Source organism: Paenibacillus riograndensis SBR5 (assembly GCF_000981585.1).
Classification (GTDB): Bacteria; Bacillota; Bacilli; order Paenibacillales; family Paenibacillaceae; genus Paenibacillus_AQ; species Paenibacillus_AQ riograndensis.
This window is the reverse complement of sequence record NZ_LN831776.1, coordinates 5,204,299-5,261,969: the sequence shown is the minus strand read 5'-3', so window position 1 is coordinate 5,261,969 and position 57,671 is coordinate 5,204,299. Positions and strand designations below refer to the sequence as shown.

The window sequence follows — 57,671 nt, the reverse complement described above, 5'->3', positions numbered from 1 at the left end:
TTTCTGTAAAAGGATTTGGAGTGAAATTTGGTTTGAAGCAAAACAAAAAAAGGTGTATTTTACTATAAAACCCATTCTATTGCATTAAAATGAATATAATTACAAGGTAAATTTTACTATAGATATATTTATGAGTAAACAGTTACATATAAATAAAGAAATACAAATAGGCTACTAATTATGGAGGAGTAATAAAAAAGCATTCAGGTGGTTTCCACTTGGGCGTTTTTTGTTCTGACAAAGGAAAGAAACAGAAGGTCTAAATAGAGGTTGGGCTGATGCTACCGGCTCTTAGTGGGCCGCTCTTGCCGCCTTAGAGCCGGTACGCCCCGCTGCGGGGTTACTCCGGCGATAACCAGCCGAGCAAAAGCGCCCCAGCCAAGGCGCTCTAGGTTCCTGTCCGTCGCTTCACACCCCGCACGGAGCTTAAGGCCAGGTCAGACGCGTTACCGGTGAGATCGGGGGAAGGCATGACGGCTTGATGCGCGCTCCGCTAGGCTGCGCCCGCATCGAGCCGTCATGCAAGAGTCGGCACCATGACTCCGCTGGCGCTCATGAAGAAGCGGGCAACGCCTTGGCGCTGCCCGCTTTGTGTGATACGCCCGGCATGGGCGATAACTAGGCGGTGAAAGTCCGCTACAGGCTTGGTAGTAGGAACTGTTAGCCAAGGGCAAGGGTGTCCGCCGCGAGGCGGAATCTGAAGGAAGCCGGAGGCAAACCCTCGGTCTGACGAACAGAAATCACATACAAGGCATGCTGGGACGGACGAGCTTGCAATCCAAAGCAAAGTCCAATACTGCCCGAATCTCAGGATGTAAATGTGGCAGATAGATGAGGGGAAGGTTATCGCTCTTACCCGGGGAGGTCTCACAGACGTCCGGTAGGAAAAAAATCCGAAAGACGGAGGAGTACGAGCAATTACGTAAATGGCACTTATGCGGTTGAACCGCCGTATACCGAACGGTACGTACGGTGGTGTGAGAGGTCGGCTACTCAGTCAATGGGTAGCCTCCTACTCGATTGCTTATATTGTTCCACTCTGCAAAAGTGAGTTCTACTGTATAAAAGGGACAGCGAAATTTTAGTAAGGAGGAACACAGTCAGGTTGCTGCAGGCAAGTGAAGTGGAATTAGGGAACCTAAATCGGCTCAAAAGCCTTCAACAGAAGGTATTAGGTGGAAAAAAGTATACTTATTCGAAGCGGATTTACCCGAAACGGCCGGAACGGGCCGGATTAAGTTTACTTTTTCCCACTAACGCTTGCCGGGGGTCAGGAAAGGATGAATGAAGTGGACTTTTTCCACTTGAGCTGCCGTTTGGTGCAAAGAGGAGGGTTGGAGCTGCAGGCTGCCTTTTCAGGCATGAAGCTCCGGAAGGGGGTCCCGGTTCTGCATGACCTCCAGCGCCCGGCCGTTTTTAAGTCCTCTTCGTCCTAATAGGGCGACTAATACAATCGCAACGCCGGAAGCCAGCAGCAGGAAACCGGACGGGACCCGGTCCAGCAGCATCCCATACAGAATCATCCCTGCCGGCGCGATGGCCCCTGAGGCAGTCTCGACAACAGCAAACACTCTTCCGCGATATTCTTCTTCCACCGTTTGCTGCAGGTACACCTGGATGGGGATATTGATATTCATCACTGTGACACCCACAAGAAACATCAGTATAAGCAGGAAAAAATAAGCGGAAGTGGTACTGAACGTAAACAGCATGGGAAGCGCCATGGCTATGAACAGCAGGCCAAGTGTGGACAGGCCGAGGATCAGCGAGCCGGCGGGGCTGGTTTTTTGGCGGCGGACGGTCAGCAGCAGGGACATAGCCAGTATGCCTGCCGCCATCATGGCATTAATGGTGCCATATTGGCTGGAAGAGAGCGAAAGGGACTTCACAGCGACAAAGGGCATTACAACATTGAGCGATACCACGAAAAAGTTGACCCAGAAAACGATGTTGATTACTGCGCGGATGACAGGTTTCTTAAAAACATAAGAAATGCCTCCGGCAAGGCTGCTCCGCAGCTCTGCCAATACTTTGGTTTGTACCCGCCGGGCATCACCTCCCGGGACGGAATCCGGCAGTTCGGTCTGTACTCCCGTGACCGTGGAGGGTTTGAACCGCAAACCACAGCTCATGAGGGTCGAAACGGCAAAGCCCGCCGCGTTCAGCAGCATGAACAGCTTGAGGGGGACCAGGGCGTACAGCATTCCGCCGAGCACTGGCGCGAGCAGGTTGCCGATGGAGCCGGCGATTTGATTGAGCGACCCGGCACGCTGGATTTGTTCATCCTCCACAAGCTGCAGCAGTGAGGAGGAGACGGCAATTCCATAAAAGGTGGAGCAGACGGACAGCAGAACCAGGGACGCATAGACAGGAAGCAGTGACACACCTCCCAGGGAGACGGTCAGAAAGGTCAGCAGAAGCGTCAGGACGGCGGCAAGATCAGAGCAGATCAGCAGCTTGCGGCGGTTCATCCGGTCAGCGGTTACGCCGGCGAAGGGCGCAAGCAGAATCCGGGGCAGCAGCCCGCAGACCATCGTAACCGCAAAGCTTCCTCCGGAGCCTGTGAGCTTCAGAATAAATAATCCCACCACGAAGGTATACATTCCGGAGCCCAGGACAGATGCCAGTTTGCCCGTAAAGAACAGCAGCATGTTCCGGTTGCTTGGAGTCCAAAAAACACGGTCATTCATCTTCATATGAAACCCTCTTTCATAAAGTTAAGTATTATTAAACTTATTCTAAGTCGGAAGGGATTAATATGCAATGAAAAGTTAAATTATATTTAACATTACTTTCTCTGAGTTTTCGTTTACGCTATACTGGAGACAAAATCGACAGAAGGATGGCCCCTTTAAATGACAAGCAAACAAACGATTGGAGATAAAATCAAGTATTTGCGTACAAGCAAACGGCTCACGCAAAGTGATCTGGCTGGTGAGGATATGACCAAAAGTATGCTCAGCCAAATCGAAAACGGCAAAGCGCTGCCTTCTATGCGCAGTCTGCAAATTTTGGCGGCGCGGCTTGGGGTGGACGCAGGCTATTTTCTTGAAGAGGAGCAAAACGCAGAGCTTACCCGCCTGGTGCGCGATATTGAAGCCAAGTTCAAGCACAAAAACTATCAGGCGATTGTATCCGGCGTTAAACCCCTTATGGACGGCAGACTCCCCATGACGGTGGATGCCGCACGGCTGATGGGGTTCTATGTGAACGCCTGCTACCACACAGGAACAGAGGGAGGAGAAGAGGCAATCCGGCGGGCCGTAGAGATTTATGAACGGTTCAATTTATATGTGGAAAGCGCAAAAGTTCAGTATTTGGCCTATGCTTTGCTTTTCACGCAGAGCCGGTACAGCGAGAGCCTCGAACTGATCCTGCGGGTCAGGGAAGACTATGTAAGCAAAAAAACCGGCAACGATTTTTTATTCGAAATAGACCTTCACTATGCGGAAAGTGTGACCTTATCGGCGCTGGGCCAATATGATGGAAGCCGGAGAGCGGCGCTGGCGGCAATCGCCCTGTCACGGGAGGAAGGCGTGTATTATTTGACAGATCATCTATACCGTGTATTGTCCAAGCTTGCCCTGATGTCCGGGAATCTGGATGAGGCGGGCATGTATTTGGACAAGGCTAAGCTATTCGTGCAGGTTACAGAGGATGAGCAATCCGTACAGCTTGTTCATCTGGCCGAGATCAGGCTGGCTAATGCAGAACGGCGGTATGAAGAAGCCATCATGCTTGGGCAGAAGTATCAAAGCAAGGGAACCAGGTATGAATCGGGTTGCTGCCTGCAAACCGGGATTGCCCTGTATCATTTGGGCCGGGATGAAGAAGCGCTGGCGGCGCTGTCAAAAGTTATCCTGCCGGATGATGCCTATCATCCGCTGGACCGTGCAGCTGTCTTTACTTCTTATGCCTACAAGGCCAAGATCTACGCCAGACAAGGGAAGATGGAGGAAGCACGCCAGCAGTCAGAGATCGCTTACGAACGGGTAAGGGAGTATCCTCCTTCGGTATACACCTGGTTCATCGAAGCCACATACAGGGAGCTGCATATTTCCTGATATATGCATCCTCAGGTTATATAAAGCGAAGTTGAAAAACGAACAAAAGGGAACAGGGATGGAGGGGAAGTTTGGAACTGGAGGAGCGAATGCGTCCGCCTTTGTCTGCGGATTTCAACCGTTAATAACGGTATACAATCAAGAAATCTGCAGACAACAGCGGCCGGAAGTCCAAACATTCTCCGGAGTCCCGACGAAGTCCCTAATGTAAAGCTCTTAAGTTCACTCTATATAGATAGTGAAAAGCTTAATTATTTCTTCCAAGGTCTTGAACAAATGCTATAATAACTTCAAATTCAAGATTTAAGATATTGGAGGAGATCGAAATGTGGGAAGAGTTTAAAAAGTTTGCTCTGAAGGGAAATGTGCTGGATCTGGCAGTGGCGGTAGTCATTGGCGCAGCGTTCGGGAAGATTGTCTCCTCGCTGGTCACGGACATTATCATGCCGCTGGTCGGGATACTCACCGGGGGTATCGATTTGAAGGGACTTTCTTTTGCCTATGGAGATGCTGTCGTGAAATACGGGGTGTTTCTGCAGTCTGTTGTCGATTTCTTTATCATTGCCTTCTCGATCTTCATGGTGGTCAAGCTGGTTAACCGTTTCAAGCGCAAGGAACCCGTGAAAGTGGAGGTAGTGGAGACTCCCGCACCGGCACCTGAAGTAGCATTGTTGACAGAGATCCGTGATTTATTGCGTACGGACAAGCAGGGTCAAAAGGATAATTAAGTTACATAAATAAAGTTAATTTCATAAACGCACTTGCATTTCCGGTGGCAAAGTGATAATTTTGTTGTAGGCAAAACCTGAAAATTAATTAAATAGATCAATCCTTCAGGGCAGGGTGCAATTCCCTACCGGCGGTGATGCAACTGTGATTGGCTGAACAAGCTGATTGCGCTGCTCAGTCCGCTACCCGCTTCGTATATATCATACGGACGGTGGACCCGGTGCAATTCCGGGACCGACAGTATAGTCTGGATGGAAGAAGGAGAGACTTTCGTTTGTGCTTACATGCACAGACGTGCTGCAGTGTATTCAAATATTATGTGCGAACTTTCACATTTGGTCCTTATTGAGTGTGGAAGCCGCAGTTTTATTTGACTGCCGGTAAACTCTCGTATAACCCGTCTTGAACTCCGCCTGGAGATTGAGGCGGGTTTTTATGTTTTTAACTGGACAAAAGATAGAGCAGCTATGTGATGGGAGGCAGGATATGGATACAATGAACGACGAGTTTTATATGTCGCTCGCACTGGATATGGCGGAAAGAGCGCAAGGCCAGACTGGCATTAATCCCGTAGTCGGCTGTGTTGTCGTGAAGGATGGAGCCATGATTGGCCTCGGCACCCATCTGCAGCGGGGGACAGGCCACGCCGAAGTGCACGCGCTGAATATGGCGGCGGGCAAGGCGCAGGGAAGCACGGCTTATGTAACTCTTGAGCCTTGCAGCCACTATGGCAAGACACCCCCCTGCAGCCAGAGGCTGATTGATGAAGGGGTTGCCCGCGTGGTTGTGGCCTGTGAGGACCCCAATCCCCAGGTTGCCGGGCGTGGCATCACCATGCTGCGGGAGCAGGGAATTGAGGTTGAGGTGGGGCTGCTCCGAAGCCGGGCTCTGCGGCTGAACGAGAAATTCATCAAGTATATTCTGACCAAGCAGCCTTTTGTCACGCTGAAGAGCGCCAGCACGCTTGACGGGAAGCTGGCCACCCGGACCGGGGACAGCAAATGGATATCCAATGGACAGGCGCGGGAGATTGTGCACACGCTGCGGCACCGCCACCAAGGAATTATGGTTGGCGTCAACACCGTGATTGCCGACAATCCTTCCTTGACTACGAGGATGGAAGTGCCGGGACTGAATCCGGTCCGGATCGTGATTGACTCTACGCTGCGGATTCCGCTTGATTCTGCTGTCGTCCGTGATGGCCAGGCGCCCACCATTGTCGTCACTACCGAATCTGCTGATCCTGTGAAGCGGGCAGCACTGCTCGATGCCGGGGTGCAGATCGTTGTCAGCGGCGCCGGGCCGCGGGTGGATCTCAAGGCGGCAATGACCAGTCTTGGCGGGCTGGAGATAGGTTCGATCCTGCTGGAAGGCGGCGGAACCCTGAACGGTGCCATGCTGGAGAACGGTCTGGTGGACCGTGTGGTCCTGTTCTTCGCCCCGAAGATCGTAGGGGGCGGCTCAGCTTCACCCGGAACCTTCGACTTTCCAGGTGTAGAGCTGATGCAAAGCGCGGTTACACTGGAAGGATTGGAAGTGGAAGTGCTCGGGGATAATGTGTGTATCAGCGGCACGCCTATCCGCTAAAGCAAATATCAGGAGGCGATCACATGTTCACAGGTTTAATTGAAGAGGTCGGAGTGCTGCGCGGGGTGACCAGCGGAGGCGAGATGATGGTGCTGAACATCGGCGCATCCCTCATTATGGATGACTTGAAAATCGGCGACAGCGTATCGGTGAATGGCGTCTGTCTCACGGCGACTTCCATCGGCGATCATTCTTTTACCGTTGATGTCATGCCTCAGACGTACCGGAACAGCACACTGAAGGAGCTGCGCAGCGGAAGCAGAATGAACCTGGAGCGGGCCATGGCGGCCGGCGGCCGTTTCGGCGGACATATTGTGCAAGGCCATGTAGACGGAACCGGGGAAATCCGCAGCGTCAAACGCGACCAGAACGCGGTCGTCTTCGAGATTGCTCCAGAGCGTACATCGCTGTTCAAATTCATTATTCCCAAAGGCTCCATTACCATTGACGGCATCAGCCTGACCGTCGTCGACACTTCAGCTTCTGCGTTTACCGTATCCATCATTCCCCATACGCTCGGTGAAACGGTCCTGGCCCACAAGCGGACCGGGGACCGGATCAATCTGGAATGCGATGTGCTGGGCAAGTATGTGGACCATCTCCTTAACTACGGTTCACGTGCAGGGAATGCGGAAGAAGCGAACAGCTCCCGGATCAGCCGTGATTTTCTGGCGGCGAACGGGTTTGTATAAATAAAGAGCAGGCTTGCGCTTAAGCCCTTATTAGGGTACGCCAAGCTGTCAGGAGGACAGAAAGATGAGCCAGCCAATCAAGAACGACAGCGTCCTGGACCCGATTGAGGACGCAATTTATGATCTGATGCGCGGCAAGGTCATTATCGTAGTGGATGACGAAGACCGCGAAAATGAAGGGGACTTCATCGCACTGGCCGAACGCTCCACACCGGAAGTGATCAACTTCATGATTACAGAGGGACGCGGGCTGGTCTGTGTGCCGATTACGGCAGAGCGGGCGGCAGAACTGGATCTGCAGCCTATGGTTGCACATAATACCGACAATCATGGCACAGCTTTTACCGTATCCGTCGATCACAAGGATACCACCACAGGTATTTCAGCCGCAGAAAGATCCAAAACCATTCAGGCGCTGATGGACCCGGAGGCCAAACCTTCCGACTTCCGCAGACCGGGGCATATGTTCCCGCTGATTGCCAAAAAAGGCGGTGTGCTGCGCCGCTCCGGACATACGGAAGCTGCTGTGGACCTGGCCCGCATGTGCGGCGCTTATCCGGCCAGCGTAATCTGTGAAGTGGTTAAGGAAGACGGGACCATGGCCCGTCTGCCGGATCTGGTGGAGATTGCGCGCAAGCATGAGCTCAAGCTGATCAGCATTAAGGATCTCATTCATTACCGCAATGAGAAGGAGCAGCTGGTCACCCGTGAGGTTTCGGTCAAGCTGCCGACGGATTTCGGCGACTTTCAGACGATCGCCTATACGAATGAAGTAGATGACAAAGAACATGTCGCTTTGGTCAAAGGCGATATTTCCGGTGAAGAGCCGGTGCTGGTCCGTGTTCATTCCGAATGCCTGACCGGCGATGTGTTCCACTCTCACCGCTGCGACTGCGGCCCACAGTTTGAAGCGGCGCTGCGCCAGATTGAAGCGGCAGGCCGGGGGGTTCTGCTCTATATGCGCCAGGAGGGCAGAGGCATCGGGCTGATCAACAAGCTCCGCGCCTACAAGCTTCAAGAGGAAGGTCTGGATACGGTGGATGCCAACCTGAAGCTGGGCTTCCCGGCAGACCTGCGCGACTATGGCATCGGCGCCCAGATTCTTAAGGATCTGGGGGTACGCCAGATCAAACTGATGACCAACAATCCGCGCAAGATCAAAGGACTGGAAGGCTACGGTCTTGAGGTTGTGGAACGTGTGCCGATCCAAATGCCGGAGAACAAGGACAATACCAACTATCTCCATACCAAGCAGGCCAAGCTGGGCCATCTGCTGACTTTTGACAACATCGAGCAAAATGAGGATTCCAAGCTGTAACCTCCATAATCACTTACTAATGAAAGGTTGATGAATACAATGCCGAATTATTTAGAAGGACATTTAGTATCCGAGGGACTGAGATACGGGGTAGTAGTAGGGCGTTTTAATGAGTTTATTACCAGCAAGCTGCTGTCCGGTGCGCTGGATGCGTTCAAGCGTCATGGTGTAGCTGATGATGAAGTGGATGTGGCCTGGGTTCCGGGCGTGTTCGAAATTCCGCTGATTGCCCAGAAAATGGCGGAAAGCGGCAGATACGATGCAGTCATCGCATTGGGAACCGTCATTCGCGGATCAACAACCCATTATGATTATGTGTGCAACGAGGTAGCCAAAGGGGTGGCGGCCATCAATCTGAAGACCGGTATTCCAACCATTTTTGGCGTAGTGACTACCGAAAATATCGAGCAGGCGATTGAGCGCTCCGGAACCAAGGCCGGCAATAAAGGCTGGGATGCTGCGGCCTCTGCCATTGAAATGGCGAACCTGAACAAGCTGTTTAAAAAATAAGATGCTTCTGCTTGAATAAGAGACTCTTGACGAATCAGCTAAAATCGTGCTTATTTATATGTATGAGAAGAAAGCATGAACCATAAGATCTTTCTACTTGTGTAGCGCCCGTGCGGCGCTGCACTTTACTTTTTTTTGGCGGGAGGAAACCGCGTGACTGTATTGTACAAGCTGGAGACGTTCGAAGGTCCGCTCGATTTGCTCTTGCACTTAATAGACAAGGCGGAAATCGACATCCAGGACATTCCGGTCAGCGAGATCACCGAGCAGTACATGGAATATCTAAGGACGATGCAGGAGCTTGAGCTGGATATCACCAGTGAATTTTTAGTGATGGCTGCAACGCTGCTGTCGATCAAGAGCAAGCTGCTGCTGCCGAAGCCGCCGGTTATTGAAATCGAGGATTTCGAATATTACGAGGACGACGATTATGATCCGCGTGCAGAGCTGGTTCAGCGGCTGATCGAATACCGCAAGTTCAAGAGCATTGCCGTGCAGCTGCTGGATATGGAGAGTGAACGCAGCCTGATCTTCACCAAGGAGCCGGAGGACCTGGGTCCTTTTGTGCCGGCCCAAATCGATAATACGCTAAAGGGCTTGCATACTGCAGACCTGATCGCCGCATTCCGGAAGGCGCTGAGCAAAGCGGCCCGGAGATCCTCCTACCAGCGGATTACCCGGGATGAAATTTCCGTAAAAGACCGGATACGCGATGTCTCGGCAGCGCTCCAGCGCAAGGGGACAGGCGGCAGAATGCGCTTCTCCGCGCTGCTGGATGATGAAATGGCCCGGCATGAGATTGTGGTTACCTTTCTTGCTATTCTGGAGCTGATGAAAATGAAGGCCATATTCTGTTACCAGGAGAAATTATTTGATGACATTGTAATGGAGTGGAGAGGAGGAGGAGATCTCAGTGGAATTCAAAACGCTGAAATCAATTATTGAAGGCCTGCTGTTCCTGTCCGGCGATGAAGGCCTGTCTGTCCGCCAGATCGCCGAAATTACGGAGCAGCGGCCGGATATTGCCGGCAAAGCGCTGCAGGAGCTGAAAGAGGATTATGTGTCCCATGAACGCGGCCTGCAGGTCGTGCAGATTGCCGGGAACTACCGTCTGGCTACGCTGCCAGACCATGCGCCTTATTTCGAAAGGCTCGCTTATTCACCTTCACGCGCATCCTTGTCCCAGGCAGCGCTGGAGACACTGGCCATCGTCGCTTACCGTCAGCCGATTACCCGTGTGGAGATTGAGGAGATCCGCGGAGTGAAGTCTGAACGGGCCATTCATACACTGAACAACAAGGATTTGATCCAGGAGGTCGGGCGTGCGGAAGCGGTGGGCCGCCCTATTCTGTATGGAACCACCAAATCGTTCCTTGAGAGTTTCGGGCTGGCCGATTTGAAGGAGCTGCCGGAGCCTTCAAACTTCGACGCCTCCACCGACGACCTGGAAGAGGAGACACAGCTCCTGTTCAGCAAGCTGGACAGCCAGATGACCTTTGAGGATACGGAGCAGACTTGAGCCGCCGGATTTTTAGAAGCTATATAAAGCGAACATGAAAAACAAAAATCCCTATAGCCATTCATCTATATGCCACAGGCATCAGGGATGGGCTATGGGGCTTTTTTGCATGAGCGCGGAATTTTTTCCAGCCCTGAATGCCATACTAATTCAAAGGCTCCTTATTATTGGTTGCATGGAGGTTACTTTCGTGACGTTATGGCTGGCAATACCCTTGGCGCTGCTGCTGCTAGTGATTGTAGTGCTGCTGGTGATTCTGACTTCATACATACATTTTCATTTCCGGGTGTGCAGGCTGGGCAAAGATGACCGGATAGAGTTAGATCTGAAAGCTCTATTTGGCTTGGTCAAATTTCACTATGAGCTGCCTGCGCTCGTGTTCCAGGGAATTGAGAAGGGGATCAAAGTCAAGCTGGAGGAAAGCGGCATTGCGCCGGTCCGGAAGGATCAAGACCTTGAAGAGCAAATCGACAAGCAGTCGGTTGCGGAATGGCTGAAGAATATCCGTATAGCGATGAAGGCAACGCGCGGTCTGAACAAATGGCTGAAGGATACACTGGCCCATGTCCAGATCACCAAGCTTGACTGGTCTACCGATTTCTCAATGGGCGATGCGGCATATACGGCGACGGCAGCGGGAGCGTTCTGGGGGCTGAAATGGACTTTGGCAGGCTGGTTATCAAGGCAGGTCCGGCTGATCAAAGCTCCGCGGATGTTCGTTGCACCCGTGTTCTCAGATGAGCTGTCCTTCTCCACCCAGGCGGTATGCGCGGGTAAGCTTTCAATGGGCTATGCCTTTTATTCAGGGCTTCAGCTTCTGCGGCGGGCCTCCAAGGTACCGGGAGGGCTGCGGTACTGGAAAAAGCTGCTTAGCCGCAGCCCCCAGGCTTCCTCAGAGGAGGAAGCGGATTAAGCCGGCTGCGGCGGTTCCGCACAAAAAGGCAGCGCCGCAGGGAGTCTGCGGGCTGCCGGGAATTTTCAATTCTGTTCCGGACATTAAGCGTGAACAGGTGTTTTTATTTGAGGGTAGAAGCTTTGCGGTTTCTCTTCGCGGTCCCCCGTTTTGTGCATAATAAGATCAAAGGACGTACCGTTAAGCTCCACAGGAATCCGGGCCCGGCCATCCAGATACGCTACTGTTCCCAGAGCCATCAGCCCTTCCGCACTGATCCCGACAAACAATCCGCCGATATCTGTGGTCAGGGTCTGTTTGTCCCCGTTCTTGCTGGTTTCTTCCAGTGTATATTTTATGGAGATAACTTCGGCCAGGCTGCTTTTAACAGTCTGCCTAGCCTCGGCAAGCTTGATAACAATGTTAGAATCCTCTTTCTGAAGAGTCTCATCAGGCCCCTCATTCAAATGGTAGCTGTACCAGAATTGATGTCCGCCCCATTTGCTGCCCTGCTCGCCAATAAAAACATGCTCAAAAAATGAGGTGCCGTCATTACTGGGCTGGAACCAGATCGATCGAAGCGTCTCCACCCATTCTTCTTTGGAACATCCGGCCTTAATCTGATGGTGATCCTCGGCATACTTGCGGGCCTGGCGTAAAGGTGCCGACACTGCGGCATAGGCCAGAAATTCATGAATTTGCTCATGTTCTGCAGCCGAAACCGCATCTTTCCCGCCGGACACCGATTTGTAATTATTTTTCAGCTTTCTGAACAGATCATAACTATACCGTTTGCCGTCAGGGATAACGACCTCCTTAAAAACGGTGGTTTGATTCTTCCCGTTCCCGCCCCCAGCCTCGCCATCCTGCGGATTCAGGTTTACGATCACGTATCCCTTTTGGGGGTCTTTTTGCGTGTCGCTCCCGCCCTTAATCAATGGCAGCAAGCCGTTGCCTTCCATATCCGCCTGCCAAATTTTCGCGAAATCCATAGCTCAGCCTCCTTATGCACATTTTTCTGCTTAGCCATCATTCTGGCCTCTTAAGCGGATTTTATGTGAGGCGAAATTGCGAAGGTTATTTCTGGCTAGAGCGCCAGCCGGCAGCTTTATTTCGCCCGTATTTTTATTAGAGTGCGTACATATCATGCCCGATATATGAGCAGACTGTACAAGAGTAGGTAATTCCCTTATCTTTCAAACAGCAGAGGAGGAGTACTTAGATGTCAGAGCACCCGATTCAAGGTCTCATGCAGACCGCTATGGAAAATATTAAAGGCATGGTGGATGTCAACACGATTGTCGGCGACCCGGTAGAAACTCCGGATGGCAGTGTGATTCTGCCGATCAGTAAAGTTGCCTTCGGCTTTGCCGCAGGCGGTAGTGATTACCGTGTCGAAGATGATGCCCCCGGCATCAATGGCGCTGGAAGCGGCGTCAAAATGCTTCCGTTCGGCGGCGGCAGCGGCGGCGGGGTATCCATCCGGCCAATCGCCTTTCTTGTGGTCGGCAGGGAAGGGGTTCACATTGTGCCGCTGGATAACCAGACCCATCTGTTCGAGAAAATTATTGATGCGACTCCGGGTCTCATCGACAAAATTCAGACCATGTTCCCAAGCAGCGGATCGTCCCAGAATGACGCTTCGCCGCAGAATGGCACACCTGTAGGTTCACAAGTAGTAGCTTCGGGTACCGAAAAAGCGGTTAAAACCCCTGTCCCTTCAGATTCCTCGACTCATTAGCGTTATGGGATGTACCTGAAGGATGCAGCGGCAGACAACAGGGATATCGCCTCACTAGGCGGTGTCCCTTTTTGTGATGATAGAGCTTGTGGGGAAGAGATGGACATACCATCCCGTAGCCCCGCATACACTTGTACAACACAAGTGAACAGATAAGAAGCCGGAGGATGAACATGAAGACATCTAACCTTAAGGTACTGCTGGTTCTAATATTGTGCGCACTGCTGCTGTGTGCGGCTCCCCAGCCTCTGGTCCGGGCTGAGAATAGTACGATTACTACCCATGCCAGGGCTGCCGCGCTGATTGATGTAGCGTCCGGGAGGCTTCTGTACAGCAGCCGCGGGGACGAGCCTATGCTGATTGCCAGCCTGACCAAAATTATGACTGCGCTAGTTGCCATAGAGAACGGAGATTTGCGGTCCAAGGTCAAGGTCGGCAAAAATGCCTTTGCCAAGGAAGGCTCCTCCCTGTTCCTGAAGCAGGGGGAAGAAATGAGGCTGGAGGATATGCTCTATGGACTGATGCTGCGTTCAGGCAACGATGCGGCTACAGCCATTGCCGAGCATGTCGGAGGATCGGAAGAAGGTTTTGTGTATCTGATGAATGCCAAGGCGGAGGAACTGGGGCTGCAGCACACGCATTTTACTAATCCCCATGGACTGGATGCGGAAGGGCATTATTCCAGCGCCAATGACCTGGCTGTGCTTACAGCCTATGCTATGCATAATCCGGTATTCAAGCAGATTGTGAAGACCCAGGTGAAAACGGCGGATAACCCGTATGAGCCATGGGATTATAAGTGGCTGAACAAAAATAAAATGCTGCGCCTGTATGAAGGGGCGGATGGAGTAAAGACGGGGTATACCAAAAAAGCGCTGCGCTGCCTCGTCAGCTCCGCCACCCGGGGCGGCCAGCAGCTGGTCGCCGTTACGCTGAATGACGGCAATGACTGGAATGACCATGCCGTGCTGCTGGATTACGGCTTCAATCACTATCCGCTGAAGACGCTTGTCGAGCGCGGTGAAGGCATCAGCGGCTACAGCTTTGTCCCTGCCAGAACGTTTGCCTATCCGCTTGGACAGGGGGAGGAAGCGAGGCTTGTGACCAAGCTGGAACTCATCCGGGAGAATAAGAATACGCGAAGAAGCAGCTTTGGCATCAAGGGGGCACTCGTACTGCAGTTAGGTGGCAAGGAGATCGGCCGGGTTCCGGTCTATATGCCGGACCGGCTGCCTCCGGAGCAGTCGCCCTATGAGAAAAGATTCCAACACGCAGGAGCAGCCGCCTATCCGGCAGACAACTGGCTGCAGGCACTCGGCAGTGCGCTGCGGGCGCTGTTCCAGATAGGCGCCGCGGGAAATAAACAGTAACGGGAGAATTGGGGGAGAAGCATATGATTAACGGAATCTGGCTGGGGATGATCCTTATCGGCTTTGTGTTTGCGGCCGTGAACGGCCGCATGGATGCATTTACGGCTGCGGTATTCGATGGAGCCAAAAGCGGGGTTACCGTGAGCTTTGGCCTGATCAGTGTATTGGTGTTCTGGATGGGAATGATGCGGGTCGCGGAGGATGCCGGCCTGCTGAAGAAGATTGCCAAAGTGCTGGGGCCGGTTGTATCCTTTCTGTTCCCGGATGTGCCGAAGGGCCATCCGGCTATTGGCTATATCCTTTCCAACATGAGCGCCAATCTGCTCGGTCTGGGCAATGCGGCCACGCCGATGGGCATCAAGGCGATGCAGGAGCTCCAGACACTGAACCCGGACAAGGAGACGGCAACTCCAGCCATGTGTACCCTGCTGGCGCTGAACACCGCAAGCATTACCCTGATTCCTGCAACGCTGATAGCCATCCGGCTGAACTATGGTTCGTCCGACCCGGCTGCCATCGTCGGCACTACACTGGCGGCCACGGCGGTGGCGACCCTGGCCGCCATCGCCGCCGACCGGCTGTGCCGCCGCCTGGCTATCCTGCGCAGGCCGCCCGGACCGCCGGCCGCGAGGTCCGGAGATGCTGCCAGAGGGAGCACTCCGCTGCCGTATTCTTCTCTGAAAGGGTGAGCCTGCCTTGTTCCAGCTAATCAGTCTTATCTCGGCCTGGGCGATTCCGGTCATGATTACCTTCATTCCCCTATACGCCTTTACACGCAAGGTCCCGGTCTACGAGTCCTTTGTCGAAGGCGCCAAGGACGGCTTTGGCACGGCCATCGCCATTATTCCCCATCTGGTAGGCATGCTTGTCGCCATCAGCGTCTTCCGCGCCTCCGGCGCGCTAGACTTCATAATGGGCTTCATCGCTCCCGCCTTGAAGGGAATAGGCGTGCCGCCGGAAGTGCTGCCGCTTGGCCTCCTGCGTCCGCTCACAGGCACCGGCTCGCTGGCGTATACCACCGATCTGATCAGCGTGCACGGGCCTGATTCCCTGATTGGCATGATTGCCTCTACCATCCAGGGCAGCACGGATACGACCTTGTATGTACTGACCGTCTATTTCGGCGCTGTAGGCATCCGCAACGGCCGTTACGCCCTCAAGGTCGGCCTCTTCTCAGACATCGTCGGCTTCGCGGCCTCGATTGCCGTGTGTCTGCTGGCGTTCAGCTAGCAAGCCATTGAATTTCCCCTTAATAGGTACGGGTTGGCGGGGATACTTTATCAATGACGATCAGGCCGTCGAACTGCTCCTTCGGCACGAATTTCATCGCCATTGGAACAATAACCTCTCTGGTCAGCCCGTCTTCAGCAGCATATTGCGGCTGAAACATCCAGCTGTTGCCCGGGCCTGCTTTGGTATGCCCGGCGAGGTCAACAAAGGTCCGGGAATATCCGCTTTGCATGATTCTCGCTTCCAGGGTCCCCTTTGGCATCGGGCCGATCGGGAATTCCTTCAAGGTTGAAATGGCTGCCGCTTTGCCCCGATTCATATACAAGCCGATCACATACATTTTATCCTTCAATTTCTGATGCAGCAGTTCGCCCATGCTGATAAAACTGTTTTGCCACTTCCCTTGCTCGAAGACACGGATGTCTGAGGTGTTTTTAGCCAAATGGTCATTGTGGGCCCACAGAATGATCTTTTTGCCGGGGTATCTGGCCTTCATCAGCCATTCCACATGCTCAGCCATGATTCTGTCCCGGGCTTCGTAAATTTCCCGCACATCCTTTAGCTGAGCCTGTGTGAAAATTGCCACACGGTCCTCCAGCCCTTTCAGGATGGTATCTGCCGTGTGGGGCGCATTGGGGTAAGCAGCGTCTAACGGTTCCCGGTGTTCCTGAATGAACTTAATGTATTCCTTGTATTTTGGAACATACTTTTGGATGAGCTGGCGTACCTTCTGCTGGTAAACAGGATTGCTTTTGGTCACCAGGCTGTATTGATTCATCAGCTCATTAAATTTCCCGGTGGCTTCGTTATCAAAGTCCATGAATTCTTTGCCATAAGCGGCATTGACCTTGGAAATAAAGCTGCGGGCCGCCAGCGTTAGCATGGGGGAAGTATATTGCATATCATATCCGGCCAGCTGCAAAGGCTTGTCCGTCTGGCGGGATTGTTTGATGTAGTTGAACAGCTCCAGGGTTTCTGCGGATTGCCAGATACCATAAATGGAATTTTCCATCATATCTGCTGAAGTCAATTCATCAGCCACATCGTTGACGACAGAGGCTTCAGCCAGCCCCGACTCAAAAGCGATAACCTCAAACCCCAGCTCCTCATGCAGATATTTTATCAATCTCGTCTTCATGCTGTCGTATTCGCCAACCCGGTGGAAATTTTCGCCAAGGCTGACGACGGTTTTGTCCTTCAGCAGCGGCTTCAAAAAAGAAAGATCGCTGTAATCCTCACTTGTCAGCGATTTAATCTCGTGCGCATAAGGCAGCGGGTTCGGAGCCGGCTGTGCGGCTGACACGGAACCTGAACCTCCGAGCAGCAGCCCGACGGCAGATACAGCGGTGATGATCCGTTTTTCCCATGTTCTTGTAAGCAGCATTAATTATTCCTCCGTATCAAAAATATAGTGTGATCAGCTGTCGTCTTAAGTGTAAGAACCTCCCGGCTTCCGAACAATCGATTTAGATGACTGCTTCCTTACATCCCGGTAATGTTATGTTCGCATTTCACCCCGTTCCCCCTCCGTACATATGCTATTGCAGCAACACGGAGGGAGGCCGACATACGATGGCGTATAAAGGCTTTATTCTGCATCATTCCCGCTGTCCGTCCATTAATGGCAAGGGCTTTGACTTTTGGGTTGCAACAGATGGTTCCATTTATGCTGCACCTCTGCTGACGGACCCGGAGTATATTCATGTGTGTCTGGAAGGCAACTACGGGGAGGAGAACACGCTCCCGCCTCTGTCCAAGCGGAAAAATCAGCTGTTTGCGGCCGGCAAGCTTATCCTGGAATTGGCTGCGCGTTATCAAATTGACCCGCTTGTTGTGGAAACCCATACCAAAACCTGTCCGGGAGCATTTTTTCCATGGAATGAACTTGTGATTTATCCCGCTGATGGTTATCATTAACCTGAGGTGAATAGTCAAAAATGGAAAGATTACAAAAAATATTGGCGCAGGCAGGTGTGGCGTCAAGACGCAAGTGTGAAGAAATGATTTTGGCCGGTAAAGTGGAAGTCAACGGGGAACTCGTAACTACGCTTGGCACGAAGGTGGACCCCGCAACAGATATAATCAAGGTCGCCGGTAGACTGATCCGGGGCGAGAACAAGATCTACATTATGTTCAACAAGCCCAAGGGTGTAATTACAAGCGCTTCCGACGACAAGGGACGCAAGGTAGTAACGGATTACCTCAAAGGCATCAAAGAGCGCGTATACCCTGTGGGCCGTCTGGATTACGATACGGAAGGGCTGCTGCTGCTGACGAATGACGGGGAGTTTGCCAACCTGCTCACGCATCCGAAGCATCATGTGCCCAAGACCTATCTGGCCACGGTCAAGGGTGTACCGCATGGCACCGCGCTGGACAAGCTCAAAGCCGGCATTAAGCTGGAGGATGGGATGACCGCTCCGGCAGAAGTGGAATATAAAGACGTTGATGAAGAGAATAAAGAATCGGTCATCAGCATTACAATCCATGAAGGCCGCAACCGTCAGGTCCGGCGGATGTTCGAAGCTATTTCCCATCCCGTCATCCGCCTGAAACGGATTTCCTTCGGCGATATTCTGCTGCAAAATCTCAAACGCGGCTCCTACCGCCATTTGACCAAGGATGAAATCAATCATCTCCAGCAAATTGCCAAAGCCGGTATGCTGAAAGCGAACCCAACGCGCAAGGACACATAATGTTCACAATTTCTTCTCCTAATTCGGTGACAATATTCGTTATAATGTTCATAGGATGTTCACACCTATCAACTAAAGTAATGAGTTGCGTCACAGAAGGGGGCCTGGCATGTGGGCAAAGCGAGAAAGCCGGTTCAAATCATCATTCTGTTCGTGATTATTTTGCTCGGGGGTTATGCAATCAGTTCCTCGGTGTTCGGAGGGGACGGAAAACCCAGGGAAGGCGGTAAAGCCCCTTCCTTTGAGCTGCTTGGATTAGACGGTCTGACCCATACGCTTGACGAATACAAGGGGAAGTCTGTTGTGCTTAATTTTTGGGGTTCCTGGTGCGCCCCTTGCGTCAAAGAGATGCCTGCTCTGCAGGCCCAGTGGGAGAAGTGGAAGGAGCAGGGCGTAGTGGTTGTCGGCATAAATGTCGGCGAGGACCAGATGACCGTGGAGAATTTTGTCAAGCAAGTCGATATTAATTTTCCGGTTGTCATGGATACCGGCCGCGATGCTGTCCGCAGCTACGGCGTGTCACCGCTTCCAACCACTTTCTTCATTAATACCAAAGGCAGGGTGGACAGCATCCATATCGGACAGCTGGATCTCAGCACGCTTGATGATCAGATCAGGAAGCTGGTGGAGCCGTGAAGGAGCGTACGCCACTGATCAGCAATACCAAATGTGAATGCGGCCACCAGAACCCGGTAGGCACGGTCCTCTGCGAAGCCTGCGGCAAGCCGCTGGACAGGGACGAGCAGCTCTCTTCGGCAAACCTCGAAATGCGGTATGACGGTGTTGCCCGCCGTTCACAGCGGGTGAATCCCGGGGTGATCGACCTGGTGTGGAACTTTTTTTCCTCGGTCAAGATCGCCATTTACCTGATTGTCCTGACACTGCTCGGTTCCATGCTGGGAACGATATTTCCCCAGGAGAGCACATTTCTCAATATTGATGCATCTACCTATTATCCAGAAAAGTACGGAACAGCCGGGGAGATTTATTATAAACTCGGCCTTTCGCACACCTACGAGTCCTGGTGGTTCGTGCTGCTGCTTGTGCTCATTGGAGCCTCGCTGGTGATCTGCAGCCTGGACCGTGTGCTGCCCCTTTACAAGGCGCTCACCCGTCAGAAGATCCGGAAGCACCGCCAGTTCCTGACCCGCCAAAAGGTGGCGCTGGTCGCTGAGCTGAAGGAGGAACCGGAAGCCTGGGTTGCACGTATGGTGGAGCCGCTGCAGAAGAAAGGCTACCGTGTCCGTACCGACGGAGGCGCACTGCTGGCCGAGAAGCACCGCTTTAGCCGCTGGGGCCCCTATGTCATACATATTGGCCTGATTATTTTTTTGCTGGCTGTGCTGGCCCGGGGGCTGCCCGGTCTGAACATGGATCAGCATCTTGCGTTTCCGCAGGGTGACACGGTCCGGATTCCGGATACTACCTACTATCTAAAAAACGAGAAGTTTACCGTGGAGTTCTATACAGAGGAGGAAATGCCCAAGGAATTCCGCGGGACCAAGATCCTTCCCAAACTGTACGAAACCAAGGCAGTTCTCTATGAATGCACGGCGGATTGCACCGATCCCTCCAAGGAACCGCAGCTGGCCGAGGTGGCCAGGCATAATATTCAGGTGAATTCGCCGCTCAGCTACAACGGATTGAAAGCGTATCAGTTTGATTATGACCTCACCCCGGTGCTGCGCTCAGTGCAGCCGGAACTCATTAATGCGAAGAGTGGCGAGGTATACGGCAAGTTCAAGCTGGATATGAACAATCCGAAGCGGACGTTTCAGGCAGGCCCTTATACGCTGTCACTGAAAGAAAAATATATGGACTTCGGTTTGAACGAAGAGGGGCAGCCAGTGTCCAAATCTCCTTACCCTAACGCTCCAGCCTTCCTGTTTCTGATCACAGGGCCGGGTCTGCCGGCCGGAGGGCAGCAGTATTTTTATTTTCCGAAGCAGGTTGACAAGGAAAAGTTCCAGATGACAGCCATCAATGACAAGCTTGGCGGCAGCGGGCGGTTCCTGGAGCTTGAGGTGGGTGACATGAGTGATGTGGATTTCTCGGAATCCACGACGTATCTGAACATTCGTGTGGACCGCGCGATGCCTTTTGTCTGGATCGGGGCAGGTATTGTCATGCTTGGACTGATTCTCGGGTTCTACTGGCAGCACAGGCGCATATGGCTGGCAGCCAATCATGGCGAGCTGGTACTCGGAGGCCATACGAACAAGAACTGGTTCGGCTTCCGCCGCGAGATTGTTTCGATTCTGGCGAAGACAGATTTGACAGTGGATGAAAAATCTCTGGACAACGGGGGAGGCCTGGCATGAGCTTGCTCGATTTCAGCAGTGACGTCTTTATAGCCGCATTTTTTTTGTACAGCGGGTCGTTCATGTTGTTCACGATTGCTATAATGGGCCGCAAATGGTCCGGAAGGAAGCCGGAGGAGCATACCGCCCGCTGGGGCAGGATCGCTTTTATCGTCTCCTCTTTGGGCCTGATCTGCCACCTTGCTTATTTCATCACCCGCTGGGCAGGCTCAGGGCATATTCCAGTGAGCAATATGTATGAGTTCATGACGTTTTTATCCATGATGGTCATGGTGGCTTTTACCGTGATCTTCTCGATTTACCGCAAAATCATTCTCGGTGTCTTCGCGGTGCCGATCTCGATTATTATCATGGCTTATGCGGCGGTATTCCCGCAAGAGGTGCAGCCGCTGATTCCTTCACTGAAATCCATTTATCTGAATATCCATGTCACGCTGGCCGCGCTGGGCGAATCCTTCTTCGCGGTTGGCTTTGCGGCCGGACTGATGTATCTGCTGCGCACTGTGAACTTCGCCGGCAAGGAGAAGAATGACCGCAAGCAGCAGCGCCTGGTCGAATTTACTCTGTTCTCAATCATTGTTATAATTGGGTTTCTTGGATCAGTATTTGCTTTTCGCGGCGCAGGGTACGAAACGGTTTTCGTCAGATCCAATGTAACGATTGACAGCCCTGGGCAGGGAGATAGTACAATAGAGAAAGTGAGCTACAAAATGCCGCCTATTGTGGCACCTTACCATAGCGAAATTGAGAGCTTCCAGTCGTTTCTTGGAATGAAAAAGCCGCTTTTTGAAGCGCCTTCTTGGATGAATGGCGTGAACGCCGGTCGAAAATTCAACACGGTTCTCTGGTCACTGATTTCCGGTCTGCTTTTATACGGAATTCTGCGTCTGGCTGTCCGCAAACCGCTGGGCAGAGCGATTCATCCCGTACTGGATGGAATTGATGAGAATGACCTTGATGAAATTACGTACAGGGCGATTGCCATCGGCTTCCCGATTTTTACTTTGGGGGCTTTGATTTTTGCAATGATATGGGCACAGGTGGCCTGGGGCCGGTTTTGGGGATGGGACCCCAAGGAAGTCTGGGCTCTGGTCACTTGGCTGTTTTACAGTGCCTACCTGCATTTACGTCTGGCACGCGGCTGGCAGGGACGCAAGTCCGCTTGGCTCGCCGTACTCGGCTTTCTGGTCGTAATGTTTACCCTGGTTGGCGTTAATCTGGTCATCGCCGGACTTCATTCCTATGCAGGAACGGATTGAGTTTGCGTGTGTGCCGAAGCGGCAATGAAGAGTAGGGGTAACGTTGTACTGTAATTGATGAAGGGGTTGTTGTGAAATGGCAGAGCATTTGAACAGAATACTGGTGGTGGATGACGAGGAGCGCATTCGCCGCCTGCTGAAGATGTATCTTGAAAAAGAAGGCTACGAAATTGACGAAGCAGAAGACGGAGAAATCGCTCTGCGCAAAGCAACGGCCAATGATTACGGCTTGATTCTGCTGGATGTGATGCTGCCGGGAATCGATGGCATTGAAGTGCTGACCCGGCTCAGAGGTGTCAAATCGACGCCGGTTCTGATGCTGACAGCCAAAGGCGAGGAGATCAACCGGGTGCAGGGCTTCGAGATGGGGGCGGATGACTACGTGGTCAAACCCTTCAGCCCGCGCGAAGTGATCTACCGGGTGAAGGCGATTATGCGCCGTTCCTCCGCGACAGCCTTTTTGTCCAAAGAGAGCAACTCCAGCAATAATATCGTGTTTCCGCACCTTATCATTGAACATGATGCACACCGCGTAACTGCAGGGGGCCAGGAAGTCAGCCTGACTCCAAAAGAGTACGAGCTGCTGCATTATTTGGCTATTTCCCCGGATAAGGTGTTCTCGCGCGAAGAGCTGTTGAAGGATGTGTGGAACTATGAGTTCTTCGGGGATTTGCGCACCGTGGATACACATGTCAAGCGGCTTCGCGAGAAGCTCAACAAAGTATCACCGGAATCGGCAGCGATGATCACCACAGTCTGGGGAGTAGGCTATAAGTTAGAGGTGCCTAAATAAGTGATATTCTGGAGAAGTCTTGTCGGCAAGCTGTGGATCACGATTATTTGTCTGGTTGCTGTCGTGCTGATCACAGTGGGGCTTTTACTGCTGCCCTATATCGACAGCAACTTCGCCAATTCCGGGGCGATTAAACGTTTGTTTATGTATGCCTGTATGCTGGGATTTTCCTTGACGACGTTCTTTGCCTTGTTCTTGTTCACCAAGATTACCCAGCCGATGCAGCAGGTGATTGAAGCGGCGGACAATATCCGCCGGGGGGAATACGGGACGAGACTGACGCTGGTTACCAGTGACGAGATCGGCCTGCTGGCCACTTCCTTTAATCATATGGCAGAAGAGCTGGAAGAAAACATCCGCAGCCTGAACCACGAGAAGGGCCATCTGTCCAGTGTATTGCGCAGCATGAGCGATGCGGTCCTCACCTTTGACATTATCGGGAAGATCATCTTGACCAACCCGCATGGTCAGGCTCTGCTGGAGAGATGGAACGATCTGGACTGGGAGCTGGAGAATGAATCCGAGCTGTACCCGCAAGGGGCGAGTGACAGTGAGGTACCGCCCCCTTTGCGCCCATTGTTCTTCAGCACACTCCGTGAGGGAGGGGATCAGCGCTCTCAAGTGCATGTCCGCCAAGGAGTCTGGTCGGTTCATATGGCTCCGCTGTATTCAGAAGATACCATTCGCGGAGTGGTAGCTGTACTGCGTGATGTTACCGAAGAGGTCAAGCTGGAGAAAATGCGCCGGGACTTCGTGGCCAACGTCTCGCATGAGATCCGCACGCCGCTGTCGATGATGCAGGGCTACAGCGAGGCGCTGCTGGATGGAATGGCCTCCTCGCCCGAAGAGAGCAGCGAGCTGGTTCAGGTTATCCATGACGAGTCGCTGCGGATGGGACGGCTGGTAAAGGATCTGCTGGATCTGGCCCGCATGGAAGCCGGACATACCGATATGATGAAGGTGCCGGTGGATATGGGGGAACTGCTGGAGCGCGTCTACCGCAAATTCTCCGTCCGGGCCAAGGAGCGGGGGCTTCAGCTTGAGCTGAAGTCCGGCAGTGACACACTGCTGCTCAAAGCCGCTGACGAGGATAAGCTGGAGCAGGTGCTGACCAATCTGCTGGACAATGCGTTTCGGCATACGCCTGCGGACAAATGCATTACGATTCTGACGTCCACTGCCGTTCTGGAGGGCCGCCGTTACCTGGAGATCGCCATCCGTGATGAAGGGGTAGGCATTCCTCCCGAGGATCTTCCTTTTATCTTCGAGCGCTTCTACAAAGCAGACAAGGCCCGCGTGCGCGGAGAGTCCGGGGGGACCGGACTTGGGCTGGCGATTGTCAAAAATATCGTCGAGGCCCATCACGGTACAATCACTGCTTCCAGCAGGCTGGGGGAAGGCACCGAGTTTCTTCTGCGGCTTCCTGTCGAAAAACAGTAATGCCAAGACAATGTATGACAGCGCCTCTGAATGCAGAGGTGCTTTTTGTTGAAATCACCACATAAATCTTGTTCATCGTGGAACATACCGCCAGGTTTATCAAGCCAGTTCTAGGAGGGCACATATAGATGATTCTAGCATTAGACCAAGGCACTACCAGCTCACGGGCGATCTTGTTCGACCAGGAGGCCGGTATGGTCTCGCAGGGGCAATATGAGATCAGACAATCCTTTCCCCGCCCCGGCTGGGTAGAACATGATCCGGATGAGATCTGGGAAACTCAGCTCGCAGCGGCCAGAGCGGCTATCAGCGAGAGCGGGAAGCCCGCTGCGGAGATATCGGCCATTGGTATTACCAACCAGCGGGAAACCGCGCTGGTGTGGGATAAGGCCACCGGGAAGCCGATTTATCCGGCAATAGTCTGGCAGGACCGCCGTACAGCCGAACAGTGCGAGCAACTGAAGGGGCGCGGGCTTGCGGATACCATTGCCGCCAAGACCGGCCTTGTAGTGGATGCCTACTTCTCGGCAACCAAGCTGGCCTGGATTCTGGATCATGTGCCTGGAGCGCGGGCGCGTGCGGAACAAGGCGAGCTGCTGGGGGGAACCATCGACGCCTGGCTGATCTGGAAGCTTACCGGAGGCGCTGTGCACGCTACGGATGTTACGAATGCTTCACGGACCATGCTGTATAATCTCCATGAGCGGAGATGGGATGAGGAGCTGCTGGAAGAGCTGAGCATTCCGCGTGCGATTCTGCCGGAAGTCCGGATGTCCGGCGGAGATTTTGGAGCTGCCGGGAGTGAATGGTTCGGGGTGGAGATTCCGATTCGCTCCGTACTGGGAGACCAGCAGGCTGCTTTATTCGGGCATACCTGCCTGGAGGCCGGAAGTGCCAAAAATACATACGGCACCGGCTGCTTTATCCTCATGAATACCGGGACTGAAGCCGTAGCCTCCAGCCATGGGCTGCTGACCACGGTGGCCTGGGGCATGGGCGATGAATTATATTATGCGCTCGAAGGCAGCGTGTTCGTAGCGGGAGCCGCAGTCCAATGGCTTCATGAAGGGCTGGGCGTGATTGAAGGTCCGGCAGATTCGGAGGAAAAGGCCGGGGAGGTGGAGGACAGTGAAGGCGTTGTGGTGGTACCCGCTTTTACAGGACTTGGAGCCCCTTACTGGGATATGTATGCCCGCGGAGCCGTGTTCGGCCTGACCCGCGGTACGACGGCAGGCCATCTGGTGCGGGCGACTCTGGAGTCCCTGGCGTTCCAGTCCAGGGATGTCATCGGCGCCATGGAAAAAGACGCCGGAATGCCGCTGACCGGACTGCGGGTCGATGGCGGCGCAGTGCGCAACGATCTGCTGATGCAGTTTCAGGCGGATATTCTGGGCAGCGAGGTGACGCGTACCATGTACGCAGAGACGACAGCGCTGGGGGCTGCCCTGCTCGCTGGCCTAACGTCCGGGATCTGGAACAGGGAGCAGCTGGAGAGCTTCAATAAGGCAGAGAAGATATTCGCTCCGTCTATGGAGGCTGAGGAGCGTGAGCGCCGTTACCATGCCTGGCAGGACGCTGTATCGCGCACCATGGGCTGGGAGAAGCATGAAGGGCGCGTATAAAGGTTTTTGACAGACATAATGAGCTAACAGCAAAGCGGTCCGTAGGCAGATCATCTGCCTACGGACCGCTTTGTTGATCAAGTTGAATTTTAAAAGGGACAGAAGTGCGGAGGGGAAGTTTGGAACTGGAGGAGCGAATGCGTCCGCCTTTGTCTGCGGATTTCAACCGCGAAAAGCGGTATAAATTGAAGAAATCTGCAGACAACAGCGACCGGAAGTCCAAACATTCCTCGTAGTTACGACCAGACCCTTATGAATAAAACTAGTATTCCATTACAAACGCTACATTCTGCCAGCCCGCGCCAACGGTCCAGAACAGGACCTTATCGCCGCGTTCAATTTTTCCTGTAGTTACTGCTCTATGAAGGGCCACAAAAGGGCTGCTTGTAGAAGTATAGCCGAATTCATCACCGATGTAGACAGCGACGTCGTCGCCGATCCCTGTTTTGCCGGAAACGGCGCGGATATTAGGCAGGGACAGCTGCGAGAAGCAAGCGGCTTTGATCGATTCAGGGTCAATGCCATTATTGCTAAGCAATGTATTGATCGATTCAGAGGCAGCATCCACACATATCGAATCATCAAAAGGAATGAACTTCACATTGAACTCTCCGGCGGCTACACCATTTCTTCCGAGGTTAGCCAAGCCTTCAGCGGGGAACATCGAGTTGCCATAGACACAAGTGTCGGTCTGATAGATGGAATCGATGAAGCCTACGGAATGTTCATCCCTTTCCAGAATAAGAGCTGCTGCAGCGTCGCCGAAGTTGGCGTAGTAGACAGGATCATTTTTGTCGGCATGCGGAGCCACGTGATCGGAGCCGATGACCAGCGCACGGCGGATTCTCGGATTGGCCATCATCTGACGGCTTACCTGCTCTACCGAGGCGGTCATGCCTGCACAGTTCGCGTTGCTGTCAATGCAAATGGCATGGGACGGGCCGCCGATCAAACGGTGGATCATGAGAGAGTTGGTCGGGAAAATATATTCAGGAGTTTGGCTGGCATATGCAATCAGGTCAATGTCGGCACCGGTAAGTCCCGTCTTGTCCAGCACATTGCTGGCTGCTTCAAAAGCCATAGTCAGAGAGTTTTCTTCGCTGCTGTCGATGCTATACCGGCTTTCACGGCCCAATGCAGCCAGAAGTCCACGGATATCAATACCCTTTTCGTCAAAATGCTGTATGAAAAAATCGTTGCCAATCTTTTTGCTTGGATGATAGATATCAATATCCTTAATTCGTATCCCGGCCATGGTTAATCCCCCTAAAAGTATTATGTGCGCTTCTTCACAGCCATAGAGTTGTACAAAACCCGCTTCTCCTGCAGATTTGTGATCCGCCGGACAATAACTTAAACCTGAGCAGTCGAAGTAATCTCCAGATTTTCAAGTCCCGCTTTGCGGCCCAGACGGGCAAGCTGCATTTTGAGGATCGGGTTATTTTCAAGAGTCAGGCTTACTTTTTCGAAGCCATCCGCTTTGAACATGACGAAGCATCCTTCCAGCAATGGCACGACATCAGGAGCAGTCACGTTCAGTTTTCTGCAGTCTATCTGCAGCGCATATTCTGAAGGGGTAATCGGGTTGACGGTTTGCTGATAGGCTTGGATCGACTTGAGGCCGTCTTCATTGGAGAAGGTCCCTTCTAGCTCGATATTAATGATTTTTTTTTCGGAATCGGTTTTCAAAATAAATTTACCCATGTGCTCATCTCTCCCAAAATTGAATGTGTTTCAGTATTGAATCTATCCGGCAACCTTAGAATTTTATGCCTTAATTCGACATTTTAAGCTTAGTTTTGGGATAAATTCCCTTCCATATAATCATATATTTATCTAATATGCAAGAATAAAGTCGAATTGTGTACAAAAAAGTCGAAAAAAGTTATTCGATTTCCTCCAGTGTGGCAAGCAGCACATTAAAAGCTGAAATGACTCTGGGCGCACCGACAACGGGCACCAGATGCAGCAAAATACCTTTGATCTGATCCACAGTCATTCCGACGCTGAGCGCCATCACATAATGGACTCCGAGCTGCTCGAACTGTCCCATGGTAATCAGGGATGAAATAACGGCAATTTCCTTCCAATCCGAACCAATCGTTGTGCGCTGAAAAATGTCACCATAGGCGTTGCCCATGATATACTCGGCCAGCTCCGGAAAATGCTCCTTGATTGGAGCCAGAGCTTTGGCACCGTAATTGCCAGACAGGTTGGAAAAGTGCCTGAGACCGCTGTTAATCGTATTTTCCACAGAGATGCCTCCTGAATAGTAATGAGCGGCAAGGAGCAATCATGAGTGGAGAGTCCTTGCCGCTGTTGATTCTTAGTTGAGATTCAAGGTGCGATGGGCCGTCGGAGGCACTTCAGTACGGTCAGTCAGCAATTCAATTACAGCCACGCGGTTAGAGGCTACTGCAGCATGGATAGCAGATGTGAATTGTTCCAGAGTCTCGCATCTGTAGCCTGTGGCCCCCAAGGATTCAGCAAACTTCACGGCATCCATTGGAACTTCGAAGATCGTGCCGTCGATTCTGCCTGTTGTTTTTTCCATGCCTTTTAACGCCATGTCGAGCTGCATATTGTTCACGACGATAAAAATCACCGGGATGTCCTTGCACACGGCCGTATTTATTTCTGTGCCAAGCATCATGAAGCAGCCGTCACCGGTAATGCATAAAATTGTTTCTTCCGGTGAAGCCACTTTAGCGCCGATAGCCATCCCGATGGAATTGCCCATGCAGGCAAAATAGGCATCAAAAACAACGCTGCCGGGCTTTTTGACCTTGTACCATTTCGCGGCATTGAAGCCATGGCTGCCATCATCAACAAAAATGGTGTTGTTGTACGGGATCAGGTCGCTTAATGCGTCCATGACCGAAGCAAGCGAAAGCTTGGGCAGAACCGGCAACTCTTCCGCATAATGAACATCGGTTTCTGTTTCGTGCTTTTTAATAGCAGCCGAATCAAAATTCTGAAGATAGAACGCAAGATTGTCGCGTAAGTCCCCGCTTACAGCGATTGTCTCTGAGGTTAATATTTTTCCGACAAAGGTAGGGTCGACGTCAAATTGGATCAATGTCTTCGGATGATTCTCTGCCTTAAGATTGCAGATGGTCATATCGCTGAGACGAGAGCCAAGCACGATGAACACATCACTGCGGTTTAACAAATCCTCGCCATGCTTGCAGCCGCCGACACCAATGGGGCCGTGATACAGCGGGTGATCCCAGGCGATGGCACCCTTGCCGCCGGGAGAGGTGACCACCGGAATATTGAAGGTTTCAGCCAGTTGAAGAAGCTCCTCGTGCGCGCCGGAACGATTGACCCCTTTGCCCGCAATGATCAGAGGATGGCTTGATTCATTAATGGCAGAAAGTACGCGTTCCAAATTACCGGCACTGACCAGATGTTCGCGCTCAGGGATAACAATCCGGCATTCTTCCAGCACTTCGGTCTGCACATCAAACGGGATACAGAGATGAACCGGTCCCCGTTGTCCGCTCAAGGCAATGGAGATAGCATGATTGAAAATCGTGCCGAAATGATCGCCGCGTTCCACCAGCTTGCTGTAAAGGGTCGCGGGTCTGAACATGTCCGCCAGATCGGCCAGATAAGCCGAAGAATCCTGGCACTGGGGAATTCCCAGTTCCTTGATGGATTGATGGCCTGTTATAAAAAGTACGGGAAGATTGTTCGCCTTCGCATGTGCTGCGGCGGTGAGAAGATTGGTACCCCCCGGTCCGGAGGTCCCAAAAGCCACTCCGAGTTTACCTGTTTTGAGAGCATAGCCGGCGGCTTCGAACCCGGAACTGGATTCGTGTCTCCCCGGAATAAATTCAATGCCGTAATCCACCATTTTCAGGACTACGGGACAAATAGACTTGCCGATTATGCCAAAGGAATGTGTTACACCGAGGTTTCGTAGTGCCTCAGCCATATAATCTGAAACTGTTTTCAAAGGAAATCCACCCCACCCAATGTTTTTTTTATTTATTCAGCAAAATAGAAAACCTGTACTCATGAGAGCACAGGTTGGCTGCGTAAATAACCATAGAGAACGCAGGAAAACCCGGACGTTCGGCTGTTCAGCAACCTGGCTGTCATGGTCCCATAGAAATGAGACTGTAGATCCATGGCTTTGCGTCATTCCCTTTCGGTGAATTTTGCCAATATGTGTTAAAGAAAATAATACCTTTTTTTATTTTACAATATATTTCTAACTCAGCTTTTGTCAATATATTTGTGCTGATAACCTCGTATTTTGGCGAATCCTGCCTGATCGTATCCATGTGAAAAACAGTATAATTTTGTATATATATAAGAATGAATGAGAAAAAAGAGCTAATGAAAAAAAGTCCAAAAATGCAAACTGTGAAGAAATATTGAAATAATCTAAAAATGAGGATTTTGAACTATAAATTCACTTGCAGAAGGGTTGGTCAGCCATAATAATGGAACGCATTGTAAAATTCACTATGTAAAAAGGACCACTGAATAAAGAGCGGTTCATCTGCAAATATTTGCATTCCAAAAAAGGAAGCAGGCAAAAGGAGAGAAGTGCAAAAGAATGGAGGGGCTCTTCTAATGCAAAAAAACTGTAACTGATGAATATAACAGCGAAAATTTTGTGAATAAAAAAACTGCCGCAGGAAGGATACGGCAGTCTCCACGTAACAGTTAAAATTTGAAAATATGAATCGTTTTTTGCAGTTGGAACACCGCTTGGGTCATTTTTTCAGTCTCCTCGGCAACGGATTGCAAGGCATGGATTTGCTCGTTCATCGCTGCGGAGACCTCTTCCGTTCCCGCCGCCGTTTCTTCGGTAATTGCGGAAATATTTTCGATGGCGCCGGAGATTTTGAGTGCGCTCTCCAGCATGAGGTCGCTTTCGGCAGAGAAAGAAGCAATTTGCTCGGTTATGTATTGGACGCTTTGCACAATCTGTGCGAAAATATTCGCCGTTTCGATGATCATCTCATTCTGTACCTGAACGACTTCCTCGTTAATGGCGATATTCTCAATCGCTTGCTTGATATCGTTCTCTATGCTGCGCACCAGACTGAACACCTCTTTAGTGGAGGCGGTAGATTCCTCGGCCAGCTTGCGTACTTCCTGGGCCACGACAGCAAAACCACGGCCATGTTCACCGGCCCGGGCTGCTTCAATAGAGGCGTTGAGCGACAAGAGGTTGGTCTGCTCGGCGATTTCTGTGATCGTTTTGGTGATCATGGTAATCCCCCGGGCATTTTGGGAGAGTGCTTCAATCGTGTCGGCCACCTTCTGGGTGGCTTGTATATTCTTGCGCATGCCTTCGGCTTGTGTATCCACCGATTGCCGTCCTTTTTCAACCAGTTCCAATGTATGTACAGACCGTCTGTTCATTTCCTTGGTCGAGCTCGTATAGTTGGAGACCTTGGTCTCTATGTCTTTGATGGATTCGGTCATGTCGGCAATGTCCACGGAGATTTCATTTGCGCCAAGAGCCAGTTCATTGGACGAAGAGGCGACCTGGGCCATTACGATCTTCAGATTCTGGTTCTTGTCTTCAATGCCGCGGCTGGCATCCATAACCTGGCGGGTAATCTGCGAAGCATCGGTAAGGATCTTTTTCAGCTTATCGATCATGGTATTGAAGGACCGGCTGATATCCCCCATAGAGCCGTTCTCGTCGGCCCGGTTGGTAAAGTCGCCTTTTGCAATGGTGTGTGTAACATTAGAAATGTCGTCAAACGAAGATGTAAGCGTTCTCTCAATGAAGCGTGAAAGAGGGAAGGTAAGAGCTGCCAATACCGCTACCAGTATAATTCCGATAACAATCTTGCCCATGATCAATAAAGTGATCAGTACAGGAACTGCAAATAATGCGGCGATCAGATAACAACCGGCAACAATTCTCTGTTTTAGCGGAAGCTTGTTCATCCAGTCCATAATAACTATTCCCCCTAATAAATATGTTGAGTATTGTAATATTATAGGCGATTTCAGGACGTTAGGTCTATTGTAAGAATTGACATAAATTATTACGGGAAACGGCTATCTTTTCCTGGGCGGACCAAGTGCCTATTCTTGCTGCGGTTGGGAATTTCCCGGAAGGGAACGCCTTACCCTGCGGCCCAGCAGAACTGTTTTTAAGGCAGCCTTATATACTCTGGCACGCAATTCCTCCGGTTCCCCGACGATCACATTAGGACCTAAGGACAACATCACCCGGCAAGCTGCTTCTATGGTGTTGAACTCTGCTTCAACCTTTAGCCACGCAGAACCTGGAGAATCCTCCATGGATAGCACTGTAACATAACGTTCCTGGCTTAATACTGGCAGGGAAGAAGACTGCAATGAAAATTTGGCCTTATAGCTGGGGAGGGCTGATTTGAAGGATACTTTGGATGACTCCCAATAGCTTGTAAGCTCAAAATCGTCAGGCCGGGTATAAGCTTCATCTATCTTTTGACAGGCAATGATTCTTGAGACCCGGTAGGTTCTGAATTGCCCGTCATGCTCCCCGATAACATACCAGACCCCCTGTTTAGCCACCAAACCCAGCAGTCCGATCTTTCTGTTCTTTACTTCCCCGTTGCGGAGATAGGAGATATTTACCTTCCGGTCTTCCCAGAGAGCTGTCTGCAATTCGGAGAGAAAGGGGAAACTCTCTTTGGAGGGAACCCATCCTTCACTGTCTATATGAATGCGCTGGTTAAAATAGTTGGCTGAAGGGAATGTATTCGCAGTGGCAGCAGCCTCCAGCTTGCGTGTGGCGAGCGTGTAATCCTCATGAATACCAAGATCCTGTAAAATGGACGGATCGGCTGAGAGCTGCAGTGCGCCTATTTCTTTGGGCTTCATGCCGGTAAGCGAGGTCCTGTAGCCTTCTGTGAGCATCCAGCCTCCTTCCCGGCCTCTTTCAGCCAATACGGGGATTCCGGAGGCGCTCAGCGCCTCCATATCACGAAATATCGTTCGTTCAGACACCTCCAGGGTGCCGGCAAGCTCACGGGAGGTGACTTTGCCGCGGTTCTGCAGCAGAAGCAGGATAGATAATAAACGGTCGGCTCTCATAACGTCCTCCTCACAGGGGTACCTTAATTTCAATCTTTTTCAGTTTATCATATTTATATGTCAATTGATGTCATATATAGAGTTTATGATAACTATAGCAAACACAAGAACACATAAAACCAGGATCAAGAATCATGAGGGGAGCGGTAATGATGACTAATTTGCAAGGGAAAGTGGCACTGGTTACCGGAGGAAGCCGGGGAGCCGGCCGGGGAATCGCTTTGGAGCTGGCAAAAGCGGGAGCGTACGTGTACATTACAGGCAGAAGCAGGGGGCTTTCGCAAGAGGACCGGCGTAAAGGAACCATTGACAGTGTGCTGGACGAGATCAGGGCGGCTGGAGGAGAAGGGGAAGCGGTCCGCTGCGACCATACCCGGGATAGTGAGACAGAAGCCGTCATCGGGCGGATATCGTCAGAGCAGGGCAGGCTGGATATCCTGGTCAACAATGTGTGGGGCGGCAACGAGCGGTCCATCGCGAGCAAACCCTTCTGGGAGCTGCCTACAGACCATTGGAGCCATATGTTCGATGCGGGAGTGAGGGCGCAGCTTATGACGAATTATTACGCCGTTCCGCTGATGCGCAGCAACCGGGAAGGCGGTGGAATCATTATTCATACAACGTATTGGGACCACTACAAATATATTGACAACTTTTATTATGACTTGGCCAAAAATGCGCTGGTACGCATGGCTTTTGGATTGTCTGTAGAGCTTGCGGCAGACAAAATAGCCGTGATCCCGCTTTCGCCCGGCTGGATGCGGACCGAACTGGTTCTGGAGAGCCTGAATACAGATGAAGAGCACTGGCAGGACGTGGCAGAGCTGCAGACCAGTGAGTCCACAGCCTATATCGGCCGGGCCGTGGTCCGGCTGGCTGCTGACCCGGAGGTATTGGCCATGACGGGAATCCCGCAGCAGGTAGGCAGCCTTGCGGAAAAATACGGCTTCACTGATGTAGATGGACGGCTTGTCCCGGTATTTAAAGTACCGGAATAAACAAGTGGAAACGGCTTCGCCGTCCTTTTACAGGACGGTACCGTTTCAGCGAGAAATATAAGGAACATTTATTGGGTGAAGCATATAAATTCTTATATTTTAAAAACCGCTCTTTTGAAATGGTGCCGGAAGGCTTCCATTTTCGAAAGAGCGGTTTTTTTGCTAACTTGCCAGAGCTATAGATGGAGTGAAATGGCTTCTACAGCAGAACAATCTCTTCGGCAGTGTTGATTTCCGGCAGGCCGGCGAGCTTCACCAGCACCTGCTGAGGCACCGCTTTATCCACGGTCAAAAGCATGATGGCTGCACCGCCGACAATTTTGCGTCCCACCTGCATCGAAGCGATGTTAACATCGTTCTGTCCCAGCAGCGTGCCGACGAGACCGATAATCCCCGGCTTGTCGTTGTGGGAGATCACAATCTGATGGCCTTCCGGAGCGATATCGACCGGGAATTTATTGACCTGAACAATGCGTTCCCCGTAACCCTGGAGCAATGTTCCGGCAACCAGACGCTCTTCATCCGGCTCGGCTTTCAGTGTAACCGTGATAAGATTGGTGAAGCCTTTGGTTTTGGAGGCTTTTGTCACGACAACATTGACATCGCGCGTTTTGGCCAGATGCATGGAGTTGACGATGTTGACATCGCCGCCGAAATGGCGGGTGAACACGCCTTTCACGATATAGCGGGTTAGCGGCTGTGTATCCACATCCGAAAGGTCCCCGGCATATTCAACATGAATTTCACGGATAGCGCCGCCGGTCAGCTGTGAAGCAAAACTGCCAAGCTTTTCTCCCAGCGTGAAATACGGCTGTAGCTTGTTCATAACGCTTGGTGCAACCGGAGGAATGTTAACAGCGTTGATGAACGGCTCGTTGCGCAGAATATGCAGCACCTGCTCCGATACATCGATCGCTACATTCTCCTGGGCTTCTACGGTCGAAGCGCCCAGATGCGGAGTCACGATAATTTTCGGATGGGAGAGGAACGGGTGATCCGCTTGAGGCGGCTCTTTTTCAAATACGTCGAACGCTGCTCCGGCAACGATGCCGCTGTCGATGGCTTCAACCAGCGCCATTTCGTCGATTACGCCGCCGCGGGCACAGTTGACGATGCGCATGCCTTTTTTCATGACCTCAAATTGCGGCCGGGAGATCATATGACGGGTTTCCGGGGTGAGCGGGGTATGCACAGTGATGAAATCCGCGCCGCGGACAATATCATCCACCGAAGCCAGCTTCACCTCAAGTTTTTCCGCACGGTCAGCGGTCAGGAACGGGTCATAGGCAAGAATGTTCATGCCGAAGGCTTTGGCCCGTTTGGCCACCTCGCTGCCGATACGGCCCATACCGAGTACGCCCAGTGTTTTGCCGCGAAGCTCTACGCCCAGGAATGTTTTTCTATCCCAGACACCGGAGATGGTTTTGGCATAGGCTTGAGGAATATGGCGGGCCAATGCCATCATCATGGCAAAAGCGTGCTCACAGGTCGTGATTGTATTTCCGTCAGGAGCGTTGATAACAACAACACCGTGCTGTGTGGCTGCTTCCAGCTTAATATTGTCGACGCCTACGCCGGCGCGGCCGATCACCTTCAGCTTAGTCCCCGCTGCAATAATCTTCTCCGTCACCGTAGTCTGGCTGCGGACGAGCAAGCCATCATATTCCCCGATGATAGCGGTAAGTTCGTCTTCACTGAGCCCGGTTTTTTTGTCTACAGTCACATCACTTGCGTCCATTAATTGCTGAATGCCCAAATCGCTGATCGGATCCGATACTAATACTTTAAACATGGTTTCTTGTCCTCCTTAAATTTGGAAAGCTATATATGCCCAAGGATGCCCTGAAGAGGCAGTCCACAGTACCAGAAGCAGAGAAAATGCATGAGAAATATGTCGGAATAACGGGGCAACGCGCTGTCGCATAAAAGAAAATACATGCAGCAGACCGGCAAACCCTGGGACATAGGCCTTATGGCCGTTCCCGGAATTTGGATAACAAAAAAACTCCCAACCCCATACTACTGCCGTAGTAAGGGACGAGAGTTGTCGTGGTACCACCCTAATTCACTGCAACTGTTGAAGTAGCAGCCTCATTGGCCTGCAAAGGCCACACTGGTAACGGAGATGATCCGATTGTGCCTACTGTAAGGTTCGACACAATATCTCAGGAGCGCTAAAGAGTTCTGTCCGCCACCGGTTTGCACCATCCACCGGCTCTCTGAAGACTTGCAGAATCTTTGTTCCATCATCGGTTTTGCTTGATTAATTTTTCATAATGTAACATGAGGGTGCCAGATGTGTCAATAGGCTTATTGCAGAGCCGCTGCCTTGAAGTGGACTTCATTTTTCGTTATGATGCAATAGCTGGTTCTAACTTGCAATTACAGTGTCTTCTTAATGAAATCTTACCGCCTGAGTGCCGCTTATGAGCGGCGTGGACAGCTACTCATAAAAAAACGGAAGCTGAGGTATCGTTTCTTTGCCATAATATTGTTCGCGCCACTTCATGAAATCCTGTTCCTGCACCGCTCCCGTGGAGATTAGAAGGGAAACGGAGGATTGAACGTCCTTAAGTTTCAGCGAGCTGGCCGTGCCGGAATAGATCATATCGTCAATTTTGGCCGTAATATCCTGCGGGTCATACGCTTCATAGATGGCTCGGTTCAGCATAATATCGGCGATGGATGCGTTTTTGAGCAGCAGGGGCATCTTTTTCCATTGCACGAAAGAGAGGGTTTTCAGCTCTCCGGCCTCGGCAGGAATTTTACTGCTGCTCTTGGCCCCCCATTTGAGCATGGAGTCATAGAAATTTTTCTGCGCCAGCAGGCCGAACTTGACCGCGTTGGCTGTGAAATTGTCGTTTCTTAGTATTTTTGCCGTTTCAGCCCCCGATGCACCTGCGGTTACCTTGCTGGAGGCCTGGGAGAACAAGGTCAGACTCTTCAGGATATTCAACTGGGATTCGTAAAGCAAAGGCGAACTTGTAAAAATGGAATCCTGTGTCACCTTGTCATACTGCTTGTCTGCCAGAATGCTGAGATTCTTCAGCGCTGCAGCATTTTCGCGCGCATCTGTGCTGCGGGCCAGGTTGTCCAGCCCATCGTTCCAACTGCGCTTGAATTCCCGGTAGGGCAAAAATACGTTATGATAGAAGGTAACAAGATCCTGCTGCTGATAGGAGCCGGAGAATTCCTCGACAGCTTCTTTATTATCGAGGTGTGCGTATTTAGCCTCTGTCTTGTCGGCCCCGACCTTCACTCCCGTAAAAAAAGCGGCGAATGCGGAAATCAGAAAAAACAGAAAACCTAGTGTGTATAACATTTGAGTGCGGGAGGTACGGCTGTTCATAATTAATGCTCCTTCGTCTAGGGAAATTATCTTATGTAAAAACAATATAGAACAGGCAGGTTACAATGAAAAAATTCAAATTTGGCGATATCAAGATCAAAAAAGCTGATCCCCAGCAGTTAACTGACAAGATCCTTTTACTTAATCTGTATATAACGCAGGGTCTTACTTTATTTATCGGCTTGATATGGATATTATTGCAGAAAAGAAATCCCATTCACATATTAAATTTTCCGGACAGCGCACAATTTGTGTATTGGGCCCTTGGGCTCGCTGCAATTATGCTGATTGTGGACTTCCTGCTGACACATATTGTTCCTGAAGACAGCATGGATGACGGAGGGATTAACGAGCTGTTATTCGGCAAAAGGCCTTTGTGGCATATTCTTGTCATTGCTGCCATTGTGTCCGTCTGCGAGGAGCTGTTGTTCCGGGGAGCAGTTCAACATACATTTGGACTTTATTGGACCAGCATATTGTTTGCCGTGATCCATGTCCGCTATCTGCGCCACTGGATTCCGACGGGGTGGGTGTTCCTCAGCAGCTACGGCCTGGGTTACATTTACATCCATTCAGGAACGCTTTGGGCACCGATTCTGTGCCATTTTATTATTGATGTGTTTTCGGGTCTAGTGATCCGTTACCGGAGGGCGTCATGAGCGAAGAACTCAGCCGGGTAAAGTCCCGCAAGAAACCGAACAAAACTGAACAACCCTCTGCGGCCAAAAGAAAAAATCGGTCGCGGGTTTCATCAGCATCCCAAACAGCCACTGAAACGCCCTTCGCGGGAACAGGTACCCTGTCGAGAAAAAGCCGTTATTCCACAGCACCGTCCAGGAAAGCGGCCAAACAGGATGAAATATCTGCGGACGGAGAAACAGCCACACCTTCCCGGACCGAAACCTACCCCTCCGAACGGCTGCGTTTCAGCAAAATGTTCATTAATTCATTAATAATTATTTTTATACTGCTGCTCGGCTTCCTGTTGTGGTGGGGACTCAACGGGGCGCCGGACCTGAATACCTTATGGTAGCCGTCTGGCTGCTGGGTATTGCGGGAATCTGCGTGCTGCTGCTGGTGTTATTTGGATCTCTGATGCTGGCGGCTGCCTTCAGGAACCATATTATTGCCGAGGAAATATTTCTCGAGGCTCTCCCCAAGGAATTTGACGGCTTCCGCATCCTGTTTATTTCAGACATTCACCGGCGTCGCCTCCCATTCAGGCGGCTGAGTCCGATGAAGGGGGAAATAGATGCCGTTTTCCTTGGAGGAGACCTGACGGAAAAGGGCGCTTCCATGAACCGCCTGTACGATAATATGACCTTGGCGGCAGCACTCGCACCTGCCTATGCTGTACATGGAAACCATGATTACCGGGCGAATATAACGCTTGTGGACAATATCATACGCGGCAGTGGAGTTAAGCTGCTGCAGGATGAGAGCATTACGATACAAAAAAACGGGAGCAGTCTGCTGCTTACCGGGGTGGATTTTCCGCGCACGGGAGGCAAGAGAGCATATAGGCCGCTTCCGCCGTTGTCCAGTGCAGAGGCCCCGTTCTGCCGGATCATTCTTGTCCATGACCCGCTCTGGCTGACCCAGCAATCCGAAGTTCCGGCTGACCTTGTACTTGCCGGCCATACCCATGGAGGCCAGGTGGTTTTGCCTTTTGTCGGCCACAGGCACGTAGATCCGTTCTACCGCCAGTATAACGCCGGCCACTATGTTATCCCAAGAAACGACGGCTCCGGCAAGAAAGCCGGATTGCTGATCAGCCGCGGTTTCGGCACCGCACATTTTCCGCTGCGCTGGGGGAGCCGCGCGGAAATGCACGTTCTGACGCTCCGCCGGGCTACAAAATGAAGCGGACAGAGAAGACATTATTTTACGAAAAAGCCGCGTTTTCCGGCTGGCTCGGACTCGGAATCCGTTATATCGTTTTATTCCAGCCTGAAATGAAGGGCAAGCGTTCTAATAACTGAAACTCTGTCCGATTGCATTACCCCAACGTCAAACGGCTGCGCTGTCCAGTGAAGGACAACGCAGCCGTTTGACGTTGTTGTATAGGGAACTATGTTTACTTCCGCATGTGGATAAAATTACAACGGCAGAAATACCGTTGTTGGAGCACCGAAGGCCGGTTTGCCCGGAAACAACGGCAGAAATACCGTTGTTGGAGCACCGAAGGCCAGCTTGCCCGGAAACAACGGCAGAAATACCGTTGTTGTGGCGTCGAAACGGCTTCTTCGCAGGTGCTAGTTGGAAAAAAGGAACTTATTTTTCCGGAAATTAAGAAATCCTGAGATTGAAGTGGAAAAAGTAAAACTAATTGGACCAAATTTCTTGTCCAGTGGCAAAATGAGCTGAATTAGTGTCCCTTTTTCCACTTAGAAATGTCGAGGATAGGGTGCTCCGGCAAATTAGTTAACCTTTTTCCACTTAAAAAGTTGCCGTAGGATTCATGGGGAATCGTTCTCCAGGTAACGCTAGAACCAAAGACAGCTGCGCTGTCCCGTGGAGGACGGCACAGCCGTTTTTATCCATTGCACTTGTAACAGGACTCCCAGCCGTTTGCAACTGCAAGTACTGCCGCAGCTTAGCGCATTTTGAGTTCGATGCTTCGGGGATCGGCAAAGCTGTAGCCCTTGCCTTCCAGAGTGGTCAGCAGCGTATCCAGCGCTTCTACGGTCCACGGAAGCTCATGCATCAGGATGTTGCTGCCGGAGTGCAGCTGATCCGTGACGTTGGTGATCAGCTTTGCTGTTTTGTTGGTGTCCTTCTCCTTCATTTCCCAGTCCAGAGAGCCGACCGACCAGGTCATATAGAGCAGGCCGTTCTCGGCAGCGATCTTCTTGCCAACATCTCCGCCTGCGCCATGGGGCGGACGGAAGAAGTGCGGAGCTTCACCGGTGATTTCCTTGACAATTTTCTGCACATCCTCAATCTGCTTCTTCACTTCAGCGTATGGCTTATCCTTCAGCACGATATGATCCCAGCTGTGGTTGCCGATAATCCCGCCGCGGTCTTTGATGAGCTTCAGCAGCTCGGGGTGTTCCTTCACCCGGTAGCCGTTTACGAAGAAAATCGCCTTGGCATGATGCTTATCGAGGGTATCGATCAGTGAATTGATCATATCCGCTTCCTTTGGTCCATCATCGAAGGTGAGCAGGACGACCTTTTTGTTAGTGCCTTCCGCATTGGGTACTATGTCGTAATTTTTGTTCATGTGGTAAAGCAGGGGAACTTCTGCGGCGGGGGTATCGCCAGCTGGCTGCTCACCCGACACCGCGCTGTTGTCTCCCGCCGGCTGCGGTGCTGAGCTTGAGGCGGCACCCGCTGCGCCCGCTGTGGCCGGTGCGGCTGATGGCTCCGCCACAGGGGCTGAGCTTGCTTCCGGGCTTGCGGCGGCCTGGGCCGATGGCTCCGGTGCTGCTTGCGCAGCAGACGCTGCAGGCTGCACTGTGGCTTCAGCTGCTGAATTCCCGCTGCTGCCGCCATTGCTGCAGGCTGACAGCAAAAGAGCGGACAGCAGCAGTATTGCTGTTGTTTTACCCACTTTTTTCATCTCGCTTTCTTGTTGTTAGGCTGTATGAGCGGCAATCTTTCCGCGAACACTAAGCATGATTTTACCATACAAGGAGGTTAGAGATATGAATACTTCGTCATTTTTATGCGGTGTGGTGCTGGGTGCAGCCGTCAGTACGATGATGTCCAAAAAACGGGGAGCCCTGATGTCCGGCCTGCTTCAGCAGAACGGTTCAATGCGCGGCGCCGGTGATAAAGCGAAGGATAAAATCATGGAGATGGCCATGACCAGCTTCGGAAGCACAGCATCCGGCGGCAAGCATGACAGCGGGGCGCACAGTTCCCACAGCAGCGGCGAGCATAAGGGGGAATCCAATTCCCAATACAGGGAAACCAATCTCAAAATGCTGAAGGATTTCATCCGCAGCAACCCTGATGTGAAGCATGAAGTGGAGCAAATTCTCAAGGATGCACATACCGCCGTACCGGGATTGTAACACAGGTAAGCTGCAGCAGAATCATTTTGGGGATCGAGTGTCGTCAAAATGATTCTTTTTTTAACAAACCGCTTTCCCGGAGGGGTGGAGAAATAATTTTTTATTTACGTGCATTTGCCGTTGCAAAATGATAACATACATACATAGTAACTATTTTTGGCTCATTACTCGGGACTCATCATACATTATAATAAATGAGCTTGCAAAAGGAGGATCCTGTCATGAGAATAGAGCGATTAAGTCAAGATAAGATACGGATTTTCCTCACTTTTGACGACCTGAGCGAGCGGGGCATCCAGAAGGAAGATATGTGGCAGGAAGTTCCCAAGGTGCATGACTTGTTTACGGAGATGATGGATCAGGCGTACAGTGAACTTGGTTTCGACGCTACAGGTCCGCTTGCCGTGGAAGTGTTCGCATTGCCCGCGCAAGGCATGGTCGTTATAGTGACTAGGGGAAAATATGATCACCATCAGTACGGTGCGTCCGGTGAAGAAGAATTGCCCGAAGAAATTTACGAAATGGAAGTTACACTGGAACAAAGCGACTCCATTGTATATGCATTCCGTGATTTTGAAGCTTTAGTTGAAGCAGCACACGTGCTCATCGGCAATATTACTTCTCAAGGAAAACTGTATTCTTATAATGATATATGGTATCTCTACTTTGATCCGAAGGAATTTGAGGAAGCCGCATTATCCGGGCTTGTCGGTGTGCTCTCCGAGTTCGGCGATTCATCGCCGGTAACCGAAGCCATGCTGGCTGAGTACGGCAAGGCGGTTATGCCGGAGAATGCGATTGAACTGATCTGCACTCATTTCAAACGCCAGCAATAACGGTGGAAGGGCTTGAAGAGCAGCATGCACAGATGATTAGCTATATAAGTTGAACTAAAGATTAGAAAACTATGGTAAGGATTTCGTTGCAACATGTCGAAGTAATATAGACAACGACTTCAGACAGGCAGGGGAATGTAATGGACCATACAGCATCCTTTCAAGAGATCCAAACCGCGATGAAGCAAGCCAAAAAACGTCGGATGTACGAACGATACCAGACCCTGTATTTGTATCTACAAGGAACAGAAATTGAGGAAATTGCCCATACCATCGATCGAAGTGCAAAAACCGTAAAAGGTTACATTGGGGCGTATGAAACCGGAGGGCTTTCAGGCCTTCAAATGAATCATTCTCCAGGAGCGCCTGTTCGATTAACCAAAGAACAACAAGAAAAGCTGAAACAGACCATTGTGGGTTCGGTTCCGCATGATGTTGGCTTTACGGCGCGGCACAACTGGACACTGGAGATCATTGCAGCCTTGATCAAACGGGAATTTGGAGTCACGTATTCGCTTCGGGGTATCTCCAAAATGATGCAGCGACAGGGGCTAAGCTACACCAAGCCAACGTATACCTTGGCCGCAGCGGACGAAGAAAAACAAAGATTTTTTACAGAAACCACGTTTCCCAACTTAAAAAAAGATATATGAAGGACGAAATTCACCATTTGCTATTCGAAGATGAATCCATGATTCGAGATTATCAAGCCATTCAGAAAACGTGGTTTCTCCGCGGTAAGCAACGGATCATTCCAACCACAGGTAAACATCGCGGCGTCAAACTGCTGGCAACCGTTGATTATGGAACAGGCAAAATCGTATGGCAGGAAGATGAACAGTATACCGCAGAAACCTTTTTGAGTTTTTTGAAAAAAGTCATCGATGAATACCCAACAGGTAAAATCGTGATGGTCTTGGACAATGCGCGAATCCACCATGCGGAGCTACTAACCCCGTTCCTGACGGAGATGAAAGAACGACTTGAGCTGGTGTTCCTACCTCCCTATAGCCCTCAATTCAATGCAGTCGAAGGCTTGTGGAAATGGCTTAAATCGGACGTGATTAACAACGTCTTCTACCACACGGTCACTGAAATTCGAACCAACGTACAGCAATTCATGGAGGAGATTATGAAAGTGCCTTTGACCATCATCGACCGACTCTGTGTCAGGTTCTAGTCAGTCGTTTCTTTAGTTCAAACTATATAGATTGGACAGAACGTAGGGAGGGGAATCGGTGCTTTTGTTATCGGTCATTTCGTCAGCAGTGGCACCGGGACTTGCCCTGCTGACTTTTTTCTATCTAAAGGATAAGTACGATCAGGAGCCGCTTCACATGGTTCTGAAGGTGTTTCTGCTGGGTCTTTTGATTGTGTTTCCCATTATGATTATTCAAAGAGGGCTTGTGCTTGGGCTGGACGGCGGACCTTACGTCGATTCATTCCTCATCTCCTCCGGCGTGGAAGAATGCTTGAAGTGGTTTGTGCTGTACCATATGATCTACAATCATACCGAGTTTGACGAGCCATATGATGGAATACTATATGCTGTAGCGATATCGCTGGGCTTTGCAACAATAGAAAATATAATGTATGCCTGGTACAGCCACGCTTCAATCGGCTCCATGTTCATGCGCGCGCTGCTTCCGGTATCGGGGCATGCTATGTTTGGCGTCATTATGGGATATCATATGGGCAGGGCCAAGTTCTCAGGCGGCGTCCGGACAAGAGGAATTCTATTTATGTCCTTGCTGCTGCCTTGGCTGTGGCATGGAATCTATGATTTCATCCTCAGTACGATGACCAATACCTGGATTTGGTTCATCGTGCCTCTGATGGCCGTATTATGGTATGGAGGCATGGGTAAGGTGGCCCGTGCCAACAGCCGCTCCCCATTCAGGTTCCTGAAGCGTGAAGAAGAGATTAACCTATAGTAGAGGTGGACACACTTAATCTTATCGGATAGTTCCGTATGCAAGGAATTCCAGAGAGGAGCGAGGTGTCTTTTTTTGCGTGTAAAAGTTCGGATCATCTGCAAACAGTGCGGCGAAAGCTACATATTAAGAGGGAGCAAGGAGCAGGGCGTGATCCAGACCGGCTTCAAGCAATGTCTCTGCAACAGCAGCAGCGGCTTTGAGATTGAAGAAAGGGCTTAGCCGGTGTTTTGGAAGGTATTCTCTTTAAGTTGCTGGCCGTTCGCGTGCATAAGACTTCTCAGTTATTGTCAAACTAACGGCAATAAGCTATTGAAGGGAGTCTTGCGGTCCTATGTACAAAAGATTAAGTGCCTTAATGTTCCCGATTACCGCGCTCTTGTTGGTTGGAGCGCTTGTATGGGGGTACCAGGAAAACCAGGAAAAGAACTCGATTCTGATCAAAGCGGAAAACCAGTATCAGCGGGCTTTTCATGACCTCTCCTATCATGTGGAGCAGCTGCATGGAGAACTCGGGAATACCTTGGCTGTTAACAGTACCTCGAGTAATATGCACCGCAAAGGGCTTGTGAATGTCTGGCGGCTGACCAGTGAAGCGCAGAATGAGATCAACCAGCTGCCGCTAACCCTGCTGCCATTCAGCAAAACAGAGGAGTTTTTATCAAAAATCTCCAACTTTTCCTACAAGGCTGCGGTGCGCGATTTCACCAAGAAGCCGCTGACTGACAATGAATTAGGCAATTTAAAAGCGCTCTATAAGAACTCGGGTGAAATCTCCAAGGATCTGCAGGACGTACAGCACAAAGTCATTACCAACCGGCTTCGCTGGATGGACGTAGAATCTGCACTGGCAACAGAGGACAAAGCGGAAGACAACACGATTATCGACGGCTTCAAAACGGTGGACAAACGGGTGGCCGCTTATCCTGAACTGGATTATGGACCTTCTGTAGCCAGCATTTATGATAAACGCTCCGTGAAGAAGCTGGGAGGCAAGCCGGTTACAGCCGAAGATGTGAAACGTAAAGCGCTGAAATTTGCGGATCTCGGCGGCAATGCGAATGTCGAAATTAAGGAGAACGGCAAGGGAACCGAGTGGGCCTCCTATACCGCTACGGTTACAAGCCAGAAGCACCAACAGCCGATCAGTATGGATTTTACTGTGGAGGGTGGACTGCTGATCTCCTATAATGACAACCGCAGCGTCGGTCCGGCTCAAGTATCGATGAAGCAGGCTGTTGCCAAAGCAGGGACGTTCCTGCAGCAAAAAGGGTATCCGAACATGACGGCTGTCAGCGCAGACAAATACGATAATCTGGGGAACCTGACCTTTGTAACGAGCCGTGACGGCGTGCTGATCTATCCGGAGAAAATAACGGTCCGCGTTGGATTGGATACCGGGGAGGCTACAGGTTTTCAAGCCAGCGATTATGTCCGCAAACGGCAGGAGAAGCGGCAGATTCCGAAACCTGGGATAACCCTGGCCGCTGCCCGGAAAATGCTGCATCCGGAATTTAAAGAGATGTACAACAGGCTGGCCCTGATTGAAAATGGGGACGCTGAAGAGGTGCTGACCTATGAGTTCGGAGGCAGAATCAACGGCTCGCAGTACCGGATTTACTTGAATGCGGCAGACGGCCATGAGGAAACGGTGGAAGAGATCAGAACATCCTCAGGGGCACGGGATAAATAATGGGTTCCGCTTAATACAGGGTTCACTCATGAAGGTGCAGTTCCGTTATGGAATGCGCCTTTTTGGTTTGATTCACAGCCGGAATAATATTTCTCACCCGGCAATTAACCTCCATGCTATAATCAGCAGTAGGATTAATAACTTAATTATGTGGCGGTGACAGGCTTGTATCCCAAAATCAACGAATATCTATATATACAGGTTGCTTCAAGCGATGCTGCTGAGGCAGAAGTGGAATATAGATCGAGGATTGCAGAAATGGAAGAAGAGGCTTTTCTGATTGAAATCCCGATGCAGGAGAAAAACGGAAGACTGAAAAAGCTGTTTATCGGGGACGAGCTCTCCGTATATTTCCTCACAGAGGGCGGCATCAAAAATTATTTTAATACGCATGTCATTGGCTTCAAAGAAGACGTGATCCGCATGGTCAAAATAAGAAAACCGGCGGCAGATTCCATCTTCAAAATTCAGCGACGCAGCTTTTTGCGTGTGAATGCCGAGCTTGAGCTGGCAGTAAAGGATTCTCTGGGAGGCCGCTTTTTGGTGCACACAGAGGATATTGGCGGGGGCGGCACATCGTTCCTAAGCGATGCCAAGACGAGCATGAAGATTGGGGATGGGCTGTCTTGCTGGGTGCTCATCAATTACCGCAACGGCAGCACCGAGCATGCGAACTTCGAAGGTGAGATTGTGCGGATTAAGAAGCTTGAGAACGGCCGCAGTCTTGTAATGCTGAAGTTCGCAGAGATTTCCGATTCCGAGCGGCAAAAAATTATCCGTTACTGTTTTGAGCGCCAGTTCGATTTCCGCAACCGGTGAGCGGGACAAAAAAAGGCATAAACAGACACTTTTTTCTGCATAAAACCTTCTGTGCCATTTTGCACTGAGTTATAAACTGTGGTATAATTTTATAAGTCGCAGGCAATGCCTGCTTTTTTCTTGATAACAACAGCAAGCTTTTTTTCTAACTGAAAGAGTGTTTGAGGAGGAATGCCCCGTTGGATAGGCAGGGTGCACATACTTACGACAGAATTAACGTCGCCATCGACGGACCTGCCGGGGCAGGCAAGAGCACTGTAGCCCGATTGGTAGCCCGGAAGCTGTCCTACATTTATGTTGATACGGGTGCTATGTACCGGGCGGTTACCTGGTATATGATCCGTGAAGGCATTCCGGCTGAAGAGGATCAGCAGGTGGACCTGAGGGTCCGCGACATGGTGATCGAACTGATCCCGGAGCAGGATGTGCAGAAAGTGCTGATTAATGGGGAAGACGTGACACCGCATATCCGCAGTCTTCAGGTCAGCGGCCAGGTGTCGCAGTATTCGAAGATCGAGGGTGTAAGATCCAGACTGAGCCATTTGCAGCGCCAGATGGCGCTACGCAAGGGAGTGGTGATGGATGGCCGCGATATCGGGACAACCGTGCTGCCGGATGCCGAAGTGAAGATTTTCATGACGGCGAGTGTGGAAGAACGGGCTCTTCGCCGTTACAAGGAACTGAAAGATGCGGAAACAGTGACGCTCCAGCAGCTTGAACATGATATCGCCATGCGGGACCGTCTGGATGAAGGACGGGAGATTTCACCGCTGCGCCGGGCAGAGGATGCCATTCTTCTGGATACGACGCATATGGATATCCATCAAGCCGTGGAAGCGATTGTCTCCCACTGCAGATCTTATGTGGACGGGGAGAGAAATCATTTATGATTTATGTGATATGCCGTGGATTGCTCCGCTTCATTTACGCCATTTTGTTTCCGCTTAAGATTATAGGGAAAGAGAATGTGCCGGAGGAGGGCGGGGTGCTGCTGTGCGCCAACCACATCAGTCTGCTCGATCCGATGACCATCGGAATCAAGCTGAGACGCCAGGTGAAGTACATGGCCAAGGCGGAGCTGTTCAAGGTTCCGGTTCTGGGCTGGCTTATTGACAAGCTGGGTGCATTTCCGGTCAAACGTGGCGGCGTTAGCAAAGAATCCATCAAAACGGCCCTTAATACGCTTCGCAGCGGACATGTTATGGGCATCTTTCCGGAAGGAACACGAAGTGCAGACTCCGGTGCAGCAAAGAAGGGCGCAGCAAGTTTTGCGCTTCGCAGCGGTGCAGCAGTTGTTCCTGCCGCTATTGTCGGGTCTTACAAGCCTTTTCGCCGGATGACCGTCATTTATGGGGCTCCCATAGATCTCAGTTCATTTGCGGGTGCAGGCAGCGAATCTCTGGAAGAAGTCACCGATGTCATTATGGGACGCATTCGTGAGATGGCGAAGACCGGAAAGCCTACTGTGAACTAAGCAGTGGCAGGCAAGCGGATGTTCCGCTGATTAGAATAATGGCATAACCGCTATTTTTTGGAACATACTAACATGAAAGCGTAAGTGTATTATGCATTGCTTGTTTTGAACTCTGCTCTACGCGGGTTTAAATAAATGGGGTTTTGAATCGAGGAGGGTAATCACATGTCTGAAGAAACTAGAAATCAGGAAACTGCGGCAAACGTTGAGAACAACGAAGCCGTGGAAGCAACGGAAACTGTGGAAACCGCAGCAGAAGAGACTAACGGTGCTACAGAAGCAGTTGCTGGCAACGAAGAAGAAGTGACTAGCCAAGAAGGTTTGGAAATCATTTCTCTGAAAAAGGGCGATACCGTGAAAGGAACAATCGTCAAAATCGAAGATAACCAAGCTTATGTAAGCATTGGATATAAATACGACGGCGTAATTCCGATTCGCGAATTGTCTTCCGTACAACTGGACAACGCTGCTGCAGCGGTTGAAGTTGGACAAGAAGTGGAATGCAAGGTTGTCAGCATCAACGACAACAAAGAAAGCCTCGTGCTTTCCAAACGTGCCGTGGACAGCGAAAAATCATGGGAAGATCTCGAAAAGTATTTTGCTTCCCAGGAAGCGTTCGAAGTCACTGTGGCTGACGTTGTCAAAGGCGGCCTCGTGGCTGATGTCGGCGCGCGCGGATTTATTCCGGCTTCCATGGTTGAACGTCATTTCGTAGAAGATTTCAGCGACTATAAAGGCCGCACACTCCGTGTAAAAGTGAAAGAATTGGACCGCGAGAACAGCAAGGTTATTCTTTCCGCCAAAGAAGTCCTGGAAGAAGAATTCGAAGCCAACAAGCAGAAGATTATGTCCGAGCTGTCCGAAGGACAAATCATTGAAGGTACAGTGCAACGCCTGACTCAATTCGGCGCCTTTGTTGATGTCGGCGGCGTTGATGGTCTGGTTCACGTATCCGAAATCGCTTGGAATCATGTAGAGAAACCTTCTGATGTGGTTTCTGAAGGCGAAAAAGTTAAGGTAAAAGTACTTAAGGTTGACCCTGAAAAAGGCAAAATCAGCCTCAGCATCAAAGCTGCCGCTCCAGGTCCTTGGGATTCGGCTGCAGGCAAAATCAACATTGGCGATGTAGTAACAGGCGAAGTTAAACGCCTTGTGAACTTCGGAGCATTCGTTGAGCTGCTTCCAGGCGTGGAAGGCCTTGTGCATATCTCCCAGATCTCCCACAAGCACATCGGGACTCCGCATGAAGTGCTGAAAGAAGGACAAGAGGTACAGGTTAAGGTTCTGGACTTCAATCCATCTGAGAAGCGCGTAAGCTTGAGCATCAAGGAAACCGAAGAAGCTCCGGCACAAGCGGCTAGACCAGAACGCAGCAACAACAGAGACAGAGCACCAAAAGAAGTGCTGAACAACCCTAACGTCTCGCTCAGCAATGAGGGACTCAGCTTTACGCTGGCTGAACGTTTCGGCGACAAGCTGGACAAATTCAAGGGCAATAACTAATCCCTTCGTATTTCCGCTCATATACGGGTATAGTAATCGGCGAACCCTCGATACGGGGGTTCGCCGATTGTATTTTATGGACCCGCTCCGCACGGGAACAGCGGGATTACCAAGCGTAAGGGTGTTAGCCATTTAAATGGTTTTTTGCTATGATTAGTAGCGTAAGGAAGACAGGAGGAATGAACATGGCAAGACCCGTTGTGGCCATCGTCGGGAGGCCTAACGTCGGTAAATCGACGATATTTAACAGGCTGATTGGCGATAGATTGGCCATCGTAGAAGATAAACCGGGGATTACACGTGACCGGATTTATGGCGTTTCCGATTGGAACGGCAAATCCTTCAGTGTCATCGATACCGGAGGAATTGAAATTGACGGTGAAGATGCTATTCTGAAGTCAATCCGCGTTCAGGCGGAGCTGGCGATTGAAGAAGCGGATGTCATCGTCTTTATGTGCGAGGCAAAAAGCGGGCTGACCAATGCGGATGAAGAGGTGGCGCAAATTCTGTTCCGCTCCGGCAAGCCGGTTGTTCTTGCAATCAATAAAGTCGACAACATGAAGCGTACAGAGGATATTTATGAATTCTACAGCCTTGGCATTGGCGATCCCATCGGGATTTCCGGCAGTCATGGCACGGGGATTGGCGATCTGCTGGATGCGGTTACCGAGCGACTGCCGGAGCCTGTGGAAGAGGAATATGATGATGATATCATTCGCGTGGCATTGATCGGCCGTCCGAATGTAGGCAAATCCTCCCTGGTCAATGCCATTTTGGGCGAGGAACGTGTAATCGTCAGTGATGTCGCCGGTACTACCCGGGACGCTATTGATACGCCTTTTGAACGGGATGGGCAGAGATATGTGCTGATCGATACTGCCGGAATGCGCAAACGCGGCAAGGTATATGAGACTACAGAAAAATACAGTGTGATGCGGGCTATGCGTGCGATTGAGAGAGCTGATGTTGTGCTTGTCGTCATCAACGGCGAGGAAGGCATTATCGACCAGGACAAGCATATTGCCGGTTATGCCCATGATGCGGGCAAGGCTTCCATATTTGTGGTCAACAAATGGGATGCAGTCGAGAAGGATGACAAGACGATGCAGAACTTCGAGAATACGATCCGCGACCATTTCCTGTTTATGTCTTATGCGCCGGTCGTCTTCTTGTCTGCGCTCACCAAGCAGCGTCTGCAGAAGCTGCTGCCGGTAGTTCAGCATGTAGCCCAGCAGCATGCGCTGCGGATTACGACGCATCTGGTGAATGATGTGGTCTCCGATGCCGTCGCCATCAATCCTCCGCCAACGGATAAAGGCCGGCGCCTGCGCATCAACTACGTGACACAGGTAGCCGTGAAACCGCCGACGATTGTGGTGTTTGTCAATGATCCTTCGCTGATGCACTTCTCCTATGAACGGTATCTGGAGAACAAGATCCGCGCGGCGTTCAATTTTGAAGGCACACCGATCCGTCTCTTTACACGGCGCAAATCCGAGAACGAAGGTTAGGGGAGAAGACTGTGGCGTTTGAACTTCTGGTTATCGTTGTAAGCTATCTGCTTGGTTCCGTCAGCTTCAGTGTGCTGCTGGTACGGATGCTCAAGGGTGTTGATATCCGGCAGTATGGAAGCGGAAATGCGGGAGCTACCAACACTCTGCGTGTCATGGGGAAAGGCCCGGCGATTCTGGTGCTGATTCTGGACGTGCTGAAGGGAATTGCTGCGGTGTGGCTTGGCACCTGGGCCGGCGGCTGGGGAACGTGGGTTGCTGTTGCCTGCGGGATTGCCGCCATTATCGGGCACAATTGGCCGCTTTACTTCCATTTTCGTGGCGGAAAAGGAATCGCAACCACCATTGGCGTTATGGCTACGCTTGTGTTTTGGCCTGCGCTGATTGCTGGCATTATTGCCATCGCGTCCATTTTCATCACCAAGTATGTATCTCTGGGCTCACTGCTGTTCGTGGCGCTGACCCCGGTGTTTTTAATTTTCACCGGGTTTACAGCTCCAGAGCTGTGGGGCAGTCTAATTATTGCTATCTTTGCTTTCTGGCGGCACCGGAGCAATATCGTGAAGATCAGCCAGGGCCGGGAGAATAAAATCGGCTCCAAAGTCAAGGAGGGGAACCGCGTTGTCTGATAAAGTAACCGTGCTGGTCGCAGGCAGTTGGGGAACTGCGCTGGCATCTGTGCTGGCGGCTAACCACCCGGAAGTTTATCTGTGGACACGGAAACCTGAACAAGCGGCCGAGATTAACAATTCCCACACGAATCAGCATTTTCTGCCCGGCATCACGCTGCCGCCGAATATTATTGCAACTACGGATATGGAGACTGCCGTCAAGGATTCTAAGGCGGTTGTTATTGTTGCGCCTTCCTCGGCTATGCGGCAGGTTGCCGGTGCTTTGAAGCCATTTTGGAAGGAAGGGATGCTCTGCATTCATGCCACGAAGGGGTTCGAGACTGAAACGGTGAAACGGATGTCGACAGTGATTTCTGAGGAGCTGGGCTGCTCTGAAGGGGAAATTGTGGTGCTGTCCGGACCAAGCCATGCGGAAGAAGTAGTCCGTTTATGCCCGACTACAGTGGTGGTGGCGTCGGCAGATGAACAGCGCGCAGCCGCTGCTCAGGAGCTGTTCATCAACAATGACTTCCGTGTATATACGAACCGCGACCAGGTAGGCGTGGAGCTCGCCGGAGCGCTCAAGAATATCATTGCACTGGGTGCAGGGCTGTCGGATGGCCTGGGTTTCGGAGACAACGCCAAGGCAGCGCTGCTTACCCGTGGGCTTGCCGAAATCTCACGCGTTGGCGTGGAGCTTGGCGCCAATCCGCTTACCTTCTCCGGCCTTGCCGGTCTGGGGGACCTGGTGGTCACGGCAACCAGCAAGCACAGCCGGAACTGGCGGGCTGGCTCGATGCTGGGCCAGGGCAAACCATTGGCTGAGGTGCTGGAATCGATGGGAATGGTGGTTGAAGGCATCCGGACCACGAAAGCAGCTTATGCGATTTCGCTTAATCTCAATGTGCAGATGCCGATTACTGATCAGATTTATCATGTGCTGTTCCAGGGCAGAACTCCGCGCAGTGCGGTAGAGGCCTTGATGGGACGGGACCGCAAGACGGAGATGGAGGCCATTTCCCAGGAGACCTGGGAGCAATGGCATTCCTGATAAACGTTCACCTTTTGCCGGAAATTCTCATATGTTGTAAGGGGATTGACGGAGGAGGGATGAATAGTGAGCAGAGACTTTTCCAAGGATGCATTGAACGCCATTAACAAAAAGGCGGGCAAAAACATTACCGAAGGCGCCGTCAAGAAGCTGGCCAGTACGGTTAAGCCGGGAACCACACAGAATGAAGCCCAGCTCCGCCAGTTGATCAAGCAGGTATCAGCAATGGCTAAGGTGCCAGTTAGTGAAGCTACTGTGCAGGAAATAGTTAACGCAGTCAAAAAAGGCGGCGCAAATTCAGGCACAATGGAGTCTTTAATGAAAATGATGATGAAAAAATAAGTCAGGACTTCGCGCAGTGAAGAGCAGAAATCCGGAATCCACCCCGATTCCGTGAATTTCTGCTCTTTTTTTAAATAAGGTAGTGACTGCACTTCGTACAACAGAATACTTCTGGTTCAGCGTCGAATCGCCTTCTGCTGTATTTCGTGCAATAAATTTTCGGATATCGCGTCCAAAACAGCTTTTTCAAGGGAATCTAATGTACAGAGTGCAATAGATGGAGCTTTTTGACTGGATTATGGGTTATTCTGCTGCAGAGAATGCAATATAATGCGAGTTCTGGCTTAATTAGAAAGAGTTTGCCATCTGGTTAAATTATTTAGTTGGAAAAAGGGAACTTATTTCCTCTCTAAACCAACAAATGAGAGATTATAGTGGAAAAAGGGAACTTAATTGGGCAATATTACTCCTCCGAGAGCGAAATGAGCCGAATTAGTTATCCTTTTTCCACTTCGTCTGCGGAGAATAGGGTGTCCCAGCAAATTAGTGACCCTTTTTCCACTTGGACTAGCCGAAGGATTCATATAGATCTCTCGAGATAACGCTAACTGAGGTCCCAAACGGTTACCTTATCCAGTCACGGCCGGCGCAGCCGTCTTGTTCTGCAACTTCCAAACATTTCTACTTGCAGAAATGGATAGAGTTTCATGTTATAATATTCGCAATCCGAAATTAGCCGAATAGGGGGCGCAGCGCATGGACCCGATGACAAAGATGTGGTTATCCCTGGTCGCAATCCTGATTATGGGATTATCCGTATTTCTGATTACCTTTGCCCGCAGTAAAACCAAAGGCCTGGTAAGGGGCATATTGTCTGTGATCGCTTTTCTAATTATGCTAATCGGCTTGCTGGGCGGAGCTGCTTCGATTATGTAAGCATTTACATTCATTCATTCGTTTATTCATTCAGCCAGTCAGTCAGAAGATTTCTGGAAGAAGTGCGGGACTTTTTCAGGACTGGAGCGTGTGGGGTATGGCTGGAGCCGGGGTACCGGAACCACTGGTTACTGTACTTGGGGAATTGACGGAAAAGTTAAGCTTGCCATGGCTGGAGCGGCCGCCGGCATGGCTGCTGGGAGGGAGCTGCGGGCTGCTGCTTCATGGGGTCACGTTGAATGCAGCTCCACATGACATTGACCTGTATGCGGATCTTCAGGATGCGGAGCGCCTCCATGACGCGCTTAGCGGGTATACCGTCAGCGGGCCGGAGGAGGATTACAGCGGGGGCTGCTTCTCGCTGCGCAGCTGCTATTCATTGGGCAATACCAGTATTGAATTGATAGGCGGGTTTGAGATCGGGCACGGTTCCTGGCAGTACTCTGTGAACATCCAGCGGCTGCTGGCTTATGCTCCTGTGCAGGATTTTGCGGGAATCGGCCTGCTGCGGCTGATGCCTGCCGCTCATGAGCTGATATTCAACATCCTGCGCGGCAGAGCTGAACGCTGTGACAGTATCGCAGCTTACCTGAGACAGGATCTGTCCGCCCATCTGCCATTGCTGCAAAGTCTGATTCTGGATAACGGATTGGATTTGTCCTTCCAGATGGAGCTGAATCAACTGCTTGGAGTTCCCCCATTAATTGAAACCTAACGGAATGAGAAGGAAGGAAGCTGCATCATGAAACGGCAAAAGGGATGGGTTGTCACTTTTCGGCCGGATGGCCGTACAACTGAAGTTATGCATGGCACCCCGCTGCTTGAGGCAGCCCGCAAAGCGGGGGTTGCCCTCACTACCCGCTGCGGCGGAAAAGCGGGTTGTCTGATGTGTAAGGTGAAGGTTGAGGATCAGTTCGCTGCGGGTTTACAGCCGCCGGGCGATACGGAACGGCGCAAACTGGGCAGCCTGCTGGTTGAAGGTGTCCGTTTGGCTTGTCAAGCAGCCGTATGGAGCAATGTGACCGTACATATCCCGGAGGACCCTCTAAAAGCAGCCGTGCGGCGCAGGCTGGAGGCAGCACGGCGCGGGGATGAAGACGAACTGTGGTAGTTCTGAAGGCAACAACCTTACGAAGTGGAGGGATTCAGCGTGGTGAGCGCCATAAGGCGGATGAAAAAGCAGAATTTTAAAGGTGCAACAGTTCTATTGCTGGTGTTCCTTCTCTTGGCTGGCTTACTCTCAGGCTGCATGTACCCCGGTAAGGACCAGCAGACGGGTAGCAGCTACCGGGAAAGTGTAAAGCGGGTACAGGAGGCTGTGGATGATTATCAGCAGCAGGAGGGGCTGCTGCCGATTTTGAATGCGGACGAAGCCACACCCAGATATGAGAAATTTGTGATCGATCTGGGGAAGTTGCACGAGATGGGGTATCTGGATGAAATTCCGGCGGCAGCTTTTGAAAAAGGCGGCAGCGCGTATTTTCTCATCCTGGATGAAGAAACCCGTCCCTCTGTCCGGCTGATGGATATTGTTACCGTGCAAAAGGTGAATGATGTCCAGCGCCAGATCAACCGGTACAAGTCCGGGCATGGAGGGAAACTTCCAGCCGGGGATGAAATTTATCCCGGACTTTTTACAATAGATGCCCGGCAGGCGGGAACCGGCTCCATTACCTTGAAAAGTATATTTTCCGGCCAGCCGCTGCAATTCATTATGGATAAGAACGGCACCGTGTACGCTGATTACGGTCCTGATATTAGGTCCGCGATCGATAAGAATGGTGTTTCCCCTGAAGCAAACCGCGATCTCCGTCTCCAGCTGGAGCAGGCCTCATATTATGTGCCTGTGAAATCCTTGCCTTATTACTGGGTGGAGGGCCAGCCGGTCCCCCAGCCTCCTCAACCATAAAGATATCATTCCGTTCCACTACCAAAAGTCAGTTCTATTCCTCTATTCCCTCTCATATAGTAGCTGAGAAGGCTTCCGGGCGTCGTGACGCTCTGCGGCGCGCATCAGCTGGTTTTTTTGGAAATTCCCTATTAATTTGCGCGGGTAGCGGGTCATAAATCCGTTCTGGATACATATGATGATACTAGTCCAAATGCATGTCCGAGCATTCGGGGTTTAGCGTGGGGCAATGATTGCTCCGCCCTGAAGTCAGCAGCTAGGCTCCCTGGCGGACAATGTCAAGTCCGGTGGATGTCCTGCAAGGGTCAGAAAAGCCGGCGGAACGCGAAGTCGATGCTCTTCAGGCATTTTTTCTTCGGAGTAATATGAGGAGGGGATCTCTTTTGGAAAAAGTGGATATTTTCAAGGACATTGCCGAGCGTACCGGCGGAGACATTTATCTTGGCGTCGTCGGCGCGGTTCGCACAGGGAAATCAACATTCATCAAACGCTTCATGGAAACGATCGTCTTGCCGAACATTACGAGCGAGGCTGACCGGGTAAGAGCGATTGATGAGCTTCCGCAAAGCGCGGCAGGTAAAACCATCATGACAACTGAGCCGAAGTTTGTGCCGAATAATGCGGTGCAGATCAAGGTGACGGAAGGGCTGGAGGTCAATGTCCGGCTGGTCGACTGTGTGGGGTACGCGGTGGAAGGTGCCAAAGGCTATGAGGACGAAAATGGTCCCCGCATGATTTCCACCCCTTGGTTTGAGGAGCCGATTCCTTTCCAGGAAGCGGCGGAGATTGGCACCCGCAAGGTTATTCAAGAGCATTCCACACTGGGTGTGGTAGTAACTACAGATGGAACGATCGCTGAAATTCCGCGGCACTCTTATGTGGATTCCGAAGAGCGTGTAATCGCCGAGCTGAAGGAAGTCGGCAAGCCATTTGTGCTTGTGATTAACTCGACCCGGCCGCGCAGCGAGGAAGCCCAGCAGCTCCGCAGCGAGCTGGCCGCCAAATATGACATACCGGTCATGACGCTCAGCGCGGCCAATATGTCTGAGGACGACGTAACCGGCGTGCTGCGTGAAGTGCTCTATGAGTTCCCGGTTCATGAGGTGAATGTGAATCTCCCAAGCTGGGTAATGGTGCTGGGAGAGAACCACTGGCTGCGCAGCAGCTATGAGAATTCGGTCCGTGATACGGTGAAGGATATCCGCCGTTTGCGTGATGTCGACCGGCTGGTGTCCCAGTTCACGGAATACGACTTCATTGAACGGGCCGGCCTCAGCGGCATGAATATGGGCCAGGGTGTGGCAGAGATCGATCTGTATGCGCCTGAAGAGCTCTACGACCAGGTTCTGATGGAGATTGTGGGTGTTGAAATCCGCGGCAAGGATCACCTGCTGCAGCTGATGCAGGATTTCTCACATGCCAAACGTGAATACGACCGCTTCTCCGAAGCCCTCGAAATGGTAAAAACAACCGGCTACGGTATAGCGGCACCATCGCTCGCTGAAATGGCGCTGGATGAACCGGAGCTGATCCGGCAGGGATCGCGTTTTGGAGTCCGGCTGAAGGCTACTGCACCGTCCATTCATATGATCCGGGTGGATGTTGAATCCGAGTTCTCGCCGATCATTGGTACAGAGAAGCAGAGTGAGGAGCTGGTACGGTACTTAATGCAGGATTTCGAAAACGATCCGATCAAGATATGGGAGTCCGATATTTTTGGCCGCTCGCTGCATTCTATCGTGAGGGAAGGCATCCAGGGCAAAATCGCCATGATGCCGGATAACGCCCGCTACAAGCTGCAGGAAACGCTGGGCCGGATTATCAATGAAGGCTCAGGCGGGCTGATTGCTATTATCCTGTAAACAAATCATAGGGCAGTGAGAGAACAGAGCGGAGGAAAT

At 51.3% G+C, this 57,671-nt stretch carries 56 protein-coding genes, 2 riboswitches and 1 other annotated feature; of the genes, 44 read left to right on the top strand and 12 right to left on the bottom strand.

The annotated features are described in order from the left end of the window. Positions 1 to 1,355: 1,355 nt before the first annotated feature. Complete coding sequence (locus PRIO_RS22380) at positions 1,356 to 2,696, bottom strand: MFS transporter (RefSeq protein WP_046504749.1); 1,341 nt, start codon at positions 2,694 to 2,696, stop codon at positions 1,356 to 1,358. Between the two features lie 159 nt (positions 2,697 to 2,855). Between PRIO_RS22380 and PRIO_RS22375 the strand changes: the two genes are divergently transcribed. The 9 genes from PRIO_RS22375 to PRIO_RS22335 all read left to right on the top strand — a co-directional run bounded on the left by PRIO_RS22375 (position 2,856) and on the right by PRIO_RS22335 (position 11,332). Beyond that, positions 2,856 to 4,064 (top strand): helix-turn-helix domain-containing protein, encoded by a 1,209-nt coding sequence (locus PRIO_RS22375; protein ID WP_020427535.1) that lies wholly within the window; start codon positions 2,856 to 2,858, stop codon positions 4,062 to 4,064. Between the two features lie 326 nt (positions 4,065 to 4,390). Further along, positions 4,391 to 4,792: a large conductance mechanosensitive channel protein MscL gene (gene mscL / locus PRIO_RS22370; RefSeq protein WP_020427534.1), complete on the top strand. Its 402-nt coding sequence runs from the start codon at positions 4,391 to 4,393 to the stop codon at positions 4,790 to 4,792. A 97-nt stretch (positions 4,793 to 4,889) separates the two neighbouring features. After that, positions 4,890 to 5,060: riboswitch (FMN riboswitch) on the top strand. Between the two features lie 219 nt (positions 5,061 to 5,279). Next, positions 5,280 to 6,380: a bifunctional diaminohydroxyphosphoribosylaminopyrimidine deaminase/5-amino-6-(5-phosphoribosylamino)uracil reductase RibD gene (ribD, locus tag PRIO_RS22365; RefSeq protein ID WP_020427533.1), complete on the top strand. Its 1,101-nt coding sequence runs from the start codon at positions 5,280 to 5,282 to the stop codon at positions 6,378 to 6,380. A gap of 23 nt (positions 6,381 to 6,403) precedes the next feature. Then, positions 6,404 to 7,072 carry a riboflavin synthase gene (locus PRIO_RS22360; protein WP_020427532.1) on the top strand — a complete coding sequence of 223 codons (669 nt, stop codon included), beginning with the start codon at positions 6,404 to 6,406 and terminating at the stop codon, positions 7,070 to 7,072. A 64-nt stretch (positions 7,073 to 7,136) separates the two neighbouring features. After that, positions 7,137 to 8,390: a bifunctional 3,4-dihydroxy-2-butanone-4-phosphate synthase/GTP cyclohydrolase II gene (locus PRIO_RS22355; RefSeq protein WP_020427531.1), complete on the top strand. Its 1,254-nt coding sequence runs from the start codon at positions 7,137 to 7,139 to the stop codon at positions 8,388 to 8,390. A 39-nt stretch (positions 8,391 to 8,429) separates the two neighbouring features. Further along, a complete protein-coding gene (gene ribH, locus PRIO_RS22350) occupies positions 8,430 to 8,900 on the top strand; it encodes a 6,7-dimethyl-8-ribityllumazine synthase (RefSeq protein ID WP_020427530.1) in 471 nt (156 codons plus the stop codon). Positions 8,901 to 9,053: 153 nt separating this feature from the next. Beyond that, positions 9,054 to 9,845 carry a segregation and condensation protein A gene (locus tag PRIO_RS22345; RefSeq protein ID WP_046504742.1) on the top strand — a complete coding sequence of 264 codons (792 nt, stop codon included), beginning with the start codon at positions 9,054 to 9,056 and terminating at the stop codon, positions 9,843 to 9,845. Continuing rightward, positions 9,814 to 10,419 carry an SMC-Scp complex subunit ScpB gene (scpB, locus tag PRIO_RS22340; protein WP_020427528.1) on the top strand — a complete coding sequence of 202 codons (606 nt, stop codon included), beginning with the start codon at positions 9,814 to 9,816 and terminating at the stop codon, positions 10,417 to 10,419. Before PRIO_RS22345 ends, scpB begins: the two co-directional genes overlap by 32 nt. A 190-nt stretch (positions 10,420 to 10,609) precedes the next feature. After that, a complete protein-coding gene (locus tag PRIO_RS22335) occupies positions 10,610 to 11,332 on the top strand; it encodes a DUF2953 domain-containing protein (RefSeq protein WP_020427527.1) in 723 nt (240 codons plus the stop codon). Between the two features lie 83 nt (positions 11,333 to 11,415). On the opposite strand, the gene PRIO_RS22330 is transcribed toward PRIO_RS22335, so the two are convergent. Then, positions 11,416 to 12,303 carry a hypothetical protein gene (locus PRIO_RS22330; protein WP_020427526.1) on the bottom strand — a complete coding sequence of 296 codons (888 nt, stop codon included), beginning with the start codon at positions 12,301 to 12,303 and terminating at the stop codon, positions 11,416 to 11,418. Between the two features lie 230 nt (positions 12,304 to 12,533). On the opposite strand from PRIO_RS22330, the gene ytfJ reads away from it, so the two are divergent. From ytfJ to PRIO_RS22310, 4 genes are all read left to right on the top strand, one after another. Beyond that, positions 12,534 to 13,052, top strand: coding sequence for a GerW family sporulation protein (ytfJ, locus tag PRIO_RS22325; protein WP_020427525.1), 519 nt, complete (start codon positions 12,534 to 12,536; stop codon positions 13,050 to 13,052). 167 nt (positions 13,053 to 13,219) lie between these two features. After that, on the top strand, positions 13,220 to 14,422 hold the full coding sequence (locus tag PRIO_RS22320) for a D-alanyl-D-alanine carboxypeptidase family protein (RefSeq protein WP_039787129.1): 1,203 nt from the start codon (positions 13,220 to 13,222) through the stop codon (positions 14,420 to 14,422). Between the two features lie 23 nt (positions 14,423 to 14,445). Further along, a complete protein-coding gene (locus PRIO_RS22315) occupies positions 14,446 to 15,111 on the top strand; it encodes a nucleoside recognition domain-containing protein (protein ID WP_046504739.1) in 666 nt (221 codons plus the stop codon). A 52-nt stretch (positions 15,112 to 15,163) separates the two neighbouring features. Continuing rightward, entirely contained in the window at positions 15,164 to 15,652 is a 489-nt protein-coding gene (locus PRIO_RS22310; RefSeq protein WP_046507292.1) for a spore maturation protein, read from the top strand. 19 nt (positions 15,653 to 15,671) lie between these two features. Here the strand turns inward: PRIO_RS22310 and PRIO_RS22305 are convergent, their stop codons facing one another. Further along, a complete protein-coding gene (locus PRIO_RS22305) occupies positions 15,672 to 17,036 on the bottom strand; it encodes an erythromycin esterase family protein (RefSeq protein ID WP_020427521.1) in 1,365 nt (454 codons plus the stop codon). Positions 17,037 to 17,224: 188 nt separating this feature from the next. Between PRIO_RS22305 and PRIO_RS22300 the strand changes: the two genes are divergently transcribed. The 8 genes from PRIO_RS22300 to glpK all read left to right on the top strand — a co-directional run bounded on the left by PRIO_RS22300 (position 17,225) and on the right by glpK (position 25,783). Beyond that, positions 17,225 to 17,569, top strand: coding sequence for a peptidoglycan recognition protein family protein (locus PRIO_RS22300; RefSeq protein ID WP_020427520.1), 345 nt, complete (start codon positions 17,225 to 17,227; stop codon positions 17,567 to 17,569). Between the two features lie 20 nt (positions 17,570 to 17,589). Next, a complete protein-coding gene (locus PRIO_RS22295; protein ID WP_020427519.1) occupies positions 17,590 to 18,348 on the top strand; it encodes a pseudouridine synthase in 759 nt (252 codons plus the stop codon). Positions 18,349 to 18,459: 111 nt separating this feature from the next. Beyond that, entirely contained in the window at positions 18,460 to 18,984 is a 525-nt protein-coding gene (gene resA, locus PRIO_RS22290; RefSeq protein ID WP_020427518.1) for a thiol-disulfide oxidoreductase ResA, read from the top strand. Between the two features lie 14 nt (positions 18,985 to 18,998). Continuing rightward, positions 18,999 to 20,669 carry a cytochrome c biogenesis protein ResB gene (resB, locus tag PRIO_RS22285; protein WP_046507289.1) on the top strand — a complete coding sequence of 557 codons (1,671 nt, stop codon included), beginning with the start codon at positions 18,999 to 19,001 and terminating at the stop codon, positions 20,667 to 20,669. After that, the gene (ccsA, locus tag PRIO_RS22280) at positions 20,666 to 21,928 is read left to right on the top strand and encodes a cytochrome c biogenesis protein CcsA (RefSeq protein ID WP_020427516.1); all 1,263 of its coding nucleotides are present in this window, start codon (positions 20,666 to 20,668) and stop codon (positions 21,926 to 21,928) included. Before resB ends, ccsA begins: the two co-directional genes overlap by 4 nt. 76 nt (positions 21,929 to 22,004) lie before the next feature. Beyond that, on the top strand, positions 22,005 to 22,721 hold the full coding sequence (locus PRIO_RS22275; RefSeq protein ID WP_020427515.1) for a response regulator transcription factor: 717 nt from the start codon (positions 22,005 to 22,007) through the stop codon (positions 22,719 to 22,721). Next, positions 22,722 to 24,161, top strand: a complete 1,440-nt coding sequence (locus PRIO_RS22270; protein ID WP_020427514.1) for a HAMP domain-containing sensor histidine kinase — start codon at positions 22,722 to 22,724, stop codon at positions 24,159 to 24,161. Positions 24,162 to 24,289: 128 nt separating this feature from the next. Continuing rightward, positions 24,290 to 25,783, top strand: coding sequence for a glycerol kinase GlpK (gene glpK, locus PRIO_RS22265; protein WP_020427513.1), 1,494 nt, complete (start codon positions 24,290 to 24,292; stop codon positions 25,781 to 25,783). A gap of 262 nt (positions 25,784 to 26,045) precedes the next feature. Here glpK and PRIO_RS22260 read toward each other — a convergent pair whose 3' ends face one another. The 6 genes from PRIO_RS22260 to PRIO_RS22235 form a co-directional block, all read right to left on the bottom strand. Then, entirely contained in the window at positions 26,046 to 27,038 is a 993-nt protein-coding gene (locus tag PRIO_RS22260) for a 3-oxoacyl-[acyl-carrier-protein] synthase III C-terminal domain-containing protein (RefSeq protein ID WP_020427512.1), read from the bottom strand. A gap of 98 nt (positions 27,039 to 27,136) precedes the next feature. Further along, on the bottom strand, positions 27,137 to 27,487 hold the full coding sequence (locus tag PRIO_RS22255) for a hypothetical protein (RefSeq protein ID WP_039787125.1): 351 nt from the start codon (positions 27,485 to 27,487) through the stop codon (positions 27,137 to 27,139). Between the two features lie 181 nt (positions 27,488 to 27,668). Beyond that, positions 27,669 to 28,037, bottom strand: coding sequence for a carboxymuconolactone decarboxylase family protein (locus PRIO_RS22250; protein WP_020427510.1), 369 nt, complete (start codon positions 28,035 to 28,037; stop codon positions 27,669 to 27,671). 72 nt (positions 28,038 to 28,109) lie between these two features. Then, the gene (locus PRIO_RS22245) at positions 28,110 to 29,744 is read right to left on the bottom strand and encodes a thiamine pyrophosphate-binding protein (RefSeq protein WP_020427509.1); all 1,635 of its coding nucleotides are present in this window, start codon (positions 29,742 to 29,744) and stop codon (positions 28,110 to 28,112) included. 126 nt (positions 29,745 to 29,870) lie between these two features. Next, positions 29,871 to 29,964, bottom strand: a riboswitch (cyclic di-GMP riboswitch). 499 nt (positions 29,965 to 30,463) lie between these two features. Then, the gene (locus PRIO_RS22240; RefSeq protein WP_020427508.1) at positions 30,464 to 31,714 is read right to left on the bottom strand and encodes a methyl-accepting chemotaxis protein; all 1,251 of its coding nucleotides are present in this window, start codon (positions 31,712 to 31,714) and stop codon (positions 30,464 to 30,466) included. A 132-nt stretch (positions 31,715 to 31,846) separates the two neighbouring features. Further along, on the bottom strand, positions 31,847 to 32,842 hold the full coding sequence (locus tag PRIO_RS22235; RefSeq protein ID WP_020427507.1) for a helix-turn-helix transcriptional regulator: 996 nt from the start codon (positions 32,840 to 32,842) through the stop codon (positions 31,847 to 31,849). Positions 32,843 to 32,991: 149 nt separating this feature from the next. Between PRIO_RS22235 and PRIO_RS22230 the strand changes: the two genes are divergently transcribed. Then, entirely contained in the window at positions 32,992 to 33,840 is an 849-nt protein-coding gene (locus PRIO_RS22230; RefSeq protein WP_020427506.1) for an SDR family NAD(P)-dependent oxidoreductase, read from the top strand. A gap of 199 nt (positions 33,841 to 34,039) precedes the next feature. Here the strand turns inward: PRIO_RS22230 and serA are convergent, their stop codons facing one another. Together serA and PRIO_RS22220 are read right to left on the bottom strand one after the other, a co-directional pair. After that, a complete protein-coding gene (gene serA, locus PRIO_RS22225) occupies positions 34,040 to 35,632 on the bottom strand; it encodes a phosphoglycerate dehydrogenase (RefSeq protein ID WP_020427505.1) in 1,593 nt (530 codons plus the stop codon). A 238-nt stretch (positions 35,633 to 35,870) separates the two neighbouring features. Then, positions 35,871 to 36,099, bottom strand: a binding site (T-box leader). Between the two features lie 184 nt (positions 36,100 to 36,283). Beyond that, on the bottom strand, positions 36,284 to 37,189 hold the full coding sequence (locus tag PRIO_RS22220) for a hypothetical protein (protein WP_020427504.1): 906 nt from the start codon (positions 37,187 to 37,189) through the stop codon (positions 36,284 to 36,286). Positions 37,190 to 37,254: 65 nt separating this feature from the next. On the opposite strand from PRIO_RS22220, the gene PRIO_RS22215 reads away from it, so the two are divergent. Genes PRIO_RS22215 through PRIO_RS22205 form a run of 3 tightly spaced genes read left to right on the top strand, consistent with a single transcriptional unit; the run spans position 37,255 to position 39,052 of the window. Further along, positions 37,255 to 37,848, top strand: a complete 594-nt coding sequence (locus PRIO_RS22215; protein ID WP_020427503.1) for a CPBP family intramembrane glutamic endopeptidase — start codon at positions 37,255 to 37,257, stop codon at positions 37,846 to 37,848. Then, complete coding sequence (locus PRIO_RS22210; protein WP_020427502.1) at positions 37,845 to 38,222, top strand: hypothetical protein; 378 nt, start codon at positions 37,845 to 37,847, stop codon at positions 38,220 to 38,222. Before PRIO_RS22215 ends, PRIO_RS22210 begins: the two co-directional genes overlap by 4 nt. Beyond that, on the top strand, positions 38,216 to 39,052 hold the full coding sequence (locus tag PRIO_RS22205) for a metallophosphoesterase (RefSeq protein WP_020427501.1): 837 nt from the start codon (positions 38,216 to 38,218) through the stop codon (positions 39,050 to 39,052). Before PRIO_RS22210 ends, PRIO_RS22205 begins: the two co-directional genes overlap by 7 nt. 733 nt (positions 39,053 to 39,785) lie before the next feature. Here PRIO_RS22205 and PRIO_RS22200 read toward each other — a convergent pair. Beyond that, entirely contained in the window at positions 39,786 to 40,754 is a 969-nt protein-coding gene (locus tag PRIO_RS22200; RefSeq protein WP_020430063.1) for a polysaccharide deacetylase family protein, read from the bottom strand. Positions 40,755 to 40,839: 85 nt separating this feature from the next. On the opposite strand from PRIO_RS22200, the gene PRIO_RS22195 reads away from it, so the two are divergent. From PRIO_RS22195 to spoIVA, 19 genes are all read left to right on the top strand, one after another. Further along, positions 40,840 to 41,211 carry a hypothetical protein gene (locus tag PRIO_RS22195; RefSeq protein ID WP_020430065.1) on the top strand — a complete coding sequence of 124 codons (372 nt, stop codon included), beginning with the start codon at positions 40,840 to 40,842 and terminating at the stop codon, positions 41,209 to 41,211. A 221-nt stretch (positions 41,212 to 41,432) separates the two neighbouring features. Then, entirely contained in the window at positions 41,433 to 42,047 is a 615-nt protein-coding gene (locus PRIO_RS22190) for a genetic competence negative regulator (RefSeq protein ID WP_039835109.1), read from the top strand. Positions 42,048 to 42,187: 140 nt separating this feature from the next. Continuing rightward, positions 42,188 to 43,227, top strand: a protein-coding gene (locus PRIO_RS35000) for an IS630 family transposase (protein ID WP_197545359.1) whose coding sequence is annotated in 2 segments (ribosomal slippage) — positions 42,188 to 42,691 and positions 42,694 to 43,227 — 1,038 coding nt in all. Because the reading frame shifts where the segments join, the coding sequence is not laid out codon by codon here. A 58-nt stretch (positions 43,228 to 43,285) separates the two neighbouring features. Then, positions 43,286 to 43,981 (top strand): glutamic-type intramembrane protease PrsW, encoded by a 696-nt coding sequence (prsW, locus tag PRIO_RS22175; RefSeq protein WP_020427718.1) that lies wholly within the window; start codon positions 43,286 to 43,288, stop codon positions 43,979 to 43,981. Positions 43,982 to 44,056: 75 nt separating this feature from the next. Next, positions 44,057 to 44,203 carry a hypothetical protein gene (locus tag PRIO_RS36170; protein WP_020427717.1) on the top strand — a complete coding sequence of 49 codons (147 nt, stop codon included), beginning with the start codon at positions 44,057 to 44,059 and terminating at the stop codon, positions 44,201 to 44,203. 112 nt (positions 44,204 to 44,315) lie between these two features. Continuing rightward, positions 44,316 to 45,674 carry a germination protein YpeB gene (ypeB, locus tag PRIO_RS22170; RefSeq protein WP_046504727.1) on the top strand — a complete coding sequence of 453 codons (1,359 nt, stop codon included), beginning with the start codon at positions 44,316 to 44,318 and terminating at the stop codon, positions 45,672 to 45,674. A 165-nt stretch (positions 45,675 to 45,839) separates the two neighbouring features. After that, positions 45,840 to 46,493, top strand: coding sequence for a flagellar brake protein (locus tag PRIO_RS22165; RefSeq protein WP_020427715.1), 654 nt, complete (start codon positions 45,840 to 45,842; stop codon positions 46,491 to 46,493). A gap of 179 nt (positions 46,494 to 46,672) precedes the next feature. Beyond that, the gene (gene cmk, locus PRIO_RS22160; protein ID WP_020427714.1) at positions 46,673 to 47,383 is read left to right on the top strand and encodes a (d)CMP kinase; all 711 of its coding nucleotides are present in this window, start codon (positions 46,673 to 46,675) and stop codon (positions 47,381 to 47,383) included. Next, a complete protein-coding gene (locus tag PRIO_RS22155) occupies positions 47,380 to 47,967 on the top strand; it encodes a lysophospholipid acyltransferase family protein (protein WP_046504724.1) in 588 nt (195 codons plus the stop codon). The genes cmk and PRIO_RS22155 overlap by 4 nt, the downstream gene beginning before the upstream one ends. Positions 47,968 to 48,132: 165 nt before the next feature. Further along, positions 48,133 to 49,470 (top strand): 30S ribosomal protein S1, encoded by a 1,338-nt coding sequence (gene rpsA / locus PRIO_RS22150; RefSeq protein WP_020427712.1) that lies wholly within the window; start codon positions 48,133 to 48,135, stop codon positions 49,468 to 49,470. 185 nt (positions 49,471 to 49,655) lie between these two features. Beyond that, positions 49,656 to 50,981: a ribosome biogenesis GTPase Der gene (gene der / locus PRIO_RS22145; RefSeq protein ID WP_039835102.1), complete on the top strand. Its 1,326-nt coding sequence runs from the start codon at positions 49,656 to 49,658 to the stop codon at positions 50,979 to 50,981. Positions 50,982 to 50,992: 11 nt separating this feature from the next. Further along, a complete protein-coding gene (gene plsY / locus PRIO_RS22140; RefSeq protein ID WP_020427710.1) occupies positions 50,993 to 51,610 on the top strand; it encodes a glycerol-3-phosphate 1-O-acyltransferase PlsY in 618 nt (205 codons plus the stop codon). Continuing rightward, a complete protein-coding gene (locus tag PRIO_RS22135) occupies positions 51,603 to 52,643 on the top strand; it encodes an NAD(P)H-dependent glycerol-3-phosphate dehydrogenase (RefSeq protein ID WP_020427709.1) in 1,041 nt (346 codons plus the stop codon). Before plsY ends, PRIO_RS22135 begins: the two co-directional genes overlap by 8 nt. A gap of 66 nt (positions 52,644 to 52,709) precedes the next feature. Beyond that, entirely contained in the window at positions 52,710 to 52,985 is a 276-nt protein-coding gene (locus PRIO_RS22130; RefSeq protein ID WP_020427708.1) for a stage VI sporulation protein F, read from the top strand. A gap of 696 nt (positions 52,986 to 53,681) precedes the next feature. Then, positions 53,682 to 53,861, top strand: a complete 180-nt coding sequence (locus tag PRIO_RS22125) for a DUF2768 family protein (RefSeq protein ID WP_020427707.1) — start codon at positions 53,682 to 53,684, stop codon at positions 53,859 to 53,861. 97 nt (positions 53,862 to 53,958) lie between these two features. Continuing rightward, complete coding sequence (locus PRIO_RS22120) at positions 53,959 to 54,576, top strand: hypothetical protein (RefSeq protein ID WP_020427706.1); 618 nt, start codon at positions 53,959 to 53,961, stop codon at positions 54,574 to 54,576. 27 nt (positions 54,577 to 54,603) lie between these two features. Next, positions 54,604 to 54,972, top strand: a complete 369-nt coding sequence (locus tag PRIO_RS22115) for a 2Fe-2S iron-sulfur cluster-binding protein (RefSeq protein ID WP_046504718.1) — start codon at positions 54,604 to 54,606, stop codon at positions 54,970 to 54,972. A 42-nt stretch (positions 54,973 to 55,014) separates the two neighbouring features. Further along, positions 55,015 to 55,770 carry a DUF3939 domain-containing protein gene (locus PRIO_RS22110; RefSeq protein WP_231869736.1) on the top strand — a complete coding sequence of 252 codons (756 nt, stop codon included), beginning with the start codon at positions 55,015 to 55,017 and terminating at the stop codon, positions 55,768 to 55,770. A gap of 383 nt (positions 55,771 to 56,153) precedes the next feature. After that, a complete protein-coding gene (spoIVA, locus tag PRIO_RS22105; protein ID WP_020427703.1) occupies positions 56,154 to 57,632 on the top strand; it encodes a stage IV sporulation protein A in 1,479 nt (492 codons plus the stop codon). Positions 57,633 to 57,671 lie beyond the last annotated feature (39 nt).

Coding starts and splice junctions, on each gene's coding strand:
- PRIO_RS22215 (WP_020427503.1), top strand. CDS start 37,255: ATGAAAAAATTCAAATTTGGCGATATCAAGATCAAAAAAGCTGATCCC.
- PRIO_RS22120 (WP_020427706.1), top strand. CDS start 53,959: ATGGCTGGAGCCGGGGTACCGGAACCACTGGTTACTGTACTTGGGGAA.
- PRIO_RS22220 (WP_020427504.1), bottom strand. CDS start 37,189: ATGAACAGCCGTACCTCCCGCACTCAAATGTTATACACACTAGGTTTT.
- PRIO_RS22200 (WP_020430063.1), bottom strand. CDS start 40,754: ATGAAAAAAGTGGGTAAAACAACAGCAATACTGCTGCTGTCCGCTCTT.
- ribD (WP_020427533.1), top strand. CDS start 5,280: ATGGATACAATGAACGACGAGTTTTATATGTCGCTCGCACTGGATATG.
- PRIO_RS22330 (WP_020427526.1), bottom strand. CDS start 12,303: ATGGATTTCGCGAAAATTTGGCAGGCGGATATGGAAGGCAACGGCTTG.
- PRIO_RS22195 (WP_020430065.1), top strand. CDS start 40,840: ATGAATACTTCGTCATTTTTATGCGGTGTGGTGCTGGGTGCAGCCGTC.
- PRIO_RS22125 (WP_020427707.1), top strand. CDS start 53,682: ATGGACCCGATGACAAAGATGTGGTTATCCCTGGTCGCAATCCTGATT.
- PRIO_RS22115 (WP_046504718.1), top strand. CDS start 54,604: ATGAAACGGCAAAAGGGATGGGTTGTCACTTTTCGGCCGGATGGCCGT.
- ytfJ (WP_020427525.1), top strand. CDS start 12,534: ATGTCAGAGCACCCGATTCAAGGTCTCATGCAGACCGCTATGGAAAAT.
- PRIO_RS22305 (WP_020427521.1), bottom strand. CDS start 17,036: ATGCTGCTTACAAGAACATGGGAAAAACGGATCATCACCGCTGTATCT.
- PRIO_RS22380 (WP_046504749.1), bottom strand. CDS start 2,696: ATGAAGATGAATGACCGTGTTTTTTGGACTCCAAGCAACCGGAACATG.
- PRIO_RS22205 (WP_020427501.1), top strand. CDS start 38,216: ATGGTAGCCGTCTGGCTGCTGGGTATTGCGGGAATCTGCGTGCTGCTG.
- PRIO_RS22375 (WP_020427535.1), top strand. CDS start 2,856: ATGACAAGCAAACAAACGATTGGAGATAAAATCAAGTATTTGCGTACA.
- mscL (WP_020427534.1), top strand. CDS start 4,391: ATGTGGGAAGAGTTTAAAAAGTTTGCTCTGAAGGGAAATGTGCTGGAT.
- PRIO_RS22240 (WP_020427508.1), bottom strand. CDS start 31,714: ATGGACTGGATGAACAAGCTTCCGCTAAAACAGAGAATTGTTGCCGGT.
- PRIO_RS22320 (WP_039787129.1), top strand. CDS start 13,220: ATGAACATGAAGACATCTAACCTTAAGGTACTGCTGGTTCTAATATTG.
- PRIO_RS22155 (WP_046504724.1), top strand. CDS start 47,380: ATGATTTATGTGATATGCCGTGGATTGCTCCGCTTCATTTACGCCATT.
- PRIO_RS22210 (WP_020427502.1), top strand. CDS start 37,845: ATGAGCGAAGAACTCAGCCGGGTAAAGTCCCGCAAGAAACCGAACAAA.
- ribH (WP_020427530.1), top strand. CDS start 8,430: ATGCCGAATTATTTAGAAGGACATTTAGTATCCGAGGGACTGAGATAC.
- glpK (WP_020427513.1), top strand. CDS start 24,290: ATGATTCTAGCATTAGACCAAGGCACTACCAGCTCACGGGCGATCTTG.
- PRIO_RS22230 (WP_020427506.1), top strand. CDS start 32,992: ATGATGACTAATTTGCAAGGGAAAGTGGCACTGGTTACCGGAGGAAGC.
- PRIO_RS22255 (WP_039787125.1), bottom strand. CDS start 27,487: ATGGGTAAATTTATTTTGAAAACCGATTCCGAAAAAAAAATCATTAAT.
- PRIO_RS22235 (WP_020427507.1), bottom strand. CDS start 32,842: ATGAGAGCCGACCGTTTATTATCTATCCTGCTTCTGCTGCAGAACCGC.
- PRIO_RS22355 (WP_020427531.1), top strand. CDS start 7,137: ATGAGCCAGCCAATCAAGAACGACAGCGTCCTGGACCCGATTGAGGAC.
- ccsA (WP_020427516.1), top strand. CDS start 20,666: ATGAGCTTGCTCGATTTCAGCAGTGACGTCTTTATAGCCGCATTTTTT.
- PRIO_RS22190 (WP_039835109.1), top strand. CDS start 41,433: ATGAGAATAGAGCGATTAAGTCAAGATAAGATACGGATTTTCCTCACT.
- PRIO_RS22295 (WP_020427519.1), top strand. CDS start 17,590: ATGGAAAGATTACAAAAAATATTGGCGCAGGCAGGTGTGGCGTCAAGA.
- serA (WP_020427505.1), bottom strand. CDS start 35,632: ATGTTTAAAGTATTAGTATCGGATCCGATCAGCGATTTGGGCATTCAG.
- PRIO_RS22310 (WP_046507292.1), top strand. CDS start 15,164: ATGATTACCTTCATTCCCCTATACGCCTTTACACGCAAGGTCCCGGTC.
- PRIO_RS22315 (WP_046504739.1), top strand. CDS start 14,446: ATGATTAACGGAATCTGGCTGGGGATGATCCTTATCGGCTTTGTGTTT.
- ypeB (WP_046504727.1), top strand. CDS start 44,316: ATGTACAAAAGATTAAGTGCCTTAATGTTCCCGATTACCGCGCTCTTG.
- PRIO_RS22275 (WP_020427515.1), top strand. CDS start 22,005: ATGGCAGAGCATTTGAACAGAATACTGGTGGTGGATGACGAGGAGCGC.
- der (WP_039835102.1), top strand. CDS start 49,656: ATGGCAAGACCCGTTGTGGCCATCGTCGGGAGGCCTAACGTCGGTAAA.
- PRIO_RS22260 (WP_020427512.1), bottom strand. CDS start 27,038: ATGGCCGGGATACGAATTAAGGATATTGATATCTATCATCCAAGCAAA.
- PRIO_RS22360 (WP_020427532.1), top strand. CDS start 6,404: ATGTTCACAGGTTTAATTGAAGAGGTCGGAGTGCTGCGCGGGGTGACC.
- rpsA (WP_020427712.1), top strand. CDS start 48,133: ATGTCTGAAGAAACTAGAAATCAGGAAACTGCGGCAAACGTTGAGAAC.
- PRIO_RS22300 (WP_020427520.1), top strand. CDS start 17,225: ATGGCGTATAAAGGCTTTATTCTGCATCATTCCCGCTGTCCGTCCATT.